This window comes from Nonomuraea sp. K271 (genome assembly GCF_009908215.1).
Classification (GTDB): domain Bacteria; phylum Actinomycetota; class Actinomycetes; order Streptosporangiales; family Streptosporangiaceae; genus Nonomuraea; species Nonomuraea longispora.
In genome coordinates, this window is record NZ_JAAAHR010000051.1 from 1 (window position 1) to 49,665 (window position 49,665).

General features: G+C 70.9%; 49 protein-coding genes, 1 tRNA gene and 1 pseudogene. 23 read left to right on the forward strand and 28 right to left on the reverse strand.

Features of this window, described 5'->3' with window-relative positions; genetic code table 11:
• The first annotated feature begins 135 nt into the window (after nt 1-135).
• The 3 genes from GUY59_RS19300 to GUY59_RS19310 all read left to right on the forward strand — a co-directional run bounded on the left by GUY59_RS19300 (nt 136) and on the right by GUY59_RS19310 (nt 2,058).
• Nucleotides 136-1,086: a phosphotransferase gene (locus tag GUY59_RS19300; protein WP_212746198.1), complete on the forward strand. Its 951-nt coding sequence runs from the start codon at nt 136-138 to the stop codon at nt 1,084-1,086.
• Nucleotides 1,087-1,192: 106 nt separating this feature from the next.
• The gene (locus GUY59_RS19305) at nt 1,193-1,360 is read left to right on the forward strand and encodes a hypothetical protein (RefSeq protein ID WP_161714613.1); all 168 of its coding nucleotides are present in this window, start codon (nt 1,193-1,195) and stop codon (nt 1,358-1,360) included.
• A 56-nt stretch (nt 1,361-1,416) separates the two neighbouring features.
• Nucleotides 1,417-2,058, forward strand: a complete 642-nt coding sequence (locus GUY59_RS19310; RefSeq protein WP_201761060.1) for a DUF6069 family protein — start codon at nt 1,417-1,419, stop codon at nt 2,056-2,058.
• 51 nt (nt 2,059-2,109) lie between these two features.
• On the opposite strand, the gene GUY59_RS19315 is transcribed toward GUY59_RS19310, so the two are convergent.
• The 4 genes from GUY59_RS19315 to GUY59_RS19330 all read right to left on the reverse strand — a co-directional run bounded on the left by GUY59_RS19315 (nt 2,110) and on the right by GUY59_RS19330 (nt 7,369).
• Nucleotides 2,110-3,369, reverse strand: a complete 1,260-nt coding sequence (locus GUY59_RS19315; RefSeq protein ID WP_138201405.1) for an SAM-dependent methyltransferase — start codon at nt 3,367-3,369, stop codon at nt 2,110-2,112.
• A 7-nt stretch (nt 3,370-3,376) separates the two neighbouring features.
• A complete protein-coding gene (locus GUY59_RS19320) occupies nt 3,377-4,726 on the reverse strand; it encodes an FAD-binding oxidoreductase (RefSeq protein WP_138201411.1) in 1,350 nt (449 codons plus the stop codon).
• Nucleotides 4,727-4,871: 145 nt separating this feature from the next.
• On the reverse strand, nt 4,872-5,840 hold the full coding sequence (locus GUY59_RS19325) for an NAD(P)-dependent oxidoreductase (protein ID WP_138201404.1): 969 nt from the start codon (nt 5,838-5,840) through the stop codon (nt 4,872-4,874).
• The gene (locus GUY59_RS19330; protein WP_138201403.1) at nt 5,837-7,369 is read right to left on the reverse strand and encodes a serine/threonine-protein kinase; all 1,533 of its coding nucleotides are present in this window, start codon (nt 7,367-7,369) and stop codon (nt 5,837-5,839) included. Before GUY59_RS19330 ends, GUY59_RS19325 begins: the two co-directional genes overlap by 4 nt.
• A gap of 251 nt (nt 7,370-7,620) precedes the next feature.
• Here GUY59_RS19330 and GUY59_RS19335 point away from each other — a divergent pair, with 251 nt between their 5' ends.
• Nucleotides 7,621-8,742, forward strand: a complete 1,122-nt coding sequence (locus tag GUY59_RS19335; protein WP_171055403.1) for a CaiB/BaiF CoA transferase family protein — start codon at nt 7,621-7,623, stop codon at nt 8,740-8,742.
• Here GUY59_RS19335 and GUY59_RS19340 read toward each other — a convergent pair.
• Entirely contained in the window at nt 8,739-9,950 is a 1,212-nt protein-coding gene (locus GUY59_RS19340; protein WP_138201402.1) for an FAD-dependent monooxygenase, read from the reverse strand. The genes GUY59_RS19335 and GUY59_RS19340 overlap by 4 nt on opposite strands.
• Nucleotides 9,951-10,034: 84 nt before the next feature.
• Between GUY59_RS19340 and GUY59_RS19345 the strand changes: the two genes are divergently transcribed.
• Nucleotides 10,035-10,553, forward strand: coding sequence for a TetR/AcrR family transcriptional regulator (locus GUY59_RS19345; protein ID WP_138201401.1), 519 nt, complete (start codon nt 10,035-10,037; stop codon nt 10,551-10,553).
• 24 nt (nt 10,554-10,577) lie between these two features.
• Here the strand turns inward: GUY59_RS19345 and GUY59_RS19350 are convergent, their stop codons facing one another.
• Nucleotides 10,578-11,030, reverse strand: coding sequence for a GyrI-like domain-containing protein (locus tag GUY59_RS19350; RefSeq protein ID WP_132331621.1), 453 nt, complete (start codon nt 11,028-11,030; stop codon nt 10,578-10,580).
• A gap of 98 nt (nt 11,031-11,128) precedes the next feature.
• Here GUY59_RS19350 and GUY59_RS19355 point away from each other — a divergent pair, with 98 nt between their 5' ends.
• From GUY59_RS19355 to GUY59_RS19370, 4 genes are all read left to right on the forward strand, one after another.
• Nucleotides 11,129-12,568 carry a GuaB1 family IMP dehydrogenase-related protein gene (locus tag GUY59_RS19355; RefSeq protein ID WP_138201400.1) on the forward strand — a complete coding sequence of 480 codons (1,440 nt, stop codon included), beginning with the start codon at nt 11,129-11,131 and terminating at the stop codon, nt 12,566-12,568.
• Nucleotides 12,569-12,688: 120 nt separating this feature from the next.
• Complete coding sequence (locus GUY59_RS19360; RefSeq protein ID WP_132331625.1) at nt 12,689-13,063, forward strand: FKBP-type peptidyl-prolyl cis-trans isomerase; 375 nt, start codon at nt 12,689-12,691, stop codon at nt 13,061-13,063.
• A 319-nt stretch (nt 13,064-13,382) separates the two neighbouring features.
• On the forward strand, nt 13,383-14,906 hold the full coding sequence (locus GUY59_RS19365) for an ATP-dependent DNA ligase (RefSeq protein ID WP_138201399.1): 1,524 nt from the start codon (nt 13,383-13,385) through the stop codon (nt 14,904-14,906).
• Between the two features lie 993 nt (nt 14,907-15,899).
• Nucleotides 15,900-16,262 (forward strand): septal ring lytic transglycosylase RlpA family protein, encoded by a 363-nt coding sequence (locus tag GUY59_RS19370; protein ID WP_201761063.1) that lies wholly within the window; start codon nt 15,900-15,902, stop codon nt 16,260-16,262.
• Nucleotides 16,263-16,448: 186 nt separating this feature from the next.
• On the opposite strand, the gene GUY59_RS19375 is transcribed toward GUY59_RS19370, so the two are convergent.
• Complete coding sequence (locus GUY59_RS19375) at nt 16,449-17,000, reverse strand: DUF1707 and DUF4870 domain-containing protein (RefSeq protein ID WP_252374959.1); 552 nt, start codon at nt 16,998-17,000, stop codon at nt 16,449-16,451.
• Between the two features lie 179 nt (nt 17,001-17,179).
• Here GUY59_RS19375 and GUY59_RS19380 point away from each other — a divergent pair, with 179 nt between their 5' ends.
• On the forward strand, nt 17,180-17,524 hold the full coding sequence (locus GUY59_RS19380; protein WP_132641993.1) for a hypothetical protein: 345 nt from the start codon (nt 17,180-17,182) through the stop codon (nt 17,522-17,524).
• A gap of 249 nt (nt 17,525-17,773) precedes the next feature.
• Here GUY59_RS19380 and GUY59_RS19385 read toward each other — a convergent pair whose 3' ends face one another.
• The 8 genes from GUY59_RS19385 to GUY59_RS19420 all read right to left on the reverse strand — a co-directional run bounded on the left by GUY59_RS19385 (nt 17,774) and on the right by GUY59_RS19420 (nt 26,360).
• Nucleotides 17,774-18,865, reverse strand: a complete 1,092-nt coding sequence (locus tag GUY59_RS19385) for a DUF4192 domain-containing protein (protein WP_138201398.1) — start codon at nt 18,863-18,865, stop codon at nt 17,774-17,776.
• Nucleotides 18,866-19,346: 481 nt separating this feature from the next.
• Nucleotides 19,347-20,093, reverse strand: coding sequence for an EI24 domain-containing protein (locus tag GUY59_RS19390; RefSeq protein ID WP_201761064.1), 747 nt, complete (start codon nt 20,091-20,093; stop codon nt 19,347-19,349).
• Between the two features lie 10 nt (nt 20,094-20,103).
• A complete protein-coding gene (locus GUY59_RS19395) occupies nt 20,104-20,685 on the reverse strand; it encodes a Maf family protein (protein WP_138201397.1) in 582 nt (193 codons plus the stop codon).
• 16 nt (nt 20,686-20,701) lie between these two features.
• Nucleotides 20,702-21,322 (reverse strand): DUF937 domain-containing protein, encoded by a 621-nt coding sequence (locus GUY59_RS19400; RefSeq protein ID WP_161714614.1) that lies wholly within the window; start codon nt 21,320-21,322, stop codon nt 20,702-20,704.
• A 67-nt stretch (nt 21,323-21,389) separates the two neighbouring features.
• Nucleotides 21,390-23,333, reverse strand: a complete 1,944-nt coding sequence (ftsH, locus tag GUY59_RS19405; protein ID WP_138201395.1) for an ATP-dependent zinc metalloprotease FtsH — start codon at nt 23,331-23,333, stop codon at nt 21,390-21,392.
• Between the two features lie 37 nt (nt 23,334-23,370).
• On the reverse strand, nt 23,371-24,165 hold the full coding sequence (locus GUY59_RS19410) for a hypothetical protein (RefSeq protein ID WP_138201394.1): 795 nt from the start codon (nt 24,163-24,165) through the stop codon (nt 23,371-23,373).
• A 249-nt stretch (nt 24,166-24,414) separates the two neighbouring features.
• The gene (locus GUY59_RS19415; protein ID WP_138201393.1) at nt 24,415-25,074 is read right to left on the reverse strand and encodes an aminoacyl-tRNA hydrolase; all 660 of its coding nucleotides are present in this window, start codon (nt 25,072-25,074) and stop codon (nt 24,415-24,417) included.
• A gap of 17 nt (nt 25,075-25,091) precedes the next feature.
• Nucleotides 25,092-26,360 (reverse strand): MFS transporter, encoded by a 1,269-nt coding sequence (locus GUY59_RS19420; RefSeq protein WP_138201392.1) that lies wholly within the window; start codon nt 26,358-26,360, stop codon nt 25,092-25,094.
• 71 nt (nt 26,361-26,431) lie between these two features.
• Between GUY59_RS19420 and GUY59_RS19425 the strand changes: the two genes are divergently transcribed.
• A complete protein-coding gene (locus GUY59_RS19425) occupies nt 26,432-27,382 on the forward strand; it encodes a GlxA family transcriptional regulator (protein WP_138201391.1) in 951 nt (316 codons plus the stop codon).
• An 89-nt stretch (nt 27,383-27,471) separates the two neighbouring features.
• Nucleotides 27,472-28,293, forward strand: a complete 822-nt coding sequence (locus GUY59_RS19430; RefSeq protein ID WP_138201390.1) for an SAM-dependent methyltransferase — start codon at nt 27,472-27,474, stop codon at nt 28,291-28,293.
• Between the two features lie 133 nt (nt 28,294-28,426).
• On the opposite strand, the gene GUY59_RS19435 is transcribed toward GUY59_RS19430, so the two are convergent.
• Together GUY59_RS19435 and GUY59_RS19440 are read right to left on the reverse strand one after the other, a co-directional pair.
• On the reverse strand, nt 28,427-29,950 hold the full coding sequence (locus tag GUY59_RS19435; protein ID WP_138201389.1) for an FAD-dependent monooxygenase: 1,524 nt from the start codon (nt 29,948-29,950) through the stop codon (nt 28,427-28,429).
• 1 nt (nt 29,951) lies between these two features.
• On the reverse strand, nt 29,952-30,521 hold the full coding sequence (locus GUY59_RS19440; RefSeq protein ID WP_171055402.1) for an acyl-CoA-like ligand-binding transcription factor: 570 nt from the start codon (nt 30,519-30,521) through the stop codon (nt 29,952-29,954).
• A gap of 364 nt (nt 30,522-30,885) precedes the next feature.
• On the opposite strand from GUY59_RS19440, the gene GUY59_RS19445 reads away from it, so the two are divergent.
• Genes GUY59_RS19445 through GUY59_RS50765 form a run of 3 tightly spaced genes read left to right on the forward strand, consistent with a single transcriptional unit; the run spans nt 30,886 to nt 33,368 of the window.
• Nucleotides 30,886-32,055, forward strand: a complete 1,170-nt coding sequence (locus GUY59_RS19445) for an NAD-dependent epimerase/dehydratase family protein (protein WP_132331652.1) — start codon at nt 30,886-30,888, stop codon at nt 32,053-32,055.
• Nucleotides 32,045-32,794: a class I SAM-dependent methyltransferase gene (locus GUY59_RS19450; RefSeq protein WP_138201387.1), complete on the forward strand. Its 750-nt coding sequence runs from the start codon at nt 32,045-32,047 to the stop codon at nt 32,792-32,794. The genes GUY59_RS19445 and GUY59_RS19450 overlap by 11 nt, the downstream gene beginning before the upstream one ends.
• Nucleotides 32,787-33,368: a GtrA family protein gene (locus GUY59_RS50765; protein ID WP_161714615.1), complete on the forward strand. Its 582-nt coding sequence runs from the start codon at nt 32,787-32,789 to the stop codon at nt 33,366-33,368. The genes GUY59_RS19450 and GUY59_RS50765 overlap by 8 nt, the downstream gene beginning before the upstream one ends.
• Before the next feature lie 167 nt (nt 33,369-33,535).
• Here GUY59_RS50765 and GUY59_RS50770 read toward each other — a convergent pair.
• Nucleotides 33,536-34,099, reverse strand: a pseudogene (locus GUY59_RS50770) (glycosyltransferase family 2 protein); the annotation flags it as partial.
• A complete protein-coding gene (locus GUY59_RS19465; RefSeq protein WP_138201384.1) occupies nt 34,096-35,022 on the reverse strand; it encodes an NAD-dependent epimerase/dehydratase family protein in 927 nt (308 codons plus the stop codon). The gene GUY59_RS19465 and the pseudogene GUY59_RS50770, both read right to left, overlap by 4 nt.
• A 187-nt stretch (nt 35,023-35,209) precedes the next feature.
• Between GUY59_RS19465 and GUY59_RS19470 the strand changes: the two genes are divergently transcribed.
• From GUY59_RS19470 to GUY59_RS19480, 3 genes are all read left to right on the forward strand, one after another.
• Nucleotides 35,210-36,463, forward strand: coding sequence for a hypothetical protein (locus GUY59_RS19470; RefSeq protein ID WP_138201383.1), 1,254 nt, complete (start codon nt 35,210-35,212; stop codon nt 36,461-36,463).
• Nucleotides 36,464-36,589: 126 nt separating this feature from the next.
• The gene (locus tag GUY59_RS19475; RefSeq protein WP_138201382.1) at nt 36,590-37,225 is read left to right on the forward strand and encodes a hypothetical protein; all 636 of its coding nucleotides are present in this window, start codon (nt 36,590-36,592) and stop codon (nt 37,223-37,225) included.
• Nucleotides 37,226-37,379: 154 nt separating this feature from the next.
• Nucleotides 37,380-38,138 (forward strand): substrate-binding periplasmic protein, encoded by a 759-nt coding sequence (locus tag GUY59_RS19480; RefSeq protein ID WP_161714616.1) that lies wholly within the window; start codon nt 37,380-37,382, stop codon nt 38,136-38,138.
• Between the two features lie 11 nt (nt 38,139-38,149).
• Here the strand turns inward: GUY59_RS19480 and GUY59_RS19485 are convergent.
• Both GUY59_RS19485 and GUY59_RS19490 read right to left on the reverse strand, forming a co-directional pair.
• Nucleotides 38,150-38,222: transfer RNA gene (locus GUY59_RS19485), tRNA-Ala, on the reverse strand.
• 122 nt (nt 38,223-38,344) lie between these two features.
• Nucleotides 38,345-39,817 carry a vWA domain-containing protein gene (locus GUY59_RS19490; protein ID WP_138201380.1) on the reverse strand — a complete coding sequence of 491 codons (1,473 nt, stop codon included), beginning with the start codon at nt 39,815-39,817 and terminating at the stop codon, nt 38,345-38,347.
• A 129-nt stretch (nt 39,818-39,946) separates the two neighbouring features.
• Between GUY59_RS19490 and GUY59_RS19495 the strand changes: the two genes are divergently transcribed.
• Nucleotides 39,947-41,713 carry an asparagine synthase-related protein gene (locus GUY59_RS19495; protein WP_138201379.1) on the forward strand — a complete coding sequence of 589 codons (1,767 nt, stop codon included), beginning with the start codon at nt 39,947-39,949 and terminating at the stop codon, nt 41,711-41,713.
• On the opposite strand, the gene GUY59_RS19500 is transcribed toward GUY59_RS19495, so the two are convergent.
• The 4 genes from GUY59_RS19500 to GUY59_RS19515 are packed head-to-tail and all read right to left on the reverse strand — an operon-like array spanning nt 41,682 to nt 45,118.
• A complete protein-coding gene (locus GUY59_RS19500) occupies nt 41,682-42,224 on the reverse strand; it encodes a TIGR03086 family metal-binding protein (protein WP_138201378.1) in 543 nt (180 codons plus the stop codon). The two genes, GUY59_RS19495 and GUY59_RS19500, sit on opposite strands and share 32 nt — an antisense overlap.
• Nucleotides 42,225-42,262: 38 nt before the next feature.
• The gene (locus GUY59_RS19505) at nt 42,263-43,318 is read right to left on the reverse strand and encodes a type III polyketide synthase (RefSeq protein WP_330849181.1); all 1,056 of its coding nucleotides are present in this window, start codon (nt 43,316-43,318) and stop codon (nt 42,263-42,265) included.
• 30 nt (nt 43,319-43,348) lie between these two features.
• Nucleotides 43,349-44,434 carry a 50S ribosomal protein L11 methyltransferase gene (locus GUY59_RS19510; protein ID WP_138201377.1) on the reverse strand — a complete coding sequence of 362 codons (1,086 nt, stop codon included), beginning with the start codon at nt 44,432-44,434 and terminating at the stop codon, nt 43,349-43,351.
• 15 nt (nt 44,435-44,449) lie between these two features.
• Complete coding sequence (locus GUY59_RS19515; RefSeq protein ID WP_138201376.1) at nt 44,450-45,118, reverse strand: TetR/AcrR family transcriptional regulator; 669 nt, start codon at nt 45,116-45,118, stop codon at nt 44,450-44,452.
• Between the two features lie 22 nt (nt 45,119-45,140).
• On the opposite strand from GUY59_RS19515, the gene GUY59_RS19520 reads away from it, so the two are divergent.
• The 4 genes from GUY59_RS19520 to GUY59_RS19530 are packed head-to-tail and all read left to right on the forward strand — an operon-like array spanning nt 45,141 to nt 47,747.
• On the forward strand, nt 45,141-46,466 hold the full coding sequence (locus GUY59_RS19520; RefSeq protein ID WP_138201375.1) for an MFS transporter: 1,326 nt from the start codon (nt 45,141-45,143) through the stop codon (nt 46,464-46,466).
• The gene (locus GUY59_RS19525; RefSeq protein ID WP_138201374.1) at nt 46,376-46,888 is read left to right on the forward strand and encodes a hemerythrin domain-containing protein; all 513 of its coding nucleotides are present in this window, start codon (nt 46,376-46,378) and stop codon (nt 46,886-46,888) included. Before GUY59_RS19520 ends, GUY59_RS19525 begins: the two co-directional genes overlap by 91 nt.
• Before the next feature lie 37 nt (nt 46,889-46,925).
• Nucleotides 46,926-47,048 (forward strand): hypothetical protein, encoded by a 123-nt coding sequence (locus GUY59_RS50045; RefSeq protein WP_269128838.1) that lies wholly within the window; start codon nt 46,926-46,928, stop codon nt 47,046-47,048.
• 48 nt (nt 47,049-47,096) lie between these two features.
• Nucleotides 47,097-47,747 carry a DUF2071 domain-containing protein gene (locus tag GUY59_RS19530; protein ID WP_138201373.1) on the forward strand — a complete coding sequence of 217 codons (651 nt, stop codon included), beginning with the start codon at nt 47,097-47,099 and terminating at the stop codon, nt 47,745-47,747.
• A 105-nt stretch (nt 47,748-47,852) separates the two neighbouring features.
• Here the strand turns inward: GUY59_RS19530 and GUY59_RS19535 are convergent, their stop codons facing one another.
• The 3 genes from GUY59_RS19535 to GUY59_RS19545 all read right to left on the reverse strand — a co-directional run.
• The gene (locus GUY59_RS19535; protein WP_138201372.1) at nt 47,853-48,245 is read right to left on the reverse strand and encodes a DUF3224 domain-containing protein; all 393 of its coding nucleotides are present in this window, start codon (nt 48,243-48,245) and stop codon (nt 47,853-47,855) included.
• A 35-nt stretch (nt 48,246-48,280) separates the two neighbouring features.
• The gene (locus GUY59_RS19540; RefSeq protein ID WP_138201371.1) at nt 48,281-49,063 is read right to left on the reverse strand and encodes an LLM class flavin-dependent oxidoreductase; all 783 of its coding nucleotides are present in this window, start codon (nt 49,061-49,063) and stop codon (nt 48,281-48,283) included.
• A 90-nt stretch (nt 49,064-49,153) separates the two neighbouring features.
• On the reverse strand, nt 49,154-49,665 hold a 512-nt coding region (locus tag GUY59_RS19545; RefSeq protein ID WP_330849182.1), incomplete at its 5' end, for a D-arabinono-1,4-lactone oxidase.

Here is a 49,665-nt window from a genome sequence, read left to right on the forward strand (position 1 = left end):
GCTGCGCACGATCTGGGTCGACCGCGGCGTGGTGACGGAGCCGCCGGGGACCGGTCCTGACCATGTCGTCACGGACGTCGTCGCGGCCCGTCGGCTGGCTGATGTCATCCGTTTTATACCGATAGCGTGGTTCGCGTGCGAGATCGGCCGGAAGACTTCGACGAAGGGCTGCTGCGTCCCGCGCTGCGCGCGTGGGAGGTGCAGGCGACCACGCTCGACTACGCGCCCGTGGGGTTCGGCGACTATCACTGGGTCGCGGGCGACGCGGGCGGGCGGCGGTGGTTCGTCACGGTCGCCGACGTACGCCGCCGCACGTTCGACGGGCTGGCCATGGCCATGGACACGGCGGCGGCCCTGCGGGAGGAGGCGGGTCTCGCGTTCGTGGTGGCACCGCTGCGCGCCTGCGACGGCACGACGTTGCGGCGGCTCGACCGGCACCGCTACGCCATGAGCGTCTTCCCGCACGCCGCCGGCACGGCCGGGAACTTCGGCGACGAGCTGACGGCGGCCGATCGTTCCGCCGTCATCGACCTGCTGGCCGAGCTGCACACGACGCCCCCTCCGCTGCCGACCCCGCCGCGTCCTCCGGAGCTCACCGGCCGGGCCGTCCTGGAGTCGTGCCTGGGCGGGCCGGACGGTCCCTGGCTCGGCGGCCCGTTCTCTGAGCCCGCCAGGGAGCTGGTCGCCGAGCACGCGGGCACGCTGCGCCGGAGGCTGGCCGAGCTCGACGGGCTGGCGGGGACGCTCGGGGAGCCGGTGGTGACCCATGGCGAGCCGCATCCGGGCAACCTGCTGTGCGCGGACGGCCGGTGGTCCCTGGTCGACTGGGACACCGCCGGCCTGGCCCCGCCGGAGCGCGACCTGTGGCTGGTGGCCGAGGAGCCCGGCGACCTGGCCCGCTACGCCGAGGCCACGGGCCGTACGCCCGATCCGCGGGCCCTGGCGTTCTACCGGCTGCGGTGGGCGCTCGACGACGTGGCCGAGTTCGTGGAGTGGCTGCGCTCGCCGCACGCGCGCACGCCGGACGCCGAGCAGGCATGGAAGGGACTGGCCGGCACCCTTGAGGACCTGCGCGCGACGTCCTGAGGCCGAGCCGGAACCTTCACGAGCGCGACTTTACCCGCACCCTATCGATTCCCTACAGTAGGTAGCCGTCCGGCCACCTAAAGGAGCGATCAGGCAAGGAGAGCACGTGGGCAGGCACACCAGGCCCCACGACCCCGAGGAAGATCCGCGGGAGTCCCAGGAGGACTCCGGCCAGGACGAGCAGCACACCAGCAGGGGAAAGCACGCGAAGAAGCAGAGCCAGCGATCCGCCCGCCCACCGGCACGGGCGGGCCGGTCCCCGCACTCCTCTTGACGGCGCGTGTAAGGTGCTCGAAGCGCTTGACCAGCACCCGCGACAAAGGTGAGCCCATGTCATACCCCTCGCATGATCGCTATGACCGCCGCCCTTCGGCCGGGCCACGGGTCAACCCGGCGCGAGTGTGGGGAGGAGGGGCCGCCGCGGCCGTCGTGGCCGCGCTGGTCGCCGTGGTCGGCGTGATGATCAGCAAGAGTCTGCTCGGCATCCGCGTGATCGCCCCCGACGGCGACCCGATCTCCGGCAGTGCGGCGACCACGGGTTACGCGATCTCGGCCGCGGCGGCGGCGCTCGTGGCCACGCTGCTGCTCTTTGTCCTCATGCTCTCCACGCCGGAGCCGGCCAAATTCTTCAGCTGGATCGCCGGGCTCTTCGCCGTCATCATCACGGTCCTGCCGTTCATGCACTCCGCCGACCTGCTGGAGCAGATCGCCACGGCCGCCATCAACCTCGTCATCGGCATCGCCATCGCCTCGCTGCTGACCTCGATCGGGCGCACGGCCCTGGAGGAGGCGCCGGACCCCGAGCCCTATCCGTACGAGCAGCCCAGGGGGTACGACCAGCCCAGGGGATATGACCGGCCGCACTACGAGCAGCCTCGCCACGATCGGCAGGGTTATGAGCGCCCCCGCCATGAGCAGGGCGGTTATGGGCAGCGCGGTTACGAGCGCCGCGACCACGACCCGTACGACTAGCAGGCCGCGTCGATCACACGGGAGGGCCCGGGGGCCCTCCCGCGCGGCCCGTCACGGCCAGTCGACCGCCGGCCGCAGCGGCACCCCCGACCGGCCGTTCCGGTCGAGCTTGACGCCCAGCACCTGGTGGAGCTGCACCTTGTTGCGCTCGAAGCCGACGATGCAGCCCGCCATGTAGAGGGCCCACACCCGGGCCGTGCCCATGCCGACCTCCTGGACCGCGTCGTCCCAGTTGGCGTCGAGGTTGACGCACCAGTGCCGGAGGGTCTTCGCGTAGTGCTCCCTGAGGTTCTCCTGGTGGCGGATCTCGAAGCCGAGGTCCTCCATCTGCCTGATCAGCAGACCCACCGACTCCAGCTCGCCGTCGGGGAAGACGTAGCGGTTGATGAAGCCGCCTTTGTTGAACGTCTTCTCCTTGCCGGTCGGCCGGGTGATGCAGTGGTTGAGCAGGCGCCCGCCGGGCTTCAGCTTGCTGTTCAGGAAGGAGAAGTAGGCGCCCAGGTTGGCCTTGCCGATGTGCTCGGTCAGGCCGATCGAGCTGACCGCGTCGAACCCGCTCTCCTGGACGTCGCGGTAGTCCATGAAGCGGATCTCCGCCAGGTCCTCAAGGCCGGCGTCGGCGATGGCCTTCTGCCCCCACTCCGCCTGCTGCTTGCTCAGCGTCACGCCCAGGACCTTGACGCCATAGTGCTGGGCGGCGTGCATGACCATGCCGCCCCAGCCGCAGCCGACGTCGAGCAGGCGCATCCCCGGCTCCAGACCGAGCTTGCGGGCCACCAGGTCGAACTTGGCGTACTGGGCCTCCTCCAGCGTGGAGTCCGCGGAGGGGAAGACGGCGCACGTGTAGGCCATCGACGGGCCCAGCACCCACGAGTAGAACCGGTTGGAGACGTCGTAGTGGTGGTGGATGGCCTCGGCGTCGCGCTGCTTGGCGTGACGGGAGCCGAGCCTGGCAAGGGCGCTCTGGCGCATCTCCTGCGGGGGCGGCGGCACGCGCATGAGCAGCGGCTTCATGCCCAGGGCCCGCACGGCCGCGAGTTTCTCCGACGTGGTCAGGTCGTTGGTGGTGATGTTCCACATGCGGTCGAGCAGGGTGTACAGGTCGCCCTGGACGTCGATGTGCCCCGAGACGAAGGCCCGGGCCAGGCCCAGCTCCCCGGGAGCCTGGGCGAGGTAGGCCACCGCGATCGGAGACTTCACCTCGATGGCCAGGTCGGCCCCGTCCGGCCCGGCCTTGCTGCCGTCGTAGGCCGTGAACGCGACGTTCGCGTCAGTGCCGACGATCTTCTCGAAGATGGTTGCCAGCGCCATCCGTGTTTCACCTTCCCCGTACACACTTTTCGTACAGGTCCAGCAGGCGACCGTTCGGGTCGTATTCCCGCTTGACCGGCCAGTAGGCTTCGCCGTTGTACAGCTGCCAGAACTGCTCCGGGGCGTAGAAGGAGGTCGAGTAGAGCGACTTGTGCCCGTCGAGCTCGTGGACCGACCGCTCGATGAGCCGGTTGTAGTAGCCGTCGAACTGCCCCCGTGGCAGCGGCACCATGCCCCAGAATCCGAAGTTGACGTAGAGCTTTCCCGGCTCCAGCGGATAGAGCGGCCAGCGGGAGCCGGCGCGGAGCGGGCACATCCACACAGGTGTCATGCCCACCTTGTCGTGGAAGAAGTCAAGGAACTCGGCGCCGCGCTCGACCGGGACCTCGACGTCCTGGATCACCGACTCCTGCACGGGCTGGTCGCGCCACCGGTCGACGCGGGCGGTCAGGCCGTATTTCCGGTCGAGCGCCACGAGCTTGCGGTAGACGTCGGAGCGCATGTAGCGGCGCGGCATGAGCGAGCGGATCACCGGCTGCTGCACGCCGAAGGCCCGCGAGCACCAGAACCAGTCGGTGTCCCAGCGCCACAGGTAGTCGCGGACGGTCAGCCAGTCGCGGCTGCGCCGCCGGATCGACTGGTAGTAGATGCGCATCCCGGTGTAGTCGGAGACGTAGGGGGCGCGGTCGGCGAACCGGCCGAGCGTCAGGTACATCTCTCCCGGTGTGAAGAAGACACCGTCCACGAAGTCGACGTTCTCGCCGTCGTGCACCATGTTGTCGCAGATCTCCTGCATGGCCAGCATGCACTTGCCCGCGTCGGTGAACCTGACGTGCGTGAGATGCACGTACGGCTGCACCTTGCGCAGCCTGATGCGGATGCGCAGCGCGTAGCCCAGGGTGCCGTAGGAGTTGGGGAACGAGCGGAAGAGCTCGCGGTGCTCGTTGTCCTCGCGGGCCACGACGACGCGCCCGTCACCGGTGAGGATCTCGAGCTCCTCGACCGACTCGTGCGGCAGGCCGTCGCGGAAGCTGGTGGACTCGATGCCGAGCCCGGTCACGGCGCCGCCCAGCGTGATGGTCTTGAGCTGCGGGACGACGTAGGGCATGAGCCCGTGCGGCAGCGTGGCGTCGACCAGGTGTTCGTACGTGGTCATGCCCTGGACCTCGGCCGTCATGCTCTCCGGGTCGACGCTGATGACCTCGTCGAGGTCACGGGCCGAGAGCTTGGCCGTGCGGCCCTGGTCGCGGAACCTGAAGAGGTTGGACGTCGACTTGGCCAGCCGGGGCGCGGCACCGCCGGGGATCTGCGCGTAGGACTGCCGGATCTGCTCTACTGCCCGCTGGTGTGTCGACATCGTCGTCGTCACGGAAGCACCCCCTTGCGCCGGTAGAGATCGCCCGTAAGACGTTATCTCTCACGGACGGTCCGGAACAGACCGGGGTCGTTAAAGACACGAAAACTGTTCATCGTGCCAGGTGAATGGCCCGTGCGACAGGCTATTACGTAAACTTTCTGGAGATCACCTGACCTGCGCCGTTCAGCACGGCGGCCACCTGTCCGCCCTCGACCGCGGCGGCCAGGTTGTCCAGGGTGGCCGTGAGCAGACGGCCGGTGGCCTCAGGGGTGACGCCGGCGACGTGCGGGGACAGCAGCACGTTCGGCAGGTCGCGCAGCGGATCGCCGGGCGGCAACGGTTCCGTGTCGAAGACGTCGAGCGCCGCTCCCCCCAGGTGCCCCGAACGCAGCGCCTCGGTGAGGGAGGCCTGGTCCACGACTCCTCCCCTGGCGGCGTTGACGAGCAGGGCGCCCTGCTTCATGCGCGCCGGGCCGACGAGGCCGCGGGTCTCGTCCGACAGGGCGACGACGACGACCACGACGTCGGCGGTGGCGACGAGCGCGTCCAGGGGCTCGTAACCGGGGTCGGGGCGCGGTGTGCGGGTCCAGTACGACACCTGGCAGCCGAGCGCGCGGAACAACGTGACGCACTCCGCGCCGATCGGCCCGTAGCCGACCACGCCGACGCGCCGGCCGCGCAGTTCGTGGGGCTGCAGGCCCTGCTGGGGCCACTCACCCGCGCGCACGGCCGCGTCGGCGGCGGCCAGCTTGCGCGACAGGGACAACGTGGCGGCCAGGCACCACTCCGCCACCGCGACGGCGCTGACGCCGGGCGTGTTGGCCAGCGGAACCCCGGCCGCGGCCAGCGCGTCGAGGTCGTGGCCGTCGACGCCCACGGACGGCTGCTGCACGAACGCCAGCAGGGGCGCGGCCCTGACCGCCTCGGCGTCCAGCGCGAGCGTGCCCGTCCAGTCGCCGAGCACGATCTCGGCCTCCGGGAGCGCCGCCAGGAGCGCGGCGCGGTCGCGGGACGCGGGGACGCGCACGCTGACCCGGTCGCCGAGCGGCGCGAGCAGGCGGCGCATCACCTCTTCGGGCAGCGGCGGCAGGGCGAGCAGGTTCCAGGGTCTCATGCGCCCACGGTAAAGCTGCTGATCACCTGCCGCATCAGCTCCTGGTTGCGGCGCCACTGCCCCTCGGTGACCGTCCAGGACAGGATGTAGGCGGTGTCGCCGATCGCGACCGCCCTGCGCACCTCGCGGTAGCGCACGCCCGGCCTGACCCAGCGGGCGTCGCCCGCCTCGCCGGCCGTCCAGGAGAACTCCCACTCCAGGGCCTTGACGCCCTGGTGGGTGACCCGCCTGAGCCCGCGGTCGACGACGTCGACCGCGTTCTGCTTGAACGTCTCCTCGGAGTCACGGATGATCTGGTGCGGGTCCAGCTCGGCGTAGACCGCCTCCACCCCGAGGTGCGCGCGGCTGTCCCTGCGGGTCCATTCGGTGTACGCCTCGGCGAGCGCGCCCCGCCAGCCCGCCGGCCGCATGATCGACCAGCCGTCCCGCGACTTCCACGCCCGCACGATCGGGACGGCTCTGCTCACCCTCGGCGTGGGCGTCGGCGAGGGGGTCGGCGTCGCTGTGGGGACCGGTGTGAGCGGGCTGCCGGCCGCGGCCGGGCGCGTGGTGGTGCGCGGCGTGCCCTCCGCGGGGGCGGCGAACTCGAGGTAGGCGACCGTGCCGCCCGCGATCACCAGCACCGCCGCGGCGCCGGCCGCGAGCAGCGCCCGGCCGCGGCGCCTGCGCGGCTTCCTGTCGTCGAGGAGGTGGTCGTCCTCCGACGGCCGCGCCGCCATGATGGCCTCGAACAGCCGGTCGGCCTCCTCGGCGTCGATCCGGTCCTCGGGCTCCTTCTGCAGCAGGCCGCGCAGCACCTCGTGCAGGGCCGGCGGGATCCTGCGGTAGTCGGGCTCCTCGTTGAGCAGCGCGTTGAGTGTCGCCATGGGGTCGCCGCGCTCGAACGGCGAGCGCCCGACCATGCAGGCGTACAGCGTGGCTCCCAGCGACCACAGGTCGGAGGCGGGCCCGGCGTCGGCGGCACGGACCCGTTCCGGCGCGAGGAAGCTCGGCGAGCCGGTGACCATGCCGGTCTGGGTGAGCGACGCGTCGCCCTCGGCGGTGGCGATGCCGAAGTCGGTGAGCACGGCCCGGCCGTCGTCGGCCAGCAGGATGTTGCTGGGCTTGACGTCCCGGTGCAGGATTCCGGCCTCGTGCGCCGCCTTCAGCGCCGACAGTACCTGACGGCCCACGCTCGCCGCCTCACGCACGGGCAGGGCACCGGTGGTGAGCACGACCTCCTCGAGCGACGGGTGGCGTACCAGCTCCATCACGATCCACGGCCTGCCGCCGTCCTCGGCCACGTCGTAGATCGCGACCACGGACGGGTGGTTCAGCTGGGCCGCGGTGCGCGCCTCGCGGGCCGTACGCAGGAGTTGCCGCTCCTGGTCGGCGGGCGAGAAGCCCTCGGGCAGCAGCAATTCCTTGATGGCCACCTGCCGATTGAGCAAGGTGTCGCGGCCTTCCCAGACCACGCCCATCCCCCCGCGGCCCAGTTCGCGCAGCAACTGGTAGCGCCCTGCGATGAGGTGGTTGCTCTCCGAAACCATTTCCTACCCCTGTAGCGGCGCGCGTCGCCACGGGACGACCGCTGGACGCGGCAGTCCGTGGAGGCGCGAACGCCTTCTGCAGACAACCACCGGACGCGGTTGCCTGTAGACCATCCGAACAGTGGGCAAGTTTCCCATACCTCCCCCATCTTCGCGGGACGGTCGCGAAGGTCGCAGGGCTTGGACGGGCGGCTTGCCACGGGCGACCGAAGGTTGTTCTACTGGAGCTGGTTCACACCGAGGAGACCTACATGCCTGATGATCGCCGTGGCCCGCTGGCCGGAGTGCGCGTGCTGGAACTCGCCGGACTCGCTCCAGGGCCGTTCGCCGGGATGATGCTAGCCGATCACGGCGCTGAAGTCCTGCGTGTGGACCGTGTCAAGGCGGTTTCCGACCGGCCGCGCGCCGACGTCATGGACCGCGGCAAGCGCACCATCGGGCTCGATCTCAAGGCTCCCGAGGGCGTGTCGGCGTTCAAGGAACTGGCGCGGCACGCCGACGTGGTGATCGAGGTGTTCCGGCCAGGGGTGGCCGAGCGGCTCGGCATCGGGCCGGACGACCTGCACGCCGTGAACGAACGGCTGGTCTACGGCCGCATGACCGGCTGGGGGCAGGACGGGCCGCTCGCCTCCACGGCCGGGCACGACATCGACTACGTCGCCATCTCCGGCGTCCTGTCGATGCTGGGCCGCGAAGGGGACAAACCGACGCCGCCGATCAACATTCTCGGCGACTTCGCCGGCGGCGGGCTCATGCTCGCGTACGGCGTGCTGCTGGCCCTGTTCGAACGCGAGCGCACCGGCAGGGGCAGGGTGATCGACGCGGCCATGACCGACGGCGCGGCCGTCCTGTTCTCCATGTTCTACCAGGCCGTGCAGAGCGGCCACTGGGGTCCGCGCGGCACCAACCTCCTGGACACCGGCGCCCCGCAGTACGACACCTACGAGACGGCCGACGGCGAGTACGTCGCCGTCGGGTCGCTGGAACCGCAGTTCTGGGAGGCGATGGTCACCCTCATGGGCCTGACCGGCCTGCCCGACAGAAACGACCGGTCGCAGTGGCCGGCGCTGAAGGAGCGCCTCGCGGCGGAGTTCAGGAAGCGGACGCGAGCCGAGTGGGAGGCGCTCTTCGAGGGCTCGGACGCGTGCGTCTCCCCCGTGCTGTCCATGGCCGAGGCCGCGGCGCACCCGCACAACGTCGCCAGGGGCTCGTTCGTCCAGGTCGGCGGCGTCACCCATCCCATGCCCGCGCCCCGCCTGCTCGGCGTGCCCGCCCAGGACCTGTCGCCCGCCACCCGCCAGGCCGACCTGTCCGGCTGGGGTCTGCCGCAGGAGGAGGCGGACAAGCTGCGCGCGCAGGGAGTGCTCGCCTAGCGCACCCCGGCCGCGGTGTAGTCCTTCAGCGTGATCGAGTCGTGGAGGCGCACGCCCTTGGCGCCGGCCTTGCTCACCGCCCTGGTCACGGCCGCAGGCAGGTGGTTGACCAGCCGCGCGCCCTGGGCCAGCGCCCACAGCTGGAACCGGCTGCCGGGCACCAGGTTCCTGGCCGCGGTGACCGCGAAGGTCCGGCTGCGGCGTACGTACGCGCCGATCTCCGCCTCGTAGGCGGGGAAGGCCCGCGTGTGGTCGCCGCCGTGAGCGGCCAGCTCGCCCGCCAGGATGTACGCCCCCACGACCGCCAGGCTCGTGCTGCCGCCGACGGCCGGTCCCGGGCAGTAGCCGGCGTCGCCGACCAGCGTCACCCTGCCGCGTGACCAGGTGTCCAGGCGGAGCTGGGTGATCGAGTCGAAGTAGAAGGCCTCCGTACGGTCCAGTTCCTTCAGCAGCCGCGGCACCTCCCAGCCCGCGTCGGCGAAGTGGGCACGCAGCCATTCCTTCTGGCGGGCGACATCCCTGTGGTGGCAGTCGAGCGGCCGCGGCGTCCTGAACAGGAACAGCGCCCGCGCGTCGGCCAGGTGCGCCGCGCCATAGAGCGCGGCCATCCTGCCGACTCCCACAAGGCCCTCCATCCGGCCGTCGAGCCCCAGGTGGTCGGGCACCGAGGCGACCGCCAGGTAGGCGCCGATCCACTCGGTGAAGCGCGACTCGGGGCCGAAGACCAGGCGGCGCACGTTGGAGTGCAGGCCGTCGGCGCCGATCACCAGGTCGTACGCGCCCGACCTGCCACTGTCGAAGACCACCTCACCGCCGTCGGAGATGGAGGCGATGGAGTCACCGAAGACGTAGCCGACGTCGTGGCGGGTGGCGTCGTAGAAGATCTCGCTCAGGTCGTCGCGCATGATCTCGATGTGCCGGTCGGAAACCGCGGAGAAGACGCGGCGCGCATCCACGTTCACGGGGCGGGCGTGCCCCTCCCTGTACATCGTGAGCAGGTCCGTGCCGGTTCTCCCGGCCTGGACCTGTTCCAGCACGCCCATCTGCTCGACGATGTCCATCGCGGGCCGGAACAGGTCGATGGCGTGGCCGCCCGCTTTGCGCAGGGCGGGAGCACGTTCCACGACCGTGACCTGGAAGCCGTACCTGGTGAGCCAGTACGCCAGCGCCGGGCCCGCCACACTCGCGCCCGAGATGAGGACTCGCACCGCACTCTCCTTACTTAACGGATGGTAAGTGCGAGGCTAGCACAGGGCCTTACTTAACGGAAGGTAAGCGATAGTCTTGAGCCCATGTCCAGTGACACCAAGGCCCGCATCCAGGCGGTCGCCCGCGAACTGTTCGTCGAGCAGGGCGTGCGCAACACCAGCCTGCGCCAGATCTCCGACCGGCTGGGCATCACCAAACCCGCGCTCTACTACCACTTCGCCTCACGTGACGACCTCGTGCGCAGCATCGTCCAGCCGATGATCGACGACCACGACAGGTTCGTCACCACGCGGGCACCCGGCGACCCGCGCGAGCTCCTGGAGGACTATTTCGAGCTGATCTGGCGGCACCGGCAGGTGCTCGTCATGGTGATCAGAGAACTGGCCACGCTCGGCCAGCTCAAACTGGCCGAGCACATGTTCGAATGGCGGCGCCTGCTGGTCGTCCTGCTGCTCGGCCCGGACCTCACGCGGGAGCAGCACATCAGGGCCACGGTGGCCCTCGGCGGGATAGCCGACTGCGCGGTCGAATACGCCGACCTGCCGATCGAGGAGGTCAAGCCGACGGCCGTCCAGGCGGCGGCCGCCGCGCTCGGCCTCTGAGCACCGTGACCGCCGCCGGGGCCGTCAGAGCGCGATGTACAGGTCGGCTCCGTCGCGGTGGTGCACCTCCAGGTCAGTGGTGAACGCGCGCGCCGGCGAACCGCCCGACTCGGCGTACTGCCGCACCTGCTGCCACGCCCCCGCCAGCGCCTGCGGCATCGAGCCACGGGCCTCCAGCTTCAGCGACTTCGCCGCCGGCACACGCACGGCCACCATGCCCTCCGGCAGCCGCGGCACCGTGCGCACGTTGATGCCGACGATCTGCGTGAAGGCTCCGTTGTGGTCGCTCTCGTAGTCGGTCAGCACGGCGTAGAGGTTCTCGTCGACCCGTCCCGGCACGTGCGCGAAAGCCCCCGGCGCACCCGCTCGCTTCCACAGCGCGGGCAGTTTGGCCCGCGCCGGATCCTTCTCGTCGGCGTTCGTGGTACGCACGGCGAAGCCGACCACCGTCAGCTCAGCCCGTTCGGTGACGTCCACAGGCCCTCCCTCCCCCAAAAGTGTCCCGGCCGATCATAAGCCCCCGAGAAAGGGGGAAACCTCTTGGCACACCCTGTCACCACATAAGATGGATGAACGTGAAATTTCTCAACGACCTCGAGCCGCCGTACGATCTGACCTACAGCGACGTGTTCATGGTCCCGTCGCGTTCCTCGGTCGGCTCGCGGCTCGCGGTCGACCTCTCGTCGAACGACGGCACCGGCACCACCATCCCCCTCGTCGTGGCCAACATGACCGCGGTCGCCGGCCGGCGCATGGCCGAGACCGTGGCCCGCCGCGGCGGCATCACCGTGATCCCCCAGGACATCCCGCTGGACGTCGTGGCCGACGTGATCGACTGGGTCAAGAAACGTGACCTCGTCCACGACACTCCGCTCACCCTCACCCCGCACGACACGGTCGGCGAGGCGCTGCAACTGCTGCCCAAGCGGGCGCACAACGCCGTCATCGTGGTCGACTGGGACAACCAGCCCGTCGGCGTCGTGACCGAGGCCGACTGCGAGGGCGTGGACATGTACACCCAGCTCTCCGAGGTCATGTCGAGCGAACTGTTGACGCTGCCCGCCGGGCTCGACCCGCGCACGGCCTTCGACCGGCTGCACGAGGGCCGGCACCGGCTGGCGCCCATCGTCGACGCGGACGGGCGGCTGGTCGGCATCCTCACCCGTATGGGCGCGCTGCGCGCCACCCTCTACCAGCCGGCCGTCGATCCCCAGGGGCGCCTGCGCATCGCGGCGGCCGTCGGCGTGAACGGCGACGTCGCCGCCAGGGCCAAGGAACTGATCGACGCGGGCATCGACTGCCTGGTCGTCGACACCGCGCACGGCCACCAGAACAAGATGATCTCCGCTCTGCGCGCCGTCAAGGCACTCGACGCACCCGTGCCCGTGGCCGCCGGGAACGTGGTGACCGCCGAGGGCGTACGCGACCTGGTCCACGCCGGGGCCGACATCGTCAAGGTCGGGGTGGGACCCGGCGCCATGTGCACCACGCGGATGATGACCGGGGTCGGCAGGCCGCAGTTCTCCGCCGTCGTCGAATGCGCGGCCGAGGCCCGTCGGCTGGGGCGCCACGCCTGGGCCGACGGCGGCGTGCGCCACCCGCGCGACGTGGCCCTGGCGCTGGCCGCGGGGGCGTCCAACGTGATGATCGGGTCCTGGTTCGCGGGGACGTACGAGTCGCCGGGAGACACCCGTACCGACGCCGACGGGCGCAAGTACAAGGAGAACTTCGGCATGGCCTCCGCGCGGGCCGTCCGGCTCAGGACGGCCGACGACTCGGCGTTCGAGCGGGCCAGGAAAGCGGTGTTCGAAGAGGGCATCTCGACGTCCCGGATGTACCTGGACCCGAAGCGGCCCAGCGTCGAGGACCAGATCGACGCCATCGTGGCCGGGCTGCGCTCGTCGTGCACGTACGCGGGGGCCTCGAACCTGGAGGAGTTCCACCGGCAGGCGGTCGTCGGGGTCCAGAGCTCGTCCGGCTACGCGGAGGGCATGCCCCTGCACCAGAGCTGGTGACCGCCGCGGCCTGTCGTGCGGGGCCGGAGCGGCTCCTGCCGCACGCTCCCGTGCGCAGCACATCGAACCACGAGGCCATAGAGTCGTCGGGTCAGTTCTCATCGTCAACAGGAGCACTTCGTGGCACTCGAGAAGCCCGAGATCGACTTCCCCGGGGGCAACCCGCCCGCCGACCTGGAGATCGTCGACCTGACCGTCGGCGACGGCGAGGAGGCCAAGCCCGGCCACAACGTACGCGTCCACTACGTGGGAGTCGCGTTCTCGACCGGGGAGGAGTTCGACGCGTCGTGGAACCGCGGCGAGGCGTTCGAGTTCCCCCTGGGCGGCGGGAGGGTCATCGCCGGCTGGGACCAGGGCGTCGCGGGCATGAAGGTCGGCGGCCGGCGCAAGCTGGTCATCCCGCCGCACCTCGGCTACGGCAGCCGCGGCGCGGGCGCCCGCATCAAGCCCAACGAGACGCTCATCTTCGTCGTCGACCTGCTCGGCGTCGGCTAGCGTTCTCCTCCTTCCGGGACGCCTTCCATGGCCACCCGGCCGGCAGCCGGTCCCGAAGGCCGCCTTCCAGCCTCGGAACACCCTTCGGGCCCGGCACGGGCACGCCGCCTCCGGCCGCGCGAGAGGGGGCGCCGGCACCGCTGCACGAGCCGCCTTCCGGGTCGGACACAGGCCCCGCCGCAGGCTCGAGGCGGCACGGCTCGCGGCGCACAGCGTGCTCGCGTGCTCGCACTCCCCGGGTGCGTGCAGCGGGTGAATCACAGAGAATCCTTGCGACCCGGTGGACGGAAATGTCGCCCGCGTGAGGCACCATAGGCGTGTGCTTCTGATCGACGTGGTCCGGGTGTCCGAGGCGGTGACGCGCACGTCCTCCCGGCTGGGCAAGATCGGTCATCTGGCGGAGCTGCTGGGCCGGGTCGGTCCCGGCGAGGCGCAGATCGCGATCTCCTATCTCTCGGGCGAGCTGCCCCAGCGGCAGGTTGGCGTCGGCTGGCGCACGCTGGAGGATCTCCCCCAGCCCAAACTGGCCGCCACCGCCACGCTGACCGCCGTCGACGCGTTGCTGAGCAGGATCAAGGCGGTGTCCGGGCAGGGGTCCCAGGCTGCGCGCAGGACGCTGGTGGCCGAGCTGTTCGCGGGGCTGACCAGCCAGGAGCAGCAGTTCATGAGCCGGCTGCTCCACGGGGAGCTGCGGCAGGGCGCACTCGACGGCGTGATGATCGAGGCGGTGGCGAAGGCGTCGGGCGCCCCGGCGAGCGACGTCCGCCGCGCGCTCACGCTGCGCGGCTCGCTCCCGGCCGTCGGAGCCGCCGCGCTGGCCGGCGGAGTGGCGGCGCTGCACGCGTTCCGGCTGGAGGTCGGGCGGGCGGTCTCGCCCATGCTGGCGGGCAGCGCGCCCAACGTGGCGGCCGCCCTGGAGAAGGCGGGCACGCCCGCGGCCCTGGAGTGGAAGCTCGACGGGGTTCGTGTCCAGGCGCACCGGGCGGGTCCGGAGGTCAAGGTCTTCACCCGCACTCTCGACGACATCACGCCGCAGGTTCCCGAGCTGGTCGAGGCCGTGCTGGAGATGCCCGCGGACGATCTGGTGCTCGACGGCGAGGTGATCGCCCTGCGTCCCGACGGGCGGCCGCACGCGTTCCAGGTGACGGCGAGCCGGGTGTCCAGCAAGACCGACGTCTCCCGGCTGCGTGAGCGCACGCCGCTCAGCGTGTTCTTCTTCGACGCGCTGCGCGCCGACGGCGCCGACCTGCTCGACCAGCCGTACGCACAGCGCCAGGAGACGCTGACCCGCCTGGTCCCGCAGGGTCTGCTGACCCCGCGGCTGGTCACCGGCGAGGTGGCGGAGGCCGAGCAGTTCTTCACCGACGTGGTGAAGGCCGGCCACGAAGGGCTGGTGGTCAAGTCCCTGGCCTCCCCCTACGCGGCGGGCCGCCGTGGCGCCGGCTGGATCAAGGTCAAGCCGCGTCACACGCTCGACCTGGTCGTGCTGGCCGCCGAGTGGGGCCACGGGCGGCGCCAGGGCAAGCTGTCCAATCTCCACCTCGGGGCCAGAGACCCTGAAGGCGGCTTCGTGATGCTCGGCAAGACGTTCAAGGGCATGACGGACGAGTTGTTGGCCTGGCAGACCGAGCGCTTCCTCGAGCTCGCCGAGGGCCCCACGGACGGTTGGACGGTCAAGGTGCGTCCGGAGGTTGTCGTGGAGATCGCCTTCGACGGGGTGCAGCGTTCACCCCGCTATCCGGGCGGCATGGCCCTCCGGTTCGCCCGCGTCCTGCGCTACCGCCCCGACAAGCGGGTCGAGGACGCCGACACGGTGGAGACCGTACGCGCGCTGATGTTGTGATCTGTACAGGTCTGTCCAGGTGGCCTGCACGGGTGGCCTGTACAGGCCTGTCCGGGCAGGTCTGTCCGGGCAGGTCTGTCCGGGTCTGTACGGCCCGCCGGCGCCCGCTGTCGGAGGAGCCCTGCGCGGTCGCACCCCTCGGCGCGCGGACCCACACCTGGGGCGCGCGGCCCAGCACGCGCATAGAACCGGCAAGGGGCCCACACCTGCGCAGCACGACCGCGATCGCGCCTACAACCGACACACAGACCACACCCGGGACAGCACGACTACACACGCGCGTACAACCGGCACCCACACCTGCACAGCGTGACCGAGAACTTGTGCAGATGCGGTGGACCGGACACCGCGAGCCCGGCCGGACGCGTGCCCGTCCTCGGGCGGTCGCCGCACCGGTAGGACGGGCCCGTGAGATGAGTCACTTAATGTCCCATTAAGTTGCCTTTACTCGCCATTTGTCGCATATGTTCGTCCTCGTCGCGCGGGATCCCCATCCGCCCGCGGACCGGCCGCCGTACGCCCGCACCCCCGCGGCCTGGCCACTGCCTTGTCCCCTAAGTAGGACCGTGGTTTACGTTGGGCCAGCACTCTCGCAAGCCGTCGCCGCATGATCGCAAACTCTCTCCCGCCAAGCGGTGGGCAGCCGTCGCGGTCGGCGCCGCCGTCGTCTGCGCCGCCTCGACGACCGCCTGGGCCGCATTCGGCAACGACGACTCCCACCGGCGCGGGTCCGGCGGCGACGGCCAGCCCGTCGCCCCGGACGGAGCCGCCCGCCGGCACAGCTCGCAACCGGCTCCCGCCTCCCAGCCTCCGGCGGCTCACGGGAAGCCGACCACCGGCTCCCGGGGGCCAGGGACGGTGACGGCGACCTCAGGCTCTGACGCGGAGGGAGGGGCCCAGCGCCTGAAGACGGAGTCCCGGCCGACCGGGCCCCAGAGCCCCAGGGCGCCGACCAGGTCCCGAAGTCCCAAGGCGAAGACGGGGCCTCAGAGGTTGGGAGCGAAGATCGAGTCGCAGGATGCGGCGAAGCCCCGATCGTCCAAGCCGAAGAAGCCCAAGTTCCGCGTGGTGTCGTCCGGTAGGTGCGGGGCCTCGTACTATGGCGACCCTCAGACCACGGCCAGCGGCGAGCGGTTCGATCCCTCGGCGATGACCGCCGCGCACAAGACCCTCCCGCTGGGCAGCAAGGTACGCGTGACCAACCCGGCGAACGGGGAGGCGGTCACGGTCCGCATCAACGATCGCGGCCCGTACATCGGGGGTCGCTGCCTTGACTTGTCCAGAGCCGCGTTCGCCGCCATCGGGAACGTCAGCTCCGGGGTGATGAAGGTGAAGTATCAGGTGCTGGCCCGCTGACCCGATCAGTGGCAGCCCGACGAGCCGACGAGCCGGCGCGACGCGGGAAGCCCGGAAGCCCGGAAGCCCGGAAGCCCGGAAGCCCGGAAGCCCGGAAGCCCGGAAGCCCGGAAGCATGGAACGGCAGGGACGCCGGTACGCCCCGCTGAGGCCGGGGCCTCGGCGGGGCGTCGCGGATAAGTCGTGTCACTTCACCAGGCGGAGCGTCATCGGGTAGCGGAAGTTGCCTTCCGTCAGAGCCGAGACGCCGCCGACGATCGCGAGGATCACGGCCACGACCCAGATGATCGGCACGAGCACGATGCCGATGATGGTGAAGGGCAGCAGAATGGACGCCCCGACCAGCGTGATCTGGAAGTTGAGCGCCTCCAGCGCCTGCCGGCGGATGTAGGGGGAGGTCTTGCCTCCGGTGAGTAGCAGGATCAGCGGGGCCACGATCGGTACGCCGAGCAGCAGCACCATGTGGCCGAGCGCGGCGCCGAGGCGTTCGTTGCTCTCCGGCGCACGCTCCCGGGGGACGCCGACCGCTGGAGGAGGGACGAGTTTGGGCACGACCTCAGTGCCGTAGATCTCGGTCATGATCGGCATCAGATCGCCGTGGCTGCGCGCCGTCATCGCGCGCTCCAGCCGGTCGTCGAACTCGAACTTGTCGAAGCGGCCCTCGGCGTAGGCGGCCTTGACGTGCTCCACCACGTGCTCTCGGTCCTGGTTGGTGACGCGCAGTTGAGCTGGCGGCACCTGTCCCGGCCCAGGGCTTGTCGGTACCCCAGCCATCATCGCCATGCCTCTCCTCGGTGAAATCGAACGGTCTTCCCCCATACTGCGTCCTCGAAGCCCGAGGTGCTATCCGGAGTATCCCCGATCTGTCCCCTAGATCATCCCCGACGCTCAGCCCTCAGATCGTATAAAAAGGATTCATGAGATGGCGCGACCGCTACGGCCTGCGTCGGCTGCGCGGCCCCAAAGTCGCAAAGTTCGACCGTGAGGCGACAGACGCCGACATCGAAGCGCTCATCGCCTTTGCCCGATCACGGAGAGGCGTCGAGTTCTACGTCGAGCCAGAGACTTTCGCCACCGACACGACCGCTGTGGCGGTGGCCGACGATGGCGAGTGGACCAGGCGAAGAGTCGGCTCACCGGCAGTCATTCGCAAGGTCGCTCGAAATCTTGCCCTGCCGGTGTACGACGTTCAGCTCACCGGATATCCGCGGCGGATGCGTGATTACAACGAGCGCCGCCGCCGTGAGGAGGACACCCTCTGAATCACGCGAATTCCCCCGTCCAACGTTCTCTTCGATTCGACAGGTGCCCGAGGGCCGGCGCTGCTGTATTCCACGTGAATGCGCAGGTCACAGCAGTGCGTGATCGTTCGCGTCGCAAGCCGCGCCGCCCGCTGGGCCCACACCTCGAACCGCTCGAACCGCTCGAACCGCTCGAAGGAGCCGAACAGGTCCGCTCGTGCGCATCGCCCCCGGAGCGTCGCCGGTGGAACGCCGGCCGGTGAAGGCCCGTCATCGGGGTGGCGGCTCGTCGTCGAGCAGGTTGACCAGGGGCAGCAGCCACGCGGCGTGTACGGGCCCCATGGCGGCGTCGAGCTCGGCCGGGGTGGGGAGACGGTCACGGAGGACGCTCGGGGAGAGCAGATTCTGCAGGGCGTGCATGAGGAGGTTGGCCATCGAGTAGGCGGGGTCGATGGTCAGGGCACGCTCGAGGGCGATGGTGGCGTGGACGTTGTTTCCCGCTCGCCAGGCGGCCATGGCGAGCAGCGACGCGGCCGGCGGCGCGAAACGGGGCTCCAGCCTGCGGGTCATCTCTTTCCACAGAGGGGCGTGGGAATCGTCCATGAGTGTCCAGGCCTCGTCGCGGACGCGGATGATCGTCAGGTCAAGGCCGAGCCTGGCAGCCTCCGCGTCGTCGAGACGGCCGCCCTCCGCGTGGATCCGCACCGCCGAACGCACCCTGGCCAGGCCATCGGCGACGAACCGTCTGGCGTAGGCGTCGAGATCGGGGGTGGCGGTCAGCCCGGCCCTGACCTCCGCGATCGCCTCGGCCGTGGCCCGGTGCATCGCCATGCGCACCGGGCCCGTGACAGGCGCGAGCGTGCGCTCCAGCGCCTCGCGGTCGGGCAGGGCGACCAGACCGCGGACCGTCGCCTCCGCGGCGACCTGGCTGGTGGACGGGTCGTAGGGTGTGCCCTGCGCGGGACAACATCTCGGGACTTCGCAGAGGTAGGACCAATAGCGGCCCTCGTGGGCGCGCAGCGCCTCGCCCACCTTGGCTCCCACCCGTGAGGCCAGCCGCCGGACCTCGTCGACCGCAGGTGTGACCGCCTCGCCGGCACCATAGCCGACGATCACCATCTCGGTGACGCTCTCCCGTTCCAGAAGGGGGATCAGCGGGTCGAGGGCGCCGGGCTCCAGCGGAATGCCCCACCGGGCCACCACCTTGGTGGTGCCGCGGTCGATGCCGATCACGACGAGGGAGGTCTCCGGGTGGAAGCCCACCAGGTAGGGGACGGCTGCGAGGACATCGGACGGGCTGGTCAGGGTGAGGCGGGGCTCGTCGGTGAAGGCGGGAGCGGGAGTGGAGCTGTCGGTCGTCATGGGCCCCAAGGGTGCCGGGGGCGGGCGAGGGGCCGACGAGCCGAATGCCGTTCTGGGGATGATGCGAGGGCGCCAGGTCAGGGCTGTGGACGATCGGAGCGCGGCGGTCCTCACCGGTCCTGGACGCGCAGCGCGTGAGGCCCTTCGCCGACAGGGCGGCCAGGACACGCTGCGCACGCCGGTCAAGCGGCATCGTCACCCGGGTATCGGCACCTCTGCCTCGCCATCGGTGACCGCAGCGGTCAAGAACACGACGACGAGAACGGCGGGACTCAAAGGACCTGCGCCCCGGTGGATGGACCGGAGGACCGTCAAACCCGGGCACCTACGACGCGCAGAGCAGGGACCGGACAGCCGTCCTACCCGAGCACCTGCAACGCACAAGCATCGCCCTGGAACGACACCTGATCACCGCGCGTGGCTCCGGCTGCTCTGCTGCCGGCGCGGCTCCGGCGTGTCCTTCCGCCGTCGGGGCCGTGGCTCATGGCGCCGGGTCGGGAGTGGGGGCCAGACGGGTGCGTACGAGGAGGGCGGCGCCCGCCACGGCGGCGGGCATGGCGATGACCGCCACGAACGGGATGAGGAAGAGCAGGAACACGGCCACCCCGAAGCCCAGCGTGGTGGCCTTGTTGGCGCGCAGGAGGGCGAAGCGTTCCTTGCGGGCCATGCCGCGCCGTTCCAGGGCGAGCGTGGTGAGCTCGACTGTCAGGAAAAATCCGGAAACGGCGGCTCCCAGCACCGGCACCACCGTCTGCCCCACCACGGGTACGAACCCGAGCGCGAACAGCGGAATCGTGAACACCAGCATGTAGAACAGGGTCACCAGGCTGTCGCGGACGGACCGCGGCAGCGTGCGCCACCAGGGCTGATCGTCCTCGGTCTCCAGCACGTCGACCGCCGCCGACAACCTCTCGTAGAACGGATCACCGATCGTCAGCGTGAGCGCGACGAACGTCAGGACCGCCAGCGCCAGCCCGCCGAGGAACAGCGCGACGCCCACCACCGCGCGGAACCCCTCACGCCAGCTCCACGAGTCGGCGAACGGCGTCAGGAACGTGGCCAGCTCGGTCGCGTTGGTGCCGAGGAACATCAGCGCGACCACGTAGACGGCGAACGCGATGACCGCCGGGATGAGCCCGAACAACCACCAGCGTCCGTTGCGGGAGACCCAGCCGAAGCCTTCGATGAAGAAGCCCACGCCGGAGAAGAAGTCGCGCACTGATCGCATGCCCGGCAGATTAACGCCAGAAAGCGGTCACCGCGTAGCCGAGCTCCGCGAACAGGTCACGAAGGAGCGGCAGCGAGATGCCGAGCACGTTGCCGTGGTCGCCTTCGATGCCCTCGACGAACCATCCGCCGCGCCCTTCGATGCTGAAGGCCCCGGCCAGGTTGAGCGGCTCCCCGGACTCGACGTAGGCGGCGATCTCCTCGGGCGAGGGCTGGCCGAAGTGCACCACGGTGGTGGCGACCTCCGCCACCTGCCGCCCGGAGGCGGCGTCGATGACGCAGTGACCGGTGACGAGCCGCCCTGTGCGGCCGCGCAGGAGCCGCCACCGCTCCAGGGCCTCCTCGGGTGTGGCCGGCTTGCCGTAGGGGCGGCCGTCGAGCTCGAGGATCGAGTCGCAGCCGATGACCAGCCCTTCGTCCAGCCCGCTCGCGACCGCTTCGGCCTTGGCCTTGGCCAGCACCAGGCTCAGCGCCGCCGGTGAATATGCCGAGTAGGCCTCCTCGTCGACGCCGCTGACGATGACCTTGGGGTCGAGGCCGGCGCTGCGCAGAAGAGCCAGGCGGGCGGAGGATGCTGAGGCCAGAACGATCACTCGCACAGCCTACCGGTCACCAGTCAGGGGTCGCGGTGCCCGGTGAGATCTCACGCCTGCTCGCACTCCTGCGGCCGCGGGTGACGGCCGCCGTGTCGTACGGGCTGCTCCGCGGCGCTGCCGTGCCGCCGAAGATGCCGTCGAGCAGGGTCGTGACCAAATCCTTCAGCCTGGCGGGAAGGGTGGAGCGTTCGTTGTCGAGCTCGTCGGCCAGGGCGCGCGCGTCGAGCTTCCGTGCGGCGGCGCGGTCCGCGAGCAACGACATGATCATGGGGGCGACCAGCGGCATGAGCTTCATCATGGCCCCGGGGCGCACCGCTGCGACCTGCGACAATCCGGCGGCCGCCTGTTCGGTGCCCTGACCGCCGAACACATGTCCGAGGATGTTGTGGCCGTCGCGGGTCAGCGAGGCCACGTCGCCGCTGAACGGGTCGGTGTCCTTGTGGTCGTCGAGTGCGCTGAGCAGGGCGTCGGCGCCGTCCGGGTGCTGGGCGTCGCGGGCCATGCCACCGATGATCGTACTCGCGACGGCCTGGGTCACGATGCGGGCGGTGGCCGGGTCGGTGCCGAGCATCCCGGCGACCTGTTCCAGCCCTGAGTCTCCGAGCCCGGCGAGAAGCTCGTCAGTCAGTGTCACGACAAGTCCCCCGATCGTTGTCGCAACATCCTGCCCGGCCCCGATCGGCACCAACGTCCGATTTTGCCTAATTCTCGGAAAATTCCCTCGGGCGGCTCTCGGCGGGCTCCGCCGAGCGGCTCAGCAGGCCCGCGGCGGCGTACGCGCCGGGCTCGTCGAGGGTCTCGTGCTCCAGCAGGGCCTCCACGATCGCGTCGAGCTTGTCACGGTTGTCGCTGAGCACCTGGACCGCCCGCTCGTAGCACTCGTCCACGATGCGCCGCGCCTCCTCGTCGACCATGGCGAGCGTCACGGGCGAGGCCTGGGGCTGCTGGCCGTCGTTGGGCAGGATGGTCAGCGGCCCGATCTTCTCCGACATCCCCCAGCGGCCGACCATGCCGCGGGCGATCATCGTGACCTGTTCGAGGTCGTTCTCGGCGCCGGTGGTGATGACACCGAACACGACCTGCTCGGCCGCCATGCCGCCGAGCGCGCCCGTGATGCGACCACGCAGATACTGTTCGTCGTAGGCGTAGCGGTCGCTGTCGGGCGTTGACAGGGTGACGCCGAGCGCCCGGCCGCGGGGGATGATGGAGATCTTCCTGACCGGGTCGGCGCCGGGCTGGAGCATCCCGAGCAGCGCGTGCCCTGCCTCGTGGAAGGCGGTCCTCGTGCGCTCCTCCTCCGGCATGACGATGCTGCGCGCCGCACCGAGCTGCAGCTTCTCCAGCGCGTCGGTGAAGTCGGCCATCGAGACCTTCTCCTTGCCTCGCTTGGCCGCGAGCAGGGCCGCCTCGTTGACGAGGTTGGCCAGGTCGGCGCCCGTCATGCCGGGGGTGGTCTTGGCGAGCCGGTCGAGGCCGACCTCTGGGTCGAGCGGCACGCCCCTCGTGTGCACCGCCAGGATCGCGGTGCGGCCGGCCGCGTCGGGCAGGCCCACCTGCACCGTACGGTCGAAGCGCCCGGGACGCAGCAACGCGGGGTCGAGGACCTCGGGACGGTTGGTGGCCCCGATGACGATCACGCCTTCGGCGCCGGAGAAGCCGTCCATCTCGGTAAGGATCTGGTTGAGCGTCTGCTCGCGCTCGTCGTGCCCGCCGACGCCGCCGGCGCCGCCCCTGGCCCGGCCGATGGCGTCGATCTCGTCGATGAAGACGATCGACGGCGCCACCTTACGGGCCTCCTCGAACAGGTCACGCACCCGCGAGGCGCCCACGCCGACGATCATCTCGATGAACTCGGAGGCGCCGGCCGAGAAGTACGGCACCTCGGCCTCACCCGCGACCGCCCTGGCCAGCAACGTCTTGCCGGTGCCGGGAGGGCCGGCGAGCAGCACGCCCTTGGGCAGCTTCGCGCCCAGCCTGCGGTATTTGTCTGGGTCCTTGAGGTAGTCGACGATCTCGACGAGCTCGTTCTCCACCTCGTCGATGCCGGCGACGTCGTCGAACGTGACGCGCACCTTCCCGGCCTCGACCGGCTTGGCCGCCTTGGACTTGCCGAGCCCGCCCAGGCCGCCGCCCATCATGCTGGCGCCGCGCCGCATGATCCAGATCCACAGGCCCGCCAGGAGCAGCACGGGCAGCAGCGACAGCAGCACGTTGGAGAAGAACCCGCGGGTGATAGGCTGGGAGGTGATCTCCACCTGGCCGCTTGCCAGCTGCTTGTCGAGCTGGTCGGTGTCGGCGAAGGCGGGGATCTCGGTGGAGAACTTGGTGTAGGACTCGTTGCTCTCGGGGTTCTTCGCCGCCGACCTGAGGTCGCCCTCGACGGACAGGCCCTGGGCGTAGATGTCCTTGACGTTCTTCGCGTTCACCTGCTTGGTGAACTCGGTGTACGAGATCGTCTCGACGGAGCCGCTGTCGACGAAGGACGAGACCACGAAGAAGGCCGCGTACACGACGACGAGGGTGATGGCGAATCGCCACCAGTTGATCTTGGGTCGCCCTCCGGGTGTGCCGGGCAGCCCCTCCGAGCGCCAGGGCGGCTTGCCCTTGCCTTTGTCGGATGCCTGCGGCGCTCCAGAGCGTTCCACGGCGTCACTCCCCCAAATCGCCGCATTCAATGATCTTCTAGCCTAGGACACGCACCCCTGTGGCCACGCGACCGACCTCGGGCCAGTGCTTTCGCTGCGTGTCAGGCACTGTGACGAACGTCAGGCCGGGCTTGCTCATTCCCCCGTCCATGACGACGACGGCCGCCCGGGAGGAGCGCTTCCCGTACGTCACCTGATAGATCAGCGTCCATCCGCGCTTGACCCGTTGTGTGGCCAGCCAGGTGATCCGGGAGCCTTCGGGGTGGTGGTTGAGCGTCCAGCGGGCGGCCAGCAGCGCCGTGTCGCGCGGCGATTTCTGCTTCATGATCGGGAGCGGGCAGGTCACGACGATGCCCCGCGGGCTCGTGCCGCGCTTCCTGGGCAGCACCTGCTTCGTGGTGAACGGCGCCGCGTTGTGCGCCTTCCACGGCCGGCCCAGCCTCGGCACGGCCAGCCCGGTGCGCCGGTCCCTCATCACCCGCCTGGCGGACGCGCGCTCCTTCACGCCTTTGACCTTGGCGGTCAGCTTGGGGACGCGCGGGTCGGCGTAGAGGGCATCCATGGCCGTGTAGCCGGGCGCGAGCGAAGCGCCTGGAGTGGGCCCCGCAGTGGCGGACGCCTTCGCTGCAGGAGCGGGCTCGCCGACCGTGGGGGAAGTCGCGGAGCCGGTCGGCGAAGGTGCGGGGCCGGACGAGGACGGTGCGGCCGGCGGCGCGGTTACCGGCCCCGCCGCGACCTCGTCCGGCCCTGACGGGAGCACCACCACGACCATCGTCACGGCGGCGGCCACGACGGCGGCGGCCACGGCGAGCCCCCGGTACACCACCCGCATCCGGAGATCACCGATGCGGGAGCGTTTGGGCGGAGAATCAGGGATCCAGGGCCTGGAAGCGGTCCTCACGCGCGAACCGTTGATCTCATCTTCCCCATCGAGCACGAGCGGAGCGTACGACATATCCCGCCATGGCGTCCTCGAAGCGACCGAAGTGCAATCATGGCGTCGCGGATGGGGGCCTCGACCGCCCCCTGGTCCGTCACCGTCCACGGCAACCCGCGACCGCCGCGCGTCACTCTTGCCTGTTCACGCGCCGAAGACACGCCCGGCGAGCCAGGGCGCGTCGGCGACGAACGTGCACGACCCCGGCTCGATCTCGGTGAACCCGGCGTCGCGCACGACGGGCAGCCCGGCGGCCACCTTGGCGTCGAAGAGGTCCCGCGCCGGGGCCGGGCGCACCGAGACCGTCATCCCGCGCTCCCGCCAGGCGGCACGCTCGTCCGCGTCGCTGGCCCACCACGCGAGCTGGGCGGCGTGTCCGGCCTGCGCCATGGCCTTGCCCGCGGACATCTCCAGCTCGGGGTTCTCCCACAGGAGCGGGGGCGCGGCGGGCGGCGGCGCGGCGGTGTCGGTCAGCTCGGTGCCCGACACCTGCAGCCGCGCCAGGTCCTTCGGCCAGTCGTCGAGCGGAACCGGCGGATGCACCCGCACCTCGGCCGTACGGTGGGCGATCGTGCGTCCCGGGAGCGCGAGCGCCCTGCGCCACTCGGCGCCCCGCGCCCGGCGCGCGACCTTGCGGATCTTGCCGGTGGACTGCCAGGCGTGCAGCTCGGCGGCCCACTCCCCCGGGTCGGCGAGCAGGCTCAGCACGGCCATGGCGGCGGCCTCCAGGGCGTCGGTGCGTTCGGGGGGCGCGGCCCGCTCGATCCTGACGACCAGCGGCAGGACGTACAGCTCGGTGTTCATCGCTCTCTAGGGGTTGCTCAGGTTCGTCGTCCCCTAGCATGCCCGATCGCCAGGGACATGCCGGCGGCCACCAGGCAGAGGGCGCCGGCGCCGTACCAGGCCAGGTCGTAGGCGCCCAGGTGGTCGCGGGTGAGGCCGGCGCCGAACGCGGCGAACGCGGCCCCGACCTGGTGGGCGCCGAACACCCAGCCGAAGACGACGGCTCCGTCGGCTCCGTAGACGCGCCGGCACAGGGCGACGGTGGGCGGCACGGTCGCCACCCAGTCCAGGCCGTAGAAGACGATGAAGATCAGCATGCTGGGCTCGGTCGTGGCCGCGAACAGGCCGGGCAGCACCATCAGGGAGAGCCCGCGCAGCCCGTAGTAGACGCCGAGCAGCACCTTCGGGTCGATCTTGTCGCTCAGCCAGCCGGACGCGACCGTGCCCACGATGTCGAAGATCCCGATGACCGCCAGGAGGCCCGCGGCGACGGGCTCGGCCATGCCGTGGTCGTGCGCGGCGGGGATGAAGTGGGTGCCGACCAGCCCGTTCGTACTCGCTCCGCAGATCGCGAAACCACCCGCGAGCAGCCAGAACGGCCGCGTGCGCGCCGCCGCGGCGAGCACGGTGACGGCCCTGACGGCGGCGTTGCCCGTGCGGGGCTCCGGACGCGCCGCACCCGGCTCCGCGCCGAGCGCCGTGGTGCCCACGTCCTCGGGCCTGTCACGCAGCAGCCACCACACGAACGGCACTACGACGAGCGCCGCGGCGGCCACGGTCAGCGACGCGAACCGCCATCCCGGGCCCTGCGCCAGGTGCGCGAGCACGGGCAGGAAGACGAGCTGCCCGGTGGCGCCGGCCGCGGTCAGCACGCCGGTGACCAGCCCGCGGTGGCGTACGAACCAGCGGTCCACCACCGTGGCGGCGAACACCAGCGCCATCGAGCCCGTGCCGAGCCCGACCAGCACACCCCAGAGCAGCAGGAGGTGCCAGCTCGCGGTCATCAGCACGGTGAGCCCGCTGCCGCAGGCGATCAGCAGCAGCGCCACGGCGACCACGCGGCGCATGCCGAAGCGGTCCATCAGGGCGGCGGCGAAGGGGGCGGTCAGGCCGTACAGCACCAGGTTGACCGAGACGGCCAGCGAGATCGTGCCGGCCGACCAGCCGAACTCCTCCCGCAGCGGCGTGATCAGCACACCGGGGGTGGCGCGGAAACCGGCCGCCCCCAGAATCGTCACGAAGGCGACGGCCGCGACGTACCAGGCACGGTGCAGGCCGCGGCGGGTGGCGGTGGTGCTCAAGGTCATGCGCCCATCCTGATCGACCTCCTTGCGCGGCCACGAGTGGCCGGAAAGCCAAGATGTGAAAGAATTGAGCCATGCCTCATCGGATCGCGGTCGTGGTGCTCGACCACTTCGCCCCGCTCGACCTGGGCGTGCCCGGCCAGGTGTTCGGCAGCGCGCGCGACCAGGACGGCGAGCGGCTCTACGAGGTGGTGACCTGCTCCGAGGGCCGCATGCCGGTGCGCTGCTCGGCCGGCTACACCGTGCAGCCCGACCACGACCTCGACGTGCTCGACACGGCCGGCACGGTCCTGGTGCCGGGGATCCACGGAGGCCGGGCCCTGGTGAAGGGCACGATCTCGGAGCGGCTGTCGGCGGCCCTGCAGGACCGGCCGCGCACGATGTCGATCTGCACGGGCGCGTTCGTGCTGGCCGCCGCGGGGCTGCTCGACGGGCGGCGGGCCACCACGCACTGGCTCGACGCGGCGCGCTTCGGCCGGTTGTTCCCGCGGGTGAAGCTGGACCCCGACGTGCTCTATGTGGACGACGGCGACCTGCTGACCTCGGCCGGGGTGGCGGCGGGGATGGACCTGTGCCTGCACGTGATCAGGCGCGACCACGGCAGCGAGGTGGCCAACCGCGCCGCCCGCCGCTGCGTCATGCCGCCCTGGCGGGACGGCGGCCAGGCGCAGTACGTCGAGCGTCCCCTCCCGGACGGCGACGGCGACGGAACGGCCGCCACCCGCGGCTGGATGCTGGCCAACCTCGACGCCCCGATCAACCTCGCAGCGCTGGCCGACCACGCGAGGATGAGCGTGCGCACGTTCACCCGCCGCTTCCGCGAGGAGACCGGCGTGAGCCCGGCCAAGTGGCTCACCCGGCAGCGGGTGCAGCACGCCAGGCACCTGCTGGAGACGACGGACCTGGGCGTGGAGGAGGTGTCCAGGCGGTCGGGGTTCGGCACCGCGGTCTCGCTGCGCCAGCACCTGCACGCGGCCGTCGGCGTCTCGCCGCTGGCCTACCGGCGTACCTTCCGGCGCACCTGATCGGCCGTTCGCCGCACGACCCCGCGCTCCCGGCATCTCGCCCACCTAGAATCAGCGAAAAAGATCAATAATGCCGGAAGGGTCGTGACATGGCCGAGGGTGACCGCTTACCTCCAGGGATCAATCCCCATGTCCCCAGCGTCGCCCGCATGTACGACTACTACCTCGGTGGCCGCGACAACTTCCCCGCCGACCGCGAGGCGGCCGAGAAGATGATCGGGATCGGCCGCCGGATGGGCAACGACACCCGGCAGATCGCGCTCGCCAACCGCGCCTTCCTGCGCCATGCGGTACGGACGATCGCCGAGGCGGGCGTACGCCAGTTCGTCGACATCGGCGCCGGCCTGCCCACCCAGGACAACGTGCATCAGGTCGCCCACCGGCACGCCCCCGGCTCGCGCGTCGTCTACGTCGACAACGACCCGATCGTGTTGTCCCACGCCCGCGCGCTGCTGGCCAGGGACCCCGACGTCATCGCGGTGGAGGGCGACGTCAGGGACCCCGACGCGATTTTCGACGACCCGGCCGTCACCGGGCGCATCGACCTGGCCGAGCCGTACGCGGTCCTGCTCGTCGCGGTGCTGCACTTCGTGCCCGACGACGGCGAGGCCGCCGGGATGGTCGCCCGCATCAAGGAGCGACTGCCGCCCGGCGGCCACCTGGTGCTCTCGCACCTGTACGCGGGCGACGCCACCGCCGACGCGACCCAAGCGGGCCAGTCGGTCTACCGCGGCACCACCGCCGGCGGGCTGGCCGGGCGTGACCGCGACCAGATCACCGGCTTCTTCGGCGGTCTCGCCCTGCTCGGCCCCGGCGTCGTGCCGGTCGCCGACTGGGCGCCCGACGCCTCCCCCGACGGCCCGTACGACTACGTCAAGGCGGGCATCCTCGCCGGGGTGGGCCGCGCCTGAGCCGGGTGCCGCTCACCCGGCCGGCGTCCTGCCAGAGGACGCCGCCTATTTGGAACCCCTCGGTGGTGGGGCACAAGTGTGACGGGGAGCCGCAGGATGCCGGTGTCGTGCGGGCTTCGAGCAGGCGTCGCCGCTACGCCGCCACCTCCAGGCTCTCGCCGAACCACGTCCCTAGTGCCTCGTCGAGCGTCGGCGTCTCGCCGGGCGTGCCCGCCCAGGCCACGTAGCCGTCGGGACGCACAAGAACGGCGTCGGGCCCCTCGGACACCACCACGTCGACGCGACCGTGACGCACCCGCAGCCGCCCTCCCGGGTCGAGCAGGACCGGCCTGGCGCGGGCGGCGGGGCAGGCGGGCAGGCCGGGCAGGAAACGGCCGAGCAGCGGATGCGGTGGAGCGGGCATCGGATACACCACGTCGGAGCCGGCCATCAGGGACGCGATGCGCCGCCGGGCCGACTCGTCGTCAAGCAACTCGCCGAACACCGTGCGCAACGCCGTCACCTCGGCCCCGGGAGCGGTCAGCGCGAGCTGCGCCTGGGTGTGCAGGGCCACCCGCTCGGCGGCCGGGCGGCGCTCGCTCTCGTAGCTGTCGAGCAGCCTCGGCGGCGCCCATCCACGCACCTCGGCCGCGAGCTTCCAGGCCAGGTTCACGCCATCCTGCAGGCCCACGTTGAGCCCGGGCGCGCCCATGGCCGAGTGGACGTGCGCGGCGTCGCCCGCCACGAACACCCGGCCCTCGCGGTAGCGTCCGGCCACCCGCGTGTTGCGCCCGTTCAGCCGCCTGAGCAGGTGCGGGCCCGCGCCGGCGGGGCCGGCGAGCGGTAGGTCGGCGCCGGTCACGCGGGCGAGTGCGGCACGCAGTTCGCCGATGGTCATCGGCTCGTCGTCGCCCGGCGCGCCGGGCTCCCACTCCATCACGCTGATCATCAGCGTCCCCGGGCCCGCCGGCATCATCGCGTACGCGCCGCGCTCGGTGCGGTGCCAGGCGTAGAGCCCGAACGTGCCCGCGCCCGGCACCTCCAGCTCGGCCCGCTCCATCCGCAGCACCGCCCCCGGCACGCTGACGTGGGCGGCGCGGCTCACGACGTCGGCCGTCACCACACCCGGGAAGCCGATGCCGGCGAGCCTGCGCACCGTGCTGTGCGCGCCGTCGCAGCCGACCAGGTAGCGGGTGCGCAGCGCGCGGGGGCCCGCGGGCCCTTCGAGATGCACCGTGACGCCTTCGGGGTCCTGGTCGAAGCCGGTCAGCTCGTGCCCGCGCCCGATCCTGGCACCCAGCTCCAGCGCCCGCTTCTCGAACAGCTCCTCCAGCTCGGGCTGCCTGATGCCCATCCCGTGCAGCGGGTTGTCGTCCAGCCCCGACAGGTCCAGCGGCAGCGCGCCGAACACGAACGCGGGTATCGGAGCCTCATCTGCGGCGAGGCCGCGCCCGCGCAGGAGCCGTACGACCTGGCCGACGACGCCGTTGGCCTTGGGCTGGTCGCTGCGCTGCGGCAGGCGTTCGACGACGAGCGGCCGGACCCCGGCCAGGCTCAGCTCGCAGGCCAGCAGCAGCCCGTTGGGGCCGCCGCCGGCGATGACGACGTCACTGTCGAAGCCGATGGCGCTGTCGATGGCGCTGTCGATGGCGCTGTCGATGGCGCTGTCGGTGTTCATGTCACGGGCTCCTCGGTGGGGCGGGCAGTCCGGCCGCCAGCGCGCGCAAGGCGTCGCGCAGCAGTGGCGCCAGCGAGACCGGCGGGTCGGCGCGCAGCCAGTGGCCGACGGCCGCCTGCACGGCCGCGGTCGTGGCCGCGGCCACGAGATGGGGATAGAGGTCACGGGCAAGGTCGGTGCCGGTGCGCTCGGCCACGGCCGCGGCCAGAGCGCCGTCGGCAGCAAGGGCCACCCGCAACGTCTCGGCCCGCAGCGCGGGCTCCCTGGACAACACCCGGATGCTCGCCAGCAGCTCGGGAGGCGGCGGCGAGCCGGCGTCACCCGCGTCCTGCTCCCACGGCCGCACCATGGCCTCCGTCAGCGCCTCCCACATAGGTTCCTCGGGAGGCCGGGCGCGCAGCACGGCCACCGACCGTTCGATGCGGTCGGTGTGGCGCGCGGCGATCGCCTCGTGCTTGCCGGTGAAGTAGTTGTTGAACGTCCTGGGCGAGACACCGGCCTCGGCGGCGATGTCGTCGACGCGGACGCCCTCCAGCCCGCGCTCCAGCGCGAGCCGGAGCGCGGACGCCATCAGCGCCTCCCGTGTGGCACGCTTCTTCCGTTCCCTCAGCCCGTTCACGGGAGCAGCCTGAAGCAAAATTACGGATTAAGCAAATTTGCGGGATACGCACTTTCCTGTTGCGAACATGTGTTCTACGTCGATGGGAGATACTCCTCACGTCCGGCACAACGTCTCTCCAGAACCCGATACGGTGCGCACAACGCGTAACATCGTCGAACCATCAAAGTCAGCCTGAGAAGTCATGCTCAATTAATGAGAACCCGTTTAGCGTGTGATAAGGCTGGTTAGCTGCAGGCTGCGGACACCCCGTAAGCGACACACCGACGCAGGGCCGCGGGATGCGGATGCGTCTACAACAAGTCAGGATGGATTTATGCGGATCTTGGTCCTCGGCGGCGACGGATACCTCGGATGGCCGACGGCCCTCCACCTGTCGCAATGCGGCCATGAGGTGGCGGTCGCCGACAATTTCGTACGCCGTCAGTACGACCTCGAGCTCGGCGTGGACAGCCTCGTACCGATCGCATCGCTGCACACCCGCGTCACGGCGTGGCAGGAGCGAACCGGCAAGACGATCGAGATGTTCGTCGGCGACCTCATGGACGCCGACTTCACGTACGGGATGATCCGCGACTTCCGCCCCGACGCCGTGGTGCACTTCGCCGAGCAGCGGGCCGCCCCCTACTCGATGATCGACCGCAAGCACGCGGTCTACACGCAGACCAACAACGTCGTCGGCACGCTCAACCTGCTCTACGCGATCGCCGAGATCGACCCGGAGATCCACCTGGTCAAGCTCGGCACGATGGGCGAATACGGCACGCCCAACATCGACATCGAGGAGGGCTGGCTGGAGCTGGAGCACAAGGGGCGCAGGGACCGTGTGCTCTACCCCAAGCGGCCCGGCTCGTTCTACCACCTGTCCAAGGTGCACGACAGCCACAACATGGAGTTCGCCTGTCGCATCTGGGGCCTGCGCGCCACCGACCTCAACCAGGGTGTGGTCTACGGCCAGGAGACGCCCGAGACCACGCTGGACGACCGGCTGGCCACCCGGTTCGACTACGACGCCGTCTTCGGCACCGTGCTCAACCGGTTCGTCATCCAGGCGGTGCTCGGCCACCCCCTGACGGTCTACGGCTCCGGCACCCAGACCCGCGGCATCATCGACATCCGCGACACGGTCCGCTGCATCCAGCTCGCCTGCGAGAACCCGGCGGACCGCGGCGAGTTCCGGGTGTTCAACCAGATGACCGAGTCCATGTCGGTCAGCGACATCGCCACCACGGTCTCCGAGTCCTTCCCCGGCGAGGTGACGATCGACAACCTCGACAACCCCCGCGTCGAGAAGGAGGAGCACTACTACAAGGTGACCCACACCGGCCTGGTGGAGCTCGGGCTCGTTCCGCACCTGCTGTCCGACACGCTCATCACGTCGCTGTTCGACGTCGCCAAGCGCCACGTCGACCGGGTCCGCGAGGAGGCACTTCTGCCGGGCGTCAACTGGCGCAACCCAGGGGCGGAGCGCACCAGTGAGCGCTGAGGAGGGGGCCTTCGCCCGCGCCACCGGCCGTACGGCCGAGCGCGAGGACGGCGGCCCCGACAAGCCCCGCTACCGCCGCTACCAGTACGACCTGATCGCCCCTCATTGCGGACGCAGCGTGCTGGAGGTGGGAGCGGGGCTGGGCGAGTTCGCCGCGCAGTTCACCGGCCTTGAGCGGCTGGTTGTCACCGACGTCGACCCCGACGCGGTCGGGCTGCTCAAAGACCGTTTCGCGAGCGCCTCCGAGGTCGAGGCCATGCAGTTCGACCTCTCCTCCGGCGCGCGGCTGGAACGGCCGGTCGAGACGGTGATCGCCATCAACGTGCTCGAACACTTCGAGGACGACGCCGAGATCCTCAGGCAACTGGCCGGTTCGGTCACGCCGGGCGGCACGATCGTGCTCTGGGTGCCCGCCTACATGAGCCTGTACGGCGAGTTCGACCGCAAGGTCGGCCACTTCCGCCGCTACACGCCCGCCACCCTGCGCGACGCCGCCCGTCGCGCGGGGCTCGGCGTGACGCTGGCCAGGCCGGTCAACCTGCTGGGCGGGCTCGCCTGGTGGGCTGCGGTGCGCATGGGCAAGGCGGGCTCGCCGAAGGCGGGCGCGGTCGGCCTGTACGACAAGGTCATCGTGCCGGTCACCCGGGTGCTCGACCGGGTGCTGCCGATCCCCTTCGGCCAGTCGGTGCTCGGTGTGCTCCGGGTGCCTCACGACGGGGAGCGCACGACCCGTGATTGACCTACGCGGCTTCCTCCGTGGCACGCTGCCACGCATCTTCACGCGCTACACGCTCGGCTCTGTGGCCGCGGCCGTGGTGAGCGAGGTGACGCTGCTGGTGTCCTACGGTCAGGGGCTACTCGGAGCCCAGGCGGCCGCGGTGGCCGCCTGGGCCCTGGGCGCGGTGACCAACTACGTGCTCGCCCGCCGCTGGGCGTGGCAGCGCCGCGGACGTCCCCGGGTGCTGCGCGAGCTGCTGCCGTTCTGGGTGACGTCGGTGACGGGGCTGCTGCTCACCACGTGGGCGACCGGAGTCGCCCACGATGTCGGGCCGCGGCTGTTCGCCACCGACGGGGCGCGCGTGCTGTTCGTGGGCGCGGTCTTCCTCGGGGTCTACGGCGTGCTGTTCCTGGCGAAGTTCTGCTTCTTCCACTACTTCGTCTTCGCCGACCCCCGCGCGGGCTCCGCCGGCGAGGCGGACGACGATGAGGAGGCGGACCCCGGTGACGCCGACGGCCCCGAAGCCATGGACGGCCCGGACGGCGCGGCGCCGCGGCGCTCCCGCAGCCAGGTGCCGAGCACCACACGCAAATAGCGGTAACCGTAGACCAGGTTGCCGCCCTTCTTGGTCGTGCCGGCGACGCGCAACCGCATCGTCGCCGGCACCTCCACCACCTTGTAGCCCCGCGAGATGACGCCGATGAGCAGCTCGGACGACTGATACTGCGGCTGCTTCAGCGTGACGGCCCCGGTGACCTCGGCGCGCATCGCGCGCATGCCGAACGAGGTGTCGGTGATGCGCTGCCCGGTCAGCAGACTGATCATCCGGGCGAAGACGTGCACGCCCAGGCGGCGCACACGGTCGTAGGTCTCCTGGCGTCCCAGCACCCGCGAGCCCGTGACGAAGTCGGCCTCCCCCCGCAGCACCGGAGTCAGGATGCGCTCGATGTCGGCCGGGTCGTACTGTCCGTCGGCGTCGGTGGTCACGATGTAGCGGGCGCCGCCCGCCCTGGCGATCCGGTAGCCCAGCCGCAGGGCCGCGCCCTGCCCCCGGTTGACGGGGACGTCGCAGACCAGCGCGCCGGCCTTGCGGGCCACGGCCGCCGTGTCGTCGGAGGCGCCGTCGACGACCACGACGGTCGCCGTGTCCTGCCCCGCGATGACGGCCGGGATCGCGCTGACCACGTCGCCGATCCCGCGCTCCTCGTTGTAGGCGGCGATGACGATCGCGATGGGGGGAAGATCGCCGCCGTGCTCGGCGGTGAACTCCGCCATCGCGGCGGCGTCGACCCGCGCGTCGGTGTTCGCCATGTGATCGGCGGTCATGCTTGGCCCTCCACACCACCCGGCGCGAAGTCCGGCCACACGGTCGGCAGGCCGGTGGTCAGATCGTGCCGTGGTTCGTACCCGAGTGTCTTGGCCAGCGACGTGTCGAGCACGACCGCCGGCATCTCTCCTTGCTTGGCGGCGACGTGCTCGACCGGGATCGGCGCCCCGGTGACCTCGCGTGCCGCCTCGATCAGCTCGTTCACGCTCACAGAACGCCCTGAGCCGACGACCAGGGGTCCGTTGTGGCCCGTGCGCCAGGCCACCTGGACGGCCTGGACGATGTCGTCCACGTGGACGTAGTCGCGCCACTGGGTGCCGTCGCCGTACACCTGGACGCCGGCGCCCTCGGCGGCGGCGCGCATCAGCCGGGGCACAAAGCTGTCCTTGTGACCCATGCCCTGGCCGTAGACATTGGCGAAACGCAGCGCGCAGGCCTGCATGCCATAGACGCCGGAGTAGGCGCTCAGCAACATCTCACCCGCGGCCTTGGTCGCGCCGTAGGGAGTCAGCGGGCGCAGCGCCTGCCATTCGGTGATGGGCGCGCTGCCCACGTCGCCCGTCACGGCGTTGGTGGAGGCCAACGTGAACCTGGGCACCTCCCGCTCGCGGGCCAGTTCGAGCAGCCCCGAGGTCGCCGCGACGTTCACCTCATACGTACCCGCGGGGTCCTCGACCGAACGCAACACCGACGTGACCGCCGCAAGGTGCACGACACCGTCGAGCCCCGCGGACACGGCCTCGCCCCGGACCCCCGGGTCGCGCAGATCTCCGACCACAGATCGCACCTCGGGGTCGGGATGGGCGTTCAGATCAGCCACCACGACCTCGGCACCTTCTGCGAGCAGAGTGGCGACCAGGCGTCTGCCGATGAAGCCTGACCCTCCCGTGACCAGCACACGAGCTCCGGCGAACTCCGACATTCGCCGCTCCTTTCGCTTGACGTTCTGCAGACCCTACCGGCGCAACCTGTAGATTCGCTCCATCCGGCTGCCCAGGTTCGGGGTGTTCAGACGCATCGCACGGAGCCGGGGAGCACATCGCGTACGCTACGGTTTTCGCATCCTGTGATCGTGGCAGCCGAGATCGGAGCAACCCCATGGAGTGCCGGTGACCCCCGAACTGATCATGGGGCCACCGCTGGCCGTCGGTTTCGCTCTGGCGGTGTTCGCCCAGCGCAGGGGCTGGTCCCCGCCGCTGTGGGTGGCACTCTGCGCCGGAGCCGTGCTGCGGGTGCTCGCCATGTTGCTGGCCCCTCAGATGGCCGTCCAGCCGTACGACTTCGAGCACGACTTCCGCGACGCCGCCAACGCCGTGCTCGACGGGCAGAACCCGACGATGCACCTGCGTGAGGGGGGCTGGCATTTCCTGCCGCTGCTCGCCTACGTGCTGGCCGGGCAGCAGGAGCTGGGAGAGACGCTGGGGTTGTCGTGGGCGGTGGCCGGCCGGATCGTGCCCGTCGTCGCCGACCTCGCCCTCATCCCCCTGATCAGCAGGCTCGCGGCCGAGCGCGGCGCCCTGCGCGGCTTCCAATACGCGTGCCTGCCCGTCGGCGTGCTGGTGAGCGGGTTGCACGGCCAGTTCCCGCCCATCACGCTGCTGTTCGGCGTGGCCGCGCTGCTGGCCGCCCGGCGGGGCCACGTGCAGCTCGCAGGGCTGCTCATCGGCCTTTCGGTGTCGTGCACCCACTGGTCGCTGCTGCTCGTGCCGGGCGTCGTGCTGGCGGTGCCCGGCCTGCGCCGGCGGGTCACGGTGCTCGTCTGGACCGCGATGGCGCCCCTCGCCATGCTGGCCAGCAGTTCGCTCTTCCTCGACACGGCGGTCAGCGAGCTGCCCGCCCTGGTCCGCGCCATCATGTCGACCCGCCCCGTGGTCGGCGACTGGGGCTGGACGGCCGTGGCGACCGGCGGGGAGCAGATCGTCTCGCCCGTCTTCGGCCGCGTCGGCCTGGTCATCCTGGCCGCGGCGCTCCTGGCCGCGCTCTGGTGGTGGCGGTGGGCCGAGCCCGAGCTGCTGACCCTCGCCCTCCTCCTGGTCTTCCTCATCGTGACCTACCGGCTGGGCGCCCAGTATCTGCTCTGGCCGCTGCCCTATCTCCTCGCCCGTCCGCCACGCGGGGCCTGGAGCGCCATCACGCTCACGAGCCTGTGGGTGGTGGCCGGCTATCTGCACCTGCTCTACTTCCTGACGGGCATGGAGTGGGCAACGGCGCACCGCGTGTGGGTGTTCTCGTCGCTCGCCGTCATCGCCGCGATGGTGTACGCCCTGCCCTGGCGTGAGCGGGGCCTGCCTGCGACCGGTCCGGCGGCCGGCGCGCAGGGGCTTTCTGACGGTCATGAGCCGGCGGTGAACGGCCGCCGGTGACGCCTGGGCCGTTCACCACTCGGACAATATGTGTGCACCGAAATTGCACATGATGCTGCTCTTTTCTGCATTACCGAATTCAGCGCAACCCGCGCAGCAGAAGAGATCAGGACTTAGCATCTCTGCATGGACGCCTGCCCACCCGCCAAGAGTGGCATAAAGCGAAAAGATGCCTTCATCGTCGGAGTGGTTCATCTCCTTGCGGTTCTCCTCGGCATAGCGGCCGGCCCGGGCTGGCTGGATCTGGACCTGGCCGCTCTGTTCGTCGGATACGCCGCACTGGCCGCCGCCGTGCTGGTCATTATTCGTAAACCGTTGCTGGATCCGCCCCCCGCGACCCTGGCCATCGTGATCTTCACTGTCGTCACCCCGGCCCTGGCGGGCCTGACGGCCCACGGGATCGCCCAGGGCGTGGCCGGCACGCAGGGCCACGCCGTGGCTGTTAGGTGGTCCCCCAACCCCGTTGAGGCCGGCGGCACGGCCGTGACGGAGGTTCGCTTCGAACCCGGATACACCTGGCTTCGCGTCCCCGTGTCGTACACCGACCCCGCGGAGGAATGGGGGTCCTGCCCGCACAACCGGGTCGATGTTCTGATGGACGGCCGCCAGCCGAACGAGAAGAAGGAGGACTTCGACAATGGGGATTTCGCCGAGTTCGAGGTGGACGAGAACATGAGCCGGGTCACCGTGTCCATGGAGCTGATCTCCACACAGAACTGCTCGATATCCATCACCACGAAAAACGTCACACTCCATCGGTGAGGTCCAGATGAAGTCCGGTAAGCCCTCACGGAGTGTCGGCATTCTCACGGCGGCGCTTCTTCTCGTGACCGCCTGCGGGTCTGCGGCGCCTCCTCCGCCCCTGGACGCCGACATCGTCTCGGTGGGCGTCAAACTGTACCCAGGTCTGTCTCCGGTGAACAGTCACCTTCCGGTGGGCTTCGAGGCACAGGCCCGGAACAAGATACTCAAGCACGCGGGCGTCCAGGAGTCGGCACCCACCCCCGTGTGGACGAGCAACTGGGAGACCGCCCTGAGCAACAGGAAAGTCCACATGGTGATGGGGATGATCTCCGACAACGACCTCAGGGCGGCCAAGTTCCGGCTTGCCCGCTCCTATCTGCGGACCGACATCGCGCTGCTGACCCTTGCCGACGCCGAGCCGGTCCACCGGGTCCAGGACCTCGCCGGCAAGGACATATGCACGGTGGAGGGGAGCACGGCCGACGAAACGATGAAGGTGCTGCAGAACTCCGCCGGCCTGCGGCTCACCTCCGTCTCGACCCCGGAGAACTGCATCGAGAGGGTGAGGAACGGGGATTCCTTCGCCTACAGCACCGACCGGATCATCCTCATGGGATTCACCACCCAGGATGAGAACGTCAGCAAGGAGACGGGGAAGTCCTTTTTCCGGGTGCCCGACCTGTCGATGGGAAGGCAGCAGCACATCTCGATAGCGCTGCACAAGGACCACGGCGAAGCGTGCCGGCGCCTGGTGAGCGCCATCGACACCTATGTCAGGAGCAACGACTGGCTCGCCGACCTGCGAGGCCAGCTCATCGATGAGTATCTGAGGCTGGCGCCCGGCAACCCTCACATGACCGACGACATCGTCAGGAAGAAGTTCGAGCCGGACACGATCAACGCCGATCGTTGCGCCGACGGGGACAGCTGAGACGATGTGAGTGGAGCTATGGGGATTCGAACCCCAGACCTCCTCCATGCCATGGAGGCGCGCTACCAACTGCGCCATAGCCCCTTGTCGCGTGTACGAGTGTAGCCGACTTCCCGACCTCTCAAGCACACTCCCGAACCCGCGCACATCCGGCGAACCGCGGGCCGGCTCGGCACGCACCCGTGACGCCGAGCCGGCCCGCGCGCTCAGCCGACCGACCTCGCCTTCTCGATGAGCGTGGCCAGCTCCGCCACCATCGGGTCCTCGGAGTCGGTGGCCAGCCGGGAGGCGTGCTCGCCGAGCGTGGACAGATCCAGGCCGAACGCCTTCTTGTCGCGCATGTAGCCGGCGAACGCGGCCACGACCACGTCCACCTGGAGGCGGACCGGCGCCTCCTCCCACACCGACCCGGCCAGATCGCTCGACCGCAACGACGCGCTCTCCTCCGAGGCGGCCCTGGTGTCGGGGTCCTGCCAGCGTACGGTGGCCTGGGCGAGCTGGCCCCTGGCGCCGGGCTTGAGCTTCAGCGCGTACAGGGCGGTGACGGAGTGGCCCGGCCCGATCTCGCCGCCGTCACGGGTGTCGTCGCGGAACTCCTCGGCGGACAGCGCGCGGTTCTCGTACCCGACGAGCTGGTAGCTCTCCACCACGGACGGGTTGAACACGACCTGCGCCTTGGCGTCGCGCGCCCGCAGCTCGATGGTGGCGGGCAGCTGCGTGGTGAAGATCTTGTCGGCCTCCTCCTGGGAGCTGACGTAGACGGCCATGCCGTCGCCGTTGTCGGCGAGCTGCTCCATGAGCTCGTCCCCGTAGTCCCTGCCGACGCCGACGGTGAGCAGCGTGACCCGCTTGGCCGCGTGTTCCTTGACCCGGTCGAGGATGTCCTGCCACTCGGTGCTGCCCTGGTTCGCCAGGCCGTCGGAGAGCAGGACGACCCGGTTCGTGGCGGCCGTCCTGAACGCCTTGGACGCCTCCTCGTAACCGGCGACCATGCCGCTCTCCAGGTTGGTGCCGCCGTCGACGGCCAGCTCGTCCACCGCGCTCCGCAGTTCCTCCCTGGCGGTCAGCGGGGTCATCGAGGCCAGCACGGTGGCCTCGTCGCTGAACGCCACGATCGACACCTGGTCTCCGGGCGCGAGCTGGTCCAGCAGCTTGTTCAGCGCCGACTTGACGAGGTCGAGCCTGCCCGGCTCACCCATCGAACCGGACACGTCGACGACGAACGTGAGGTTGGAGGGCCTGCGCTGGGCGGCGTCGGTGCCGCGCGTCTGCAGGCCCACCCGCATGACCGCCTCGTCGCCTGACGGCAGCTTCGCGCCGTCCACGTGCACGGCGAACCCGTCGCCCGGCGGCTGCGCGTAGTCCTGCCTGAACGCGTTGACCCACTCCTCCGGACGGACCTCCGCGGGCGCGGGCCAGCGGCCCTCCTGGAGGGTACGGCGGGCGTAGCCGTACGACGCGGTGTCCACGTCCAGCCCGAACGTGGAGATCTGAGCCTTCGTGGTGTCCTCGCGACCGTCCTCGTCGGCGCCCTGTGTCGCCGACGGGACCGGCCGGTTGTGGGCGCCGGCCGGCTCGGCAGCGTGCTCTCGGTCCGCCGAGCCGCCCGGCCCACCGCAGGCGGCGAGCATCCAGACGGCCATCAGTCCGCCGCCGACCACCAAGGGACGAAATCTCATCACTTCCACCTCCGCTCGTACGACGGAATCGGTGCAGCGGTGGCCGGGCCGGTGACGTAAGCGAGCACAAACCGCGACCGTCGCGTGATCAGTTGTGACAAATGGTGCATTTGAGGTAGGCATGACGCCGTGCGCGTGTATCTGGCTCTGGCCGCGAAGCGACATGACGTTCCCGCTCAGGTTCTGAGCCGGGCCCGGACCCTCATCGAGACGGCCTTCCCGGTGCCCGCCGACGTCATCCGCGCCCGCGAATGGCACGGCAGAGGCGTGTCACTGCTCGCGTGGACCAACGAACCCGACGACACGCGGCAGCCGCCGCTGATCACCGAGCACGACGGCCGGGTCATCGGGCTGAACGGCCACCTGGCCGAACCCGCCGACGTGACCAGGCTGCCCGGCGGCTCCGTGGGCGGCTGCTTCTCCGCGTGGATCGCCCGCGACGGCCAGCTGACCGCGAGCACCGCCGTCAACCGAGTGTGCCCCGTCTTCTACGCCGAGACGCCCGACCTGCACGTCGTCGGCAGCCGCGCTCTGCTCGTGCACCTGGCGGCCCAACCGGCCGACCGGATCGACCACGACGTGCTCGCCCTGCAGACCATGATCAGGCAGGGCTTCTTCCTGTCGGACGAGACGCCGTACAAGGGGGTGACGGCGCTGCGGCCCGACGCGCGGATCGACGTGCGCGACGGGCGGCGGGTCATCACCGAGGCGCCGCTGCCGCAGGCGGCGCCCGCGCCCACGTCGGCGCGGGCCAAGCGGGCGGCGATCGGCGAGTTGGCGGAGGCGCTGCTGGCCACCGTCGCGCCGCTGCGCGACCTGAGCGAGCCGGTCAACCTGGCGCTGACCGGCGGGCGCGACACCCGTATCCTGGCGGCGCTGCTGCACGCGGCGCGGGTGCCGTTCAGGGTGACGACGAACGGGCTCGACGCACACCCCGATGTGATCCTCGCGCGGCAGATCGCGGCCCGGCTGAAGGTGGAGCACACCGTCATCGCGCCTCAGCAGACCGCCCAGAAGGACGCGGTGCTGGTGGAGCACCCGCTGAGCCGGGCCTGGGAGACGCTGCGCACGTGCGAGGGCATGACGTCGGCGTACGAGTCGATCGTCGGCTACCTGCCGTACTCCGGCAAGCCCACCATGTCGGGGCAGAGCGGCGAGACGCTGCGCGCGGGCAGCCTGAACCTGCTCCAGACAGACCTCAGCGACAAGGCGCTGCTGCGGCGGATCACCAACACCTTCACCAAGGACACGAAGCTGTTCACGGCGGAGGCCAACGAGCACGCGCGCGAGCTGGCCCGGCCGTGGCAGGCCCGGCCGGACCGGCTGGAGGCCCTCGACCACATCTACATCTGGTACAAGGTGGGCCGCTGGCAGGCCAGCGCCCGCGCCGGGTCGCTGCGGCGCGGCGACCCGGTGCGGCCGTTCCTGGACAACCGGGTGGTACGTGCGGCGCTGAGCCTGGACCAGGGCTGGCGCCTGTCGGAAGAGGTGATCTACGGCCTCATCCTGAGGTTCGCCCCCCAGCTGCGGGACGTGCCGATCGAGGGGAAACCGTGGCGGTTCGCGGAGGGCATGACCAAACGGTGGTTCCGGTCCCGTCTGCCCGCCGGGCACATGCCCACCGCGAAGACCGGCGGCGGGTGGAGCTGGCGCACCAGCCCCGGACCCGAGCTGACGGACATCCTGCGCAGGCAGGTGCTCGACCACCTGGACGTCCTGACCCCCGTCGTGAACCCGGACGAGGTGCGCGCGCTCTTCGCCGACCCCGTGGTCAAGAAGCCGGCGCAGGCCTGGCACCTCTACACCGTCAGCACCCTGCTCACCGGCCTCCACCCCGGCAAGGAGCCCGAGGGGCTGGAGCGGATCACGGTTTCCAGGCCGGATCCCGCCCGATGACCCCGAGCGCGCGGTCGAGCACGGGCGCGCTCTCCAGTACCGGCACCTCCGGGCCGAACGCCCCGCGCTCCCGGCCCGTCGGCGCCATCTGCCGGGCGAAGGCCAGCAGCGCGGCGGCCGTCTCCTCCCGCACCTCGAAGGTCCTGCCGGTCGCGCGGGCGAGGTCCCATCCGTGGGCCACCAGGTCGGTCAGCGCCATGTTGGCCAGCACACTCTTCGGCAGGCCCATGCTCTGGCTGACGCCCTCCCATGACTCCGGTCGCGCCCAGACGGCCAGCATGCGCTCGACCCGCTCGGGGAAGTCGCCGGTGTACTCCTTCTGCGGCGGGAACCCGCCGTCCTGCGCCAGCGACTCGAACAGCGTGGCGGCCCACTGCAGGTGGTTGATCAGTTCCCGCACGTTGTAGTCGGCGCAGGGCGTGGGCAGCGCGAACTCGTCCTCACCGATCTCGGTGACCAGCTTCGACGTACGGCCGGCCGCCTCGCGCAGCATCGTCAGTGTCTCGTTCATGGCCCACAGCCTGCCAGCACCGCCCCCCGCACGCGCACTCACCAGTGCAGCAGGAGCATCTCGGCGGAGAAACCCGGCCCCAGCGCCATGAGCACGGCGGGCGTGCCGGGCCGGCCGCTGGTCTCCTGGAGCACGTGGAGCACCGATACCGACGACAGGTTGCCGTGCTCGCGCAGCGAGCGCCACGTCACGTCCAGCGCCTTGGCCGGCAGGCCGAGGGTACGCGTGATCTTGTCGATGACCTTCGGACCGCCAGGGTGGCAGACCCAGGTGGCGACCTGCTCGGGCGCCAGCCCGTAGTCGGCGAGGAAGGTCTTGATGTCGGCGGCCAGCACCTGCTCCACGAACCCGGTCAGCTCGGGGTCCAGCATGATGCGGAAGCCGTGGTCGCCGACGCTCCAGCCCATGAGGTGCTCGGTGCCGGGATAGAGCCTGCTGCGGGTGGCGACGACCTCGGGCCCCTGGCCGCGTCCCGTCGCCACGACGGCCGCCGCGCCGTCGCCGAACAGGCCGCTCGCCACCAGGTTCGCGATCGAGGTGTCGTCGCGCTGGATCGTCAGCGAGCACAGCTCCACGCAGACGAGCATCGCGACGTGGTCGGGCCAGCCGCGAAGGTAGTCGTACAGGCGGGACAGGCCGGACGCGCCCGCCGCGCAGCCGAGCCCGAACACCGGGGCCCGCTTGACGTCCATCCGCAGGCCCACCCGCTGGGCCAGCTTCGCGTCGAGCGAGGGGGTGGCCAGGCCCGTGGTCGAGCAGAACAGCAGGTGGTCGATCTTCTCGGGGCGCACGTCGGCCTTCTTGAGCGCGGCCCGCATCGCCTGCTCGCCGAGGTCGAGGGCGGTCTCGACGTACGCGTCGTTCGCGCGGGTGAAGGAGTCGAGCTTGGGATAGTCGGCCAGCGGAAGCGCGAGGTTGCGGGCCTCCACGCCGGTCGCGGTGTGGAAGCGCCGCAGCAGGTCCTCGTCGCACTCCGTCAGCCGGGCGAACGCCTCGGTGATCTCCGCCTGCTCGTAGCGGTGATCAGGCAGAACGACCTGTACCCCCGAAATATGCATGGACATCTCCTGCCGCTGAACGGCCCTGGCTAACATGCCGGACCGCTCCCGCCGCCTCCCCCATGGTCAGCGGGTGAGCCGCCACAGGGAGGTCACCTCGGCGGCGCGGGCCGCGTGCAGCGGGTCGTTCTCGTCCTTCGGCCGGTCGTGCCGGGGCGCGACGTCCATGCGGCCGGCCAGGCGCAGCCCCGCCTCCTCGAACGCGGCCAGCAGGTCGGCGCGCGTGCGCAGGCCCAGGTGCTCGGCCAGGTCGGACAGGATGAGCCAGCCCTCCCCCTCCGGCTCCAGATGCCCGGCCAGACCGTCGAGGAACCCGCGCAACATCCGCCCGCCCGGGTCGTAGACGGCCTGGTCGAGCGGGGAGACCGGCGTGGCGGGCAACCACGGCGGGTTGCAGACGACGAGCGGGGCGCGCCCCGGCGGGAACAGGTCGGCGCGTACGACCTCCACCCGCTCGTCCAGGCCCAGCCGGGCGATGTTCGCGGAGGCGCAGGCGACGGCCCGCTCGTCGAGGTCGGTGGCGACGACGTGGCGCACGCCGCGCCCGGCCAGCACGGCCGCCAGCACGCCCGTGCCCGTGCCGACGTCGAACGCCAGCCGGTCGCCGGGCAGCGGCGCCTCGGCGACCAGGTCGACATATTCGCCCCTGATCGGGGAGAAGACGCCGTGGTGGGGGTGGATGCGCGCGCCGAGCGCCGGGACGTACACGCCCTTCTTGCGCCACTCGTGAGCGCCGATCACGCCGAGCAGCTCGCGCAGCTGGCCCACCGCGGGAGGCGCGTCGGGGCCGTACGCCTCGGCGCACGCCTCACGCACGTCGGGCGCGCGGCGCAGCGGCACCACGTGGCCGGTGTCGTACGGGATGAGCAGCATGCCCAGCGTGCGGGCGCGTTGCGACCTGGCCTGGCGGTAGCGGTGGAACCCGCCGCCGGGCGCGGCAGGTTTGCAGCGGCGGCCCATGGCGCGCAGCAGTTGCCGGGCGTTGTGGAAGTCGCCCCGCCACAACAGCGCGGTGCCCTCACAGGCCAGCCGGTAGGCGGTGTCGGCCTTCATGCGGTCGTCGGCGACCACCACGCGCGCCGGCGGCGGCGCGCCCAGCGCGGTGCGCCACACCGCCGACCGTTCCTGCCCCGCCTCGCTCCAAGAGATCATCAGAACCCGACCGTCTCACGGACCGCCCCCGCGCGGCCACTGCTTTGCGGGCAGGAGTCCTCTCACCAGCGCGCGCAGCCCCTGTTCGTACGTGTCGCGCGCGGTCAGCTCGGCCCACCGCCCGCCCACCTGGCTGAGCCGGGGGTATTCCCGCGCGTCCAGCTCGGCGAACACGCGGTCCCGGTACGTCATGCTCCCATCCTCGCGCCTCCTGCCCGCGGCCGCCCGCCCGGCGACCTCGCCCGCGGTGTAGTGCCAGATGATGCGGTAGGCGTCGACGGCCTGTTCGATCGCCAGCCCTGCGCTCATGGCCGCGTCGATGATCTGCTCCGGATACCACAGCGCTCTGACCGAGAGCAGGTCGTCGGCCCGGATCACCTCGACGACCCACGGCCACCCCGCCAGCCCCTCCCGTAGGGCCGCGGCGGCGGCCACGATGCGCTCGCCCGGTTCCTCGGGCAGCTCCGGCCTGGGCATGCCGGCGGCGTAGTCGTCGAGGAGGAGCAGGAGCAGCTCGTCCTTGTCGCGCACGTGATGGTAGAGCGCCATCGGCGTGCTGCCCACCTCGCGGGCGAGCCTGCGCATGGTCAGGCCGGCCACGCCGTCCTCCTCGATGACGCGGTGGGCGGCGGTGACGATCTCCGCCCGGGAGATCCTCGGAGGTCGTCCGGTTCGGGAGGGCATGCTGCCATGCTACTTTCTATACGTGTATAAAAACTCTCTGACCGTAGGAGTGCTGGCCTTCTCGGTGGCCGTCGGGACGCTGCAGATGACCGTGGTGGTGCCGCTGCTGCCGCTGCTGGGGCGGCGACTCGGTGAACCGCTCACCTCCGTCTCATGGCTGCTCACGGCCGGGCTGCTGTCGGGCGCGGTGGCGATCCCCCTGCTGTCGAGGCTCGGCGACATGTACGGCAGGCGCACCGTCTCACTGGCCGCGCTCGCGCTGCTCGTGGCCGGGTCCGCGCTCAGCGCCGCGTCGACCGCGCTCGCCCCGATCATGGCCGGCAGGGTCCTGCAAGGGGCCGCCGCGCCGCTGCTCCCACTGGCCATGGGCCTGGTCAGGGAGGTGGTGCCCGGCGATCGGCTGCCGACGGCGATCGGCGTGCTCAGCGCGACCATCGGCGTGGGGAGCGGCGGCGGCATGATCGTCGCCGGACTGGTCGACGGTGACCACCGGGCCGTGTTCTGGATGCTGGCCGGCCTCGGGGCGCTGGGCTTCGTCCTCGTGGCGGCGGTCGTGCGTGAGGCGCCGCCGGCCCGCGAGCCCGGACGTCCCGACCTGGCCGGTGCCGCACTGGTCTCGGCCTGGCTGGTGTGCCTGCTGCTCGCGATCAGCAAGGGAGGCACCTGGGGGTGGACGTCGCCGCCGACGCTGGGGCTGCTGGTCGCGGCCGTGGCCGTGGCAGCCGTCTGGGTCGTCACCGCCCGCCGTACGACGGCACCGCTGATCGAGATCCCCATGCTGCTGCACAGGGGGACGGTGGGGGCGACGGTGGCGTCGTTCCTGCTCGGGTTCGCGCTGTTCGGGGCCATCACGACGGTGTCGGCGGTCGCGCAGGGCCCGCTCGGCGCCTCGGTGCTGCAGGTGGGGGTGTACCTGCTGCCCACGACCGTCCTGATGCTCGTGGTCTCGATGCTGGCCGGGCGGCTGATGCGCCGCTTCACCGCGTCCACGCTGGTGGCCGCCGGGTCGGCGCTGGTGACGGTGGCCGCGCTGTGGCTGGTGCTCGCCAGGGACGCGGACGCCGACCTGTACGGCGCCGCGGCGGTGCTGGGCCTCGGCATCGGGCTCGGCTACGCCGCGCTCGGCACGATGGCCGTCGAGCACGTCGAGCCCGCCAAGACCGCCGCGGCTGGAGGGGTGAACGCGCTGGTCAGAGTCGTGGGCAGCAGCCTGGCCGGCGCGGTGGGGGCGGCGGCGCTGTCGAGCGGGGGCGCCGGGTGGAGCTTCGGCATCGCGGCGGGCGCGGCCCTGCTCGCCACGCTCTTCGCCACCTTTTACGGCAATCTTTCACGAAGGGAACTGACATAACGGATCGACAGCGACTTGTCGCTTGGGGCGACGAGCTGGTCAAACTGCACGACGGCTTCCGGCGCGACCTGGCGGAGCTGCGCCGCTCGCCGCGCGGGGCGGACCTGCGTACGCACTGCCTGGCGTTCTGCGACGCCCTCCACCTCCATCACGAGGGCGAGGACCGCCGGCTCTTCCCGCACCTCGCCGCCGAGCACCCCGAGCTGGCCGAGGTGCTGGCCACGCTGCGCGCCGAGCACCAGGTGGTGGCCCGGATCATGGAGCGCGTCCGGCGGCTCCTGAGCGAGGACTCCGACGTCGGGCCCGACGTCGGGCCCGAGCTGGACCGGCTGGCCACCGAGCTGGAGGCGCACCTCGACCACGAGGAGGAGCAGCTCGTCCCGGTGCTCAACCGGCTGCTCGACCTCCCTGACGACGTCTGAGGACCTATCCCCGCGGAGCGCGCACCCGCTGGCGTCCTTGGGCAACATCGGGATCGCGGTGGCGGGCCTGCGCGACCACGCCCTGTCCCTGGCCGAGGCGCTCGCCGGCCGGGGCGTCCATGTGGGCCACGTCGCCGTCGTCGTCGCCGCCGCCTCCTGACCTCCTCGCCCTCCTCGCGGCGGCACCGGTGATCGTTATGTTGGAGGCATGAGCTTCACCGGCACTCCCCGGCCGCGCCCGCGCTGGCACCACGCGCAGACCGAGCTCGACGACTTCGCGATCATCAGCTATCGCGTGGACGCCGGCGCGCTGGCCCGGCACCTGCCCCACGGTTTCGCCCCGATGAAGATCACCTTCGCCGACGGGCCGGGCGCCCTCGTCTCGGCCGTGGCCTTCCGCGACCGCGACTTCCACTTCCGTTTCCTGCCGCCGGCCTCGATCAGCTGCGGCCAGATCAACTACCGCGCCTACGTCACCGCGCACGGCAGGCCGGGCGTCTGGTTCTTCGGCACCAGCCTCGACCATCCGGTGGTCGCCATCCCGCAGCACGTGTGGGGTATGCCGTGGCGGCGCGACCGCATCAGCATCGAGGCCGACTGGGCGGGCGACCCCGCCCGCTGGAGCCTGGAGGCCGGCCCCGCTCACTGCGAAGCCACCGAGTCACCGGAGCCGCCCACCCGGCTGGACGGCTTCGACGGCGAGTCCGACTGGCTCGAACGCCTGACCCACCCCACCCAGGGCTGGTATGCCCGAAGGGACGGCAGGGTCGGCGTCTACAGCATCTGGCACCGGTCATGCGGCCCCGCCACCTCACCGCCACCTCGGCGAGGTTCCCCGTCTTCGAACGCCTCGGCCTGATCGCGCCCGGCACGCGCCCCCATTCGGTCCTGGCGCAGTCCAACCTGCACTTCGACATCCACACCCCGCCCCGCCGCCTCGGCCTGCGGTGAACCGGGGCGCGGGTCAGAGCCGGTAGTCGAAGGTGTAGGAGTGGCCGCCGTCGGGGGCGATGACGATGTCCAGCTCACCCCTGAGGCCGCGCAGCTCCCCCGTCGCAGAATCGGGCACGACCGTGATGCGCAGCGACTGCTCACCCGCGTCGCTGACGGCGTCGTGCTGCACGACGAACGTGCCCGGACGCCCGTGCAGGGTGCCCTCGATGCGTTCCAGCGCCACGTACGAACGCGAGTCCTCCACGGGAGTGGTGGCCACCATCATGGTGACCACGCTGGTGCCGGTCAGATCTCCGTGGAAGGTCTTGGTCAGGGTCACGACCCCGAGCGAGACGCCGTCACGCTCGTCGAAGGGCGGCTCGGCGTCCCAGCCGGCGGTGTCGAAGGTTCCTTTGGCTGTCATGGGCTCATCGTGCCGGTCGTACCTGTCAGGTTCCGTCAGGTGCCGGCGAGCATTTCGACGACGGGGGCCAAGGCGTCCATGCACTGGGCGTTCACCGTCACGTACGAGATGCCGAGCCGGTCGCGGCGACACCGCAGGACGTCGGCCATCTCGTCGGGCGTGCCGGTGAGGATCCCGCTGCCGGTGCGACCGAAGCGGTCGAGCAGCCGGCCGGGCGGCTCGCCTCCGGCGACCGCGAGGTTCATGCTGAGCTCCAGCTCGTTGTAGCGGTCGCCGGCCAGCTCGTACAGCTCGTCCAGTTTCGCCGCCACCTGCTCCTCCGGATGGTGCGGCGGCACGCCGATCGCGACGGTGTCGGCCTTCGCGGCGGCCAGCCGGAGCAGTTTGCTGCCGGCGGCGGCCACCAGGACCCGCACGTCCTTGACCGCGTCGATGGTCCTGGAGATCCGCTCGATGCGCTGGCTCGGCGTGCCGAACCCGACACCGAGCACGGCGGCGTCCTGTTCGGCGTCCGGCCGGCCGGCGCCCAGGCCCAGCTCGAACCGGCCGCCGGTGAGCGTGTGCAGCGTCGTGGTCTCCCACGCGACGGTCTCCGGCGTCCGGTAGGGGGCGCAGACGACGTACGTGCCGACACGCAGGGTCGTCGTGACCGTGGCGGCGACGGCGGCGGCGGCGAACGGCGACAGCGTGGCGATCGTGTCGGGCACCAGCAGCGTGGCGTAACCCATGCTCTCCGCCCTGCGGGCCAGGCCGGTCCACGAGGCCGCGTCGGGCGCTTGTCCGGCGACGACGCCGAAGCGGAACGGGAGGTCGGTCATGGCCCCAACGATCGTGCACGGCCGGGCCCCGCGCATCGTCCGCCGGACCTGTGATCCGCTACACCAGGGGGCGCAAGCCGTGGGCGCCGCCTACTCCCGCAGCAGTATCCGCGTGAAATCGTTGGCGAACTTGCCCTGCGGGTCGAGCCGTCCCACCAGCGAGCGGAACCTGTCGGGGCAGTCCGGCCACACGGTGAACAGCTTGCCCCAGTGAGGCCGCGGCTCGAACGGCGCCAGCGTCTCCTCCACCAGCCGCAGCACCGGCATCACCGCTTCTACGTCGCGCACCCAGGTGAAGTGGATGCCCACGCTGTCACGGCCGTGGAACGGGCTGAGCCACAGGTCGTCGGCGGCGACCGTGCGCACCTCCGAGATGTGCAGGACGGGCCGGATCCTGTCGCCGATCGTGTACAGCTCGCGCAGCGCCTTGACCGCGTGTTCCCTGGGCAGCAGCAATTCCGACTGCAGCTCGTCGCCGGCGCCGCTCGGCTCGTGGTCGGCGCGGAAGTGCGGCAGCCGGTCGTGCCACGGGCCGGGCACGCCGAGCTGGATCGTGCAGTTGTCGGCCGGCATGGAGGGCAGCGGGTGGCGGGGCTGCATCT

Excerpts from the sequence above, each read along its gene's own strand:
- GUY59_RS19310 (WP_201761060.1), top strand. The coding sequence starts at position 1,417 with ATGTCATACCCCTCGCATGATCGCTATGACCGCCGCCCTTCGGCCGGG.
- GUY59_RS19315 (WP_138201405.1), bottom strand. The coding sequence starts at position 3,369 with ATGGCGCTGGCAACCATCTTCGAGAAGATCGTCGGCACTGACGCGAAC.
- GUY59_RS19320 (WP_138201411.1), bottom strand. The coding sequence starts at position 4,726 with ATGTCGACACACCAGCGGGCAGTAGAGCAGATCCGGCAGTCCTACGCG.
- GUY59_RS19325 (WP_138201404.1), bottom strand. The coding sequence starts at position 5,840 with ATGAGACCCTGGAACCTGCTCGCCCTGCCGCCGCTGCCCGAAGAGGTG.
- GUY59_RS19330 (WP_138201403.1), bottom strand. The coding sequence starts at position 7,369 with ATGGTTTCGGAGAGCAACCACCTCATCGCAGGGCGCTACCAGTTGCTG.
- GUY59_RS19335 (WP_171055403.1), top strand. The coding sequence starts at position 7,621 with ATGCCTGATGATCGCCGTGGCCCGCTGGCCGGAGTGCGCGTGCTGGAA.
- GUY59_RS19345 (WP_138201401.1), top strand. The coding sequence starts at position 10,035 with ATGTCCAGTGACACCAAGGCCCGCATCCAGGCGGTCGCCCGCGAACTG.
- GUY59_RS19380 (WP_132641993.1), top strand. The coding sequence starts at position 17,180 with ATGAGATGGCGCGACCGCTACGGCCTGCGTCGGCTGCGCGGCCCCAAA.
- GUY59_RS19385 (WP_138201398.1), bottom strand. The coding sequence starts at position 18,865 with ATGACGACCGACAGCTCCACTCCCGCTCCCGCCTTCACCGACGAGCCC.
- GUY59_RS19390 (WP_201761064.1), bottom strand. The coding sequence starts at position 20,093 with ATGCGATCAGTGCGCGACTTCTTCTCCGGCGTGGGCTTCTTCATCGAA.
- GUY59_RS19410 (WP_138201394.1), bottom strand. The coding sequence starts at position 24,165 with ATGCGGGTGGTGTACCGGGGGCTCGCCGTGGCCGCCGCCGTCGTGGCC.
- GUY59_RS19415 (WP_138201393.1), bottom strand. The coding sequence starts at position 25,074 with ATGAACACCGAGCTGTACGTCCTGCCGCTGGTCGTCAGGATCGAGCGG.
- GUY59_RS19420 (WP_138201392.1), bottom strand. The coding sequence starts at position 26,360 with ATGACCTTGAGCACCACCGCCACCCGCCGCGGCCTGCACCGTGCCTGG.
- GUY59_RS19425 (WP_138201391.1), top strand. The coding sequence starts at position 26,432 with ATGCCTCATCGGATCGCGGTCGTGGTGCTCGACCACTTCGCCCCGCTC.
- GUY59_RS19430 (WP_138201390.1), top strand. The coding sequence starts at position 27,472 with ATGGCCGAGGGTGACCGCTTACCTCCAGGGATCAATCCCCATGTCCCC.
- GUY59_RS19435 (WP_138201389.1), bottom strand. The coding sequence starts at position 29,950 with ATGAACACCGACAGCGCCATCGACAGCGCCATCGACAGCGCCATCGAC.
- GUY59_RS19440 (WP_171055402.1), bottom strand. The coding sequence starts at position 30,521 with ATGGCGTCCGCGCTCCGGCTCGCGCTGGAGCGCGGGCTGGAGGGCGTC.
- GUY59_RS19445 (WP_132331652.1), top strand. The coding sequence starts at position 30,886 with ATGCGGATCTTGGTCCTCGGCGGCGACGGATACCTCGGATGGCCGACG.
- GUY59_RS19465 (WP_138201384.1), bottom strand. The coding sequence starts at position 35,022 with ATGTCGGAGTTCGCCGGAGCTCGTGTGCTGGTCACGGGAGGGTCAGGC.
- GUY59_RS19475 (WP_138201382.1), top strand. The coding sequence starts at position 36,590 with ATGGACGCCTGCCCACCCGCCAAGAGTGGCATAAAGCGAAAAGATGCC.
- GUY59_RS19490 (WP_138201380.1), bottom strand. The coding sequence starts at position 39,817 with ATGAGATTTCGTCCCTTGGTGGTCGGCGGCGGACTGATGGCCGTCTGG.
- GUY59_RS19500 (WP_138201378.1), bottom strand. The coding sequence starts at position 42,224 with ATGAACGAGACACTGACGATGCTGCGCGAGGCGGCCGGCCGTACGTCG.
- GUY59_RS19505 (WP_330849181.1), bottom strand. The coding sequence starts at position 43,318 with ATGTTAGCCAGGGCCGTTCAGCGGCAGGAGATGTCCATGCATATTTCG.
- GUY59_RS19510 (WP_138201377.1), bottom strand. The coding sequence starts at position 44,434 with ATGATCTCTTGGAGCGAGGCGGGGCAGGAACGGTCGGCGGTGTGGCGC.
- GUY59_RS19515 (WP_138201376.1), bottom strand. The coding sequence starts at position 45,118 with ATGCCCTCCCGAACCGGACGACCTCCGAGGATCTCCCGGGCGGAGATC.
- GUY59_RS19530 (WP_138201373.1), top strand. The coding sequence starts at position 47,097 with ATGAGCTTCACCGGCACTCCCCGGCCGCGCCCGCGCTGGCACCACGCG.
- GUY59_RS19535 (WP_138201372.1), bottom strand. The coding sequence starts at position 48,245 with ATGACAGCCAAAGGAACCTTCGACACCGCCGGCTGGGACGCCGAGCCG.
- GUY59_RS19540 (WP_138201371.1), bottom strand. The coding sequence starts at position 49,063 with ATGACCGACCTCCCGTTCCGCTTCGGCGTCGTCGCCGGACAAGCGCCC.